Consider the following 57671-nt stretch of genomic DNA (forward strand, 5'->3'; position numbering starts at 1 on the left):
AGGTAACCATGTTATTTAAACTCAATACATAAAATTTAAAATGACAATTAATTTAGGCTCAAGCAAAGTCATGAACTTAATAATTGATGCCATCGCTTTAAGTGATGGCATCAATCAAATCTATTAAGTTGACGGCTATGGTCTTCCGACCTGACACATTTGGCTAATTTAAGCAATAACTTGTCAGTGGTTCGTTGCTTTATTTCTAATAGTGTGTCTTTATTACCAAGGAATTTCGCCTGTTTCCGGATTATTTTCTTCACTGAAAAACTTACCTGTTGGTCCGTCTTTGTCAATCAAAGCATATTTTACAATTCGTTTTCCGGCATCTTCTAAAGTTCCTGTTCCTCTATGTCCATTGAAATCTGTTTTAGTATATCCAGGACATACTGCATTTACTTTAAAAGAACTTTCCTTCAATTCGTAAGCCAATACAACCGTGTACATATTTAAAGCAGATTTTGATGAAAGATAAACAGCCCCTTTATAATCATAATATTTATAGGCAGGGTCACTATGCAAAGTAATCGAGCCTTGACTTGAAGTCACATTGACTATTCGTGGCTCCGAAGATTTTTTTAATAAATCAATGAATGTTTGAGTCATTCTAACGGCACTGTAGACATTAGCATCATAGGCTGCTTTAAATTGGTCAATAGTTGAATCTAAAGCTGTTTGCGGATACCCCCCATAAATGCCTGCATTATTAATAAGAATGTCCAGAGCCTGTATTTTCTTACCGATTTCGATACGGGCTGCTTGTATCGATTCATCATTTGTTACATCTAACTGAATGACTTCTATATTTTTTATTCCCTCCGCTTTTAGTTTATCAATTGCTTCTCTACCTTTTACTAAATCACGAGAACCAAGGAAAACATAAACTCCTTTTTGTGAAAGTTGACGGGCGACTTCAAAGCCAATGCTTTTATTGGCACCTGTTATTAATGCTGACTTCATTTTTTATTTGTTTAAAATTTATGAAGCAAAAGTAGTCAGTCAATATATAGTGGGAATGGACAAATCTTTTTATTTGCCCGACAAATCCTGTTGGTTTGCTAAAAATTCGCTTACGCTTTGTCCAGTGCTTTTTTTGAAAAGTCGTGAAAAATAATCGGGATCATTGAAGCCCAATTCGTAAGCCAATTCTTTCACAGAAATTTTTGAATAGTGCAGTTTTCGTTGTGCCTCAGTCATCAAACGATTAATAATAAATTCCTTAGGTGAAACACCTGCAAACTCTTTTACAATTCCATATAAACTATTTGAGCTTAGCGCTAATTTTTCGGCAATAGAATTTATTGAATGTTGCTCGGTCAGATTTTTTTCAACCACAAGTTTAAATTCAATGTATTTTGAGAGCTTAGGATTCGATATAATACCTTGCTGTGTACCTTTGAAGTAGGCACTGTTGAGTTCTGTTAAGAGAGCATTCAAATGTGCTAAAATTATTTCTGTATCCGTTTGCTCCTTATTTGTGTATAGTATTTGATTTAAAATTTCAAAAACCTTTTTTACTCTTAGTTTAGCTGCAGGATCAAAATTTAAGGTTTGTTTGTTTAGCGGATTAACTAAAAAAGCAAACTGTTGGGGAAGTAAAGCTAAAGTGTTTTCATCAAACCCTAGTTTATAATATTCAAGTTTACCTGTTTTAGAAGGTGGCTCGAAAATTTGATTGGGTAAGGCAAAAAGTAAGTGTCCATCAGAAATGGTAAAGTCCTGTAGGTCCACTCCGTAAGTTAAAGAGCCACTGTCTATAAAAACAAAGAAATAGAAATTCAATCTATGAGGTTGAAATGCTTTTGGTAAGATTTCAGCAGGCACAAAATGATTTTCGCTTGAACCAACTTTTATTCTAAGTTTGTCATGCTGTTTTTCGATGTCTAATATTCCTTTATCTTCTTGCACTGTGATTGTTTAATTTTTTCAGGTTGTCGCTTTACAATGACCGATAACGGCTGAGCTATGATCCGTGGATTTGTATTAAGTCACGAATTCTCAATAGTCCTAATATGATTTGCCTCACATATGGCGAGTTAAAATAAGATTAACGAGGATTCACGAGAATAGCGATTTCTTCGCTACTTCAGTGGTTTCAGGTCGGAAAGACCTGAAACCACTGGAAGCTTTTACTGCATTACAATCCTTTTTACTTCATACCTGTTATTGTCGTCACTTATCTTTACAAAGTAATTTCCTTTAAGATTTAATGAGCTTAGATCGAAAGACCAAGAGTTTTGGTCGAGTGTTGTTTTATAGACTTCGTGCCCGAAAGTATTAAATATGGTTAACTTTAAGTCAGATCCATTCACTTCAAGTTTTTCAATCGAAACTTGTCCATTTGAAGGATTAGGATATAGTTTAAACAGTTCTGCTTTTTCTTTTTTTGAATTGATAGCTGTAATTATTTGTAATTTATAAAAGCCCCCATCAAAACCTACGGAATATCCTTCTGAATTGGACAGCATTTGAAAATCAATAATAGATGATGAAAAACCTGTCATTTCTGAAAAACTTTTTCCATCATCATAGGAAACCTTAAGGTCTCCGCTACGAAGATATAATGTACCGTCTACTACTTGTATTTTAGCTCCACTTAAATCGGTTGTAATAGGTGTCCAGTGTTCACCACCATCAGTTGTTTTAAGAATCTCAGTTACGGCAAGTGCATATCCGATGTTGGTGGTAGTAAAGAATACATTATTAAAATGCTCACTCGTCGGTTGTGAGATTTGCGACCAGGTCTTTCCTCCGTTAACGGTTTTAAAAATCTTACCACCCTCATTTGTAACAGCGTAACCTATTTTAGACTTTGGATAAGGGAAATGTATTGCAGAGATGGCAGCGCCACCGAATGCATTATTGGGATAGTGCGTCCAGGTTTTACCGCCATTAAAAGAATAAGACACGTCATCATTATTATCTGAGAATGCAAATGCTGTATCTGCATTTTTGATGTAAATTTCTCCTATGTCAATAAGAGCGGTGTTTATTTTTGTCCAATTTTCTCCGCCGTCTGTTGTTCTGAAACCTTCAGAAGGAGCATCTGTTGAAAGGATACCGATTTGTTTATTTGCAAACTGGATCGTGCGAATTGAATTATTAGTGCTGATATTCGGGGTTTTCCAGGTTTTACCACCGTCTTTTGTTTTTAAAAGTGTTGTTGTAACTCCAGCATCCCCTCCGACAAATCCAGTATCACTGTTAATAAAACAAACTGCAATTAAAGTTTCTGTTGTCGGGGTCTTTAATCGAGTCCATTGAGCAAATAGATTAATTGAACTAAATAATGCTAAAACCAGGAAATAATATATTTTCATTTTCTTTATGTTAATGTTATCCTATTCATAAGGCTTTTGGTGCCGCCTCGTTTTAATGAGGTTTCGAACTCCTCTTGTAAAATTAATTTACCTATACACTCTCTTATATGCAATTCAGTTTATACTTAAATAAAAGAGCCTTAGTATCTTTGCTAATGCTAAAGTAATATAAATTTAACAATTTTCTTACAGGTTACTCCTGATGACAATTCCCGAACTATAGTCCTCGTTTGACTCACCTCACATATGACTATTTAAAATAAGATTCAGGAGGATTCACGAGAATAGGAAATGCATCGCTTTATGTAAAGTTTAAAAAGATATTCTTGATCATAGATAACAGATAATATTTTAATTAAGCATTGAATGATTCCGTCCGCTGCAGACAATAGGACAGGGTAAACAATTAAGATTGACGAGGACTGACAAAAAAATCGATAGCATCCCTATTTCAAAATCCCCCTAATACAATCTAACTTTCTATTTATAAATACAGAAATCCAACCATTTAAAACAAATCATTAAAATTATTTTGCATCCTCAAACATTTATCGTAATATTGCATTATTATAATTAATTAACCTATTCAAATGGGAATTACCAAAACAGACAACTTCAACGATAAACAAAACAGAATGGCAAGCCTTGCAAAAGCTATCGGACATCCTGCACGTATTGCCATCCTGGAGTTTTTATTAAAGAAAAATACATGTATCTGTGGCGATCTGGTAGAAGAACTTCCACTTTCCCAGGCAACCGTCTCACAACATCTAAAAGCATTAAAAGAAGTTGGCCTAATCAAAGGCGAGATTGAAGGCACCAGCGTTTGCTATTGCATTGATGAGAAGGTCTGGAATGAAGCTAAAGAGGCCTTCAGCAAGCTGTTCGGTTCCTACAAGGGAGTTAAGTGCTGTTAAAAATTTTTTGACCCAAACTATCGTAATATTACAATGTACCAATATAACAATAACGAACTTAAACAAACAGTATAACAATGGAAAATACAAATGAAAGACTAAAAGGGATAGTAAAAGAGGAATACAGCAAAATTGCTTTACAATCCAAAGGACAAAATGAAACAAGTTGTTGCGGCGCCGGAAGTTGTGGAACCGGTACTTATAAAATTATGAGCGAAGATTATTCAAACCTCGAAGGATACAACCCCGATGCAGACCTTGGACTTGGCTGTGGCCTACCTACCGAATTTGCAAAGATCAAAAAGGGTGATACAGTTGTAGACTTAGGTTCCGGAGCAGGAAATGATAGCTTCGTCGCCAGATCAATTGCAGGCGAAGAAGGAGAAATCATAGGTATAGATATGACAGAAGCAATGATTCAGAAAGCTAAAGCCAATGCAGAGAAATTAGGATTCAACAATGTGCAGTTCAGATTGGGTGATATTGAAGATATTCCTCTATCTTCCAAAAGAGCTGATGTAGTAGTAAGCAACTGTGTAATGAACCTGGTTCCTGATAAGAAAAAAGCTTTTGATGAAGTCTACAGAATACTCAAACCTAATGGTCACTTTAGTATTTCAGATATTGTTTTAAAAGGCGAACTACCCGAATCAATTAAGAAAGAAGCAGAGATGTATGCAGGTTGTGTTTCTGGGGCCATTAAGAAAGGTGATTACCTGGAAATATTGTCTGATGCGGGATTCACTAACATTACTGTTCAGAAAGAAAAACAGATCAATATTCCCGATGAAATCCTCTTGAATTACCTGAATTCAGAACAATTAAACGAATTCAAATCAAAAGGATCCGGAGTTTTCAGCATAACAGTTTATGCGGAAAGACCAGAAACAGAATGTGGGTGCGAACCTGCTGCTAAGTGTTGTTAAATACTTGTATAAATTTATAATTCATGTTATTTCAAACTATTGAAAGTTATATTCAGGATGCTATCAGATCTTTTGATAGCATCCCTGCTGAAAGAAAAAAGACATTAGAGACAATCAGTCATTTCATTCAAAAGAAGGTAGATACAGGTAAAACATCAGAGCTTATTTATGTCTGTACACACAATTCCAGAAGAAGTCATTTAGGTCAAATATGGGGAAAGACGGCTGCCAGCTATTACGGGTTAAAAAATATAAATACCTATTCTGCCGGAACAGAAGTCACTGCATTCAATCCCAATGCTATTAAAGCATTGGAGAAAGCAGGATTTAAAGTTTCCAAATCAGAAGGAGAAGAAAAAAATCCTCAATATGCAGTTTCATATGATGACGAAAAGGAGCTTCCGATTATTTGTTTTTCTAAAACCTATGAAGATACTTCCATTCCCAAAGAAAGTCTTTGTGCAATCATGACCTGCACAGAAGCCGATGGAAATTGTCCGTTCATACCTGGAACAGAATTACGGATCTCCTGCCCTTACAATGATCCAAAAGTCTTTGATGGTACAGCACAACAGGATGAAATGTATAGTGAAAGATGCAAACAGATTGCAATAGAAAACCTTTACATTTTTTCACTAATGATACATTCAAAACGAAAATAAAAATGGTTCAGATTAAAAAAGTCGTCTCTTTTGAAGAGTTAGAAATGATCAAAGAGCTCTTCAAAGAATATGAACAATATTTAAATACTGATCTTTGTTTTCAAAGTTTCAAGGAAGAATTACAAAGTCTTCCAGGATGTTATTCCAGCCCGGATGGAGGATTATGGCTCGCTTTTGATAATAATAAACCAGTTGGATGTGTCGCATTAAAGAAACAAGACTCAAAATACTCTGAAATGAAAAGGCTTTATGTAAAACCAGAATATCATGGAAATGGAATTGGTAAAAAATTGATCGAAGCTACTATTCAGAAATCTAGAGAATTAGGATATGAATTTGTTAGATTGGATGTACTTCCCAAATCAGAAATTGCAATTGCAATATATAAATCTCTTGGATTTTCACCAATTCCCCCCTACTATCAGACAAATCAGGAAGTATATTTTTTTGAATTGAAATTAAAAAATCGTATTTAACAATATAAGCAAGCACAAGCGTGACTATCTCCTATTCATATAATATTCTGGAAAATGGTAAGAACTGCTACAATTAATGATATAACTCAGATTTTAGAAATCTACAATTACTACATCAAAGAGACGGTAGTAACTTTTGAAATAGAACAGCTCGATAATGTTGAAATGACAAGAAGGTTTAATGAAACTATAGACAAATACGAATGGATAGTTTGGCAAGATGAAAGAAATAATATACTAGGTTATGCATATTATAATTCCTTTAGACCACGTGCCGCGTATCAATACAGTGTTGAATCTACAGTTTATTTAAGACATGATTCAAGAGCTAAGGGAATCGGAAAACAACTGTATCAGGAGTTGCTGAAAAGATTTAATAAAAGCAAATACCGTGTTATTCTGGGAACAATTTCACTTCCAAATGAACCCAGTCCGGTTGCATGAATTGTTTGGTTTCAAAAAGGTAGGACATCTTGAATCAGTGGGGTTCAAATTCGGACAATGGATTGATGTAGGATACTGGCAGCTTTCAAAATCTAATAAAGAACCAGCCAAAGGATAAAATATCATTTAAACTCAAAAGCAAGTTAGCTGATCCATTAGAGAGAAAGCGCAAGCCTTGTGGGTGGAAGATTTAATGGTTCTTGATTTTTCTTTGGTTTGTAATATTGCTCCGGCAAAGATCTATTTGACTTAAAAATTAGAGCTCATAAAAAATACTCACAAGCGCCTATTTTGGTATAGTAAAATAAAAATTACTTCCCTTTCCTAATTCACTTTCTACCCATACTCTTCCACCATTTGCCTCCACGAGCTGTTTAACAATAGAAAGACCAAGGCCATAACTTTCAATGTTCTCTTTGCTATGCGCTATTTCAAACCGCTCAAATATTTTGGACAACTTATCTTCAGTAATACCCGAACCATTATCACGGACATAAATCTGATAATATTTATCTTTTTCAACAGCTCCGATTTTAATATCCGGGATTTCTTTGTCCATGTATTTGAAGGCATTGCCTATAAGATTCTGGAGAATTTGCTTAAGAGACGTCCTGTTATAATTAACTATAGGCAAATTATATGAAATATGAATTTGAAAATGAGAAGGCGGATTTAATGTAGTTAGAACATCTTGACAAAGATGCAAAAGATTGATAGGCTCTTTGATCTGCTTTTGCATTTTTGCTGTTTTCAAAACATTTTCAATAATGTCTTTCATATCCTCAACCTTTGCACCAACCATATCCAGCATTTTCATTCCTTCCTCACCAAAAGGTCTGGCCTGACAATCTTCTTTAATAAAAGGCACTAATCCTTCAATTACAGTAAGAGGAGCCTTGAGGTCATGAGAAATGATATAAGCATAGTTATCAAGTGAGTCATTTAACATTTTTAAGTTATCAATGATTATGGACAATTCTTTCGTTCTATCTGTCACACGCATTTCAAGCTCAGAATTAAGGGTCTTTAGTTGTTCAAGAATCTTAACTCTTTCTGTTATATCCTGAACAAATCCAGTGATCCTTATTATTTGCTTATTTTCATTCTTAATTACCCTTGCTTTCCCATAACTCACGCCTAACGAAGAATCTTTCCTAATGAATCTAAACTGATATTCAAATTCATCCTCATAAAAAGTAGTCTTGGTAAATAATTTTTTAATATATTCTTTATCTTGAGGATGTACTACCATAAATAGATTGTCTTCTTTAGGTTCGAATTCATTGGGCTCGTAACCATAGATCCTGAATAATTGATCAGACCAGATGGCACTTTTATTTTCAATATCGAATTCATAACTACCAAGATTTGCCATTCCCTCTGCAAGATTCAAAAGGATTTCTCTTTTCTGGATTTCATGTCTACTTCTTTTCCATTCGGTAATATCCAGGACCGTGCTTATTATTTTAATAGGATTTTCATGGTTATCATAAAATACCTTTCCCCTTGACCAAACATATTTAATTCTATTGCCCGGACATAAAATTTTATATTCAATATCGTAAAGCTTATGGTCAAAAATTGCTTTCTTAATTGCCTTGTTAGCTTTTTCCCTGTCGTCAGGATGAATGAATTCTTCAAAGGGATGACTTTCCAATGATATAGCATCAACATTTTTAATGATGACCGAACAAAGTATTTCACGCATCTCAGGACTTAAGGTTAATTTCCTGGTCACAAAATTCCATTCGTAGCTTCCGATTTTACCTAAGGCCTGCGATTGAAGGAAGATAGACTGAAGGTTTTCCAAGTCAATATCGGCCTCTTTTTGTTTGGTGATATCATCAAAGGTAACAAGAAGTTCAGTTTCACTTATTTTAATCATCACGTTCTTATACCATTTATTAAGACCTTGAAATCCATAATAAAAATCTATTTTAATTGATTCTCCAGTTTCTATGACATTTACTTGTAAATCGAAAACTCCTACTTCTCTCAGATAAGGATATTCTTCCAGCTGTCTTTTTCCAATGAGGTCAGTTCGTGTGTTGCCAAGTAAAAATTCAGCCCAACGGTTGATAAGGATATATTCAAAATCTATAATTTGATTTGAGGAATCTCTTATTACCTTGAATAATAAAATCCCTTGTTCCACCGATTCAAATACTGTGGAAAAAATCCCTGCTTCATTCACTAATTTCTTTTCAAGTCTTTCCCTCATATATTGAAAGAATGTTACAACATCCCTAACCTGTTTTGATTTACTTACTGGCTTCCACTCCTTTATAACAATTATCCTTTCCAATTAGTTATCCCAGACATTTTTATTAATTCTTTCCTTATACTATGGAATTATTACGCAAGCTATTCGAATCTGACTTTATGCCTCATGGCCATTGTTATTTTTGGAAGCCGGAAATTTATTTGACCAATGCAATCAGTGACACCATTATTGCTATAGCCTATTTTACTATTCCATTTAGTATTGTATATATTGTTAAAATCAGAAAGGATTTTAAGTATTATTGGTTATTGATTCTATTTGCCATATTTATTCTGGGATGTGGAACAACACATGTGATGGATGTGATAAACATTTGGAAGCCTTACTACCATCTTGATAGCTTGTTTAGAGTAATTACCGCATTGGCATCTATAGGAACAGCAATTGCTTTACTTAAGTACACTCCGGAAATAATATTGATACCTAATACAGAAGAATTCAGAGGGATAAATATAAAACTACAAGAACAGATCGTATTATTAAATCAAAAAGAGGAGCAGTTACGTATCGCCCAGATTCAATTATCCAAAGTAAATGAAGAGTTGGAAAAAAAGGTAAATGAAAGAACTACTGATTTAAGAAATGCGAATGAACAATTATCAAAAAGGTCTTTGGAATTGGAGCTAAGTGAAGGAAAACTTAGAACCTTAGCAGACAATATACCTAACCTTGTATGGATTGCAAACAAAGAGGGGGCAATCTCATGGTATAACAGCAGGTGGTATGAATATACAGGTAAAACACCTGAAGAAATGGAAGGTTGGGGATGGCAATCAGTGCATGATCCTTCTATCCTACCGGTAGTACTTGAGAAATGGAAAAATTCAATATCCACCGGACGACCTTTTCAAATGACTTTTCCAATTAAAGGAAAGGATAATAATTATAAACAGTTCCTCACAAGAGTGGTGCCGATAAAAAATTCAAAGGGAGAAATTGAAAATTGGTTTGGAACCAATACTGATATCACTCAGGAAATAATGGCACAAAAAATCTTAGAAGAATTGGCCTATAGTCAACGTCAGTTTAAATCAACTTTTGAGCAAGCAGCAGTTGGTATGGCCCATGTAGCACAAAATGGAAAATTCCTTTTACTGAATCAAAAGTATTGCGAATTACTTGATTATTCCTTAAATGAGCTCATTGATATACCTTTTAAAGATATTACATTTCATGAGGATATTAATGCTGATTTGGAACTATTTCAAAAACTCAAAGAAAAAGATATTCCTTATTATAAGATTGAAAAAAGATACATAAAAAAAGATGGTAGTATTATTTGGGTTAATCTTACAGCTTCCATTGTTTGGAATGAAAAGGGAAATTATGAATACGCAGTTGCCATTGTTGATGATATAACCGTACGTAAGCAAATCGAAGAAAAATTAATTCACTCCAATATTGAATTAAAAAAAATCAATACTGACTTGGATAATTTTATATATACCGCTTCTCATGATTTGAAAGCTCCTATCTCTAATATGGAAGGACTCCTACATACTATTTTCGATGAGACTAAAGATATATTTACAATAGATGTTCTTCAGCTTTTGAAAATGATGGAAGAGTCTATTAACCGGTTGAAGATAACAATAAAAGAACTGGCAGAAATTAGCAGAATTCAAAAAGATACCGAAGATAAAAGAGAGCCAATTTCTGTGATGGAAATTTATAACGAATACATAGAAGTTCATAAGGATAAGTTAGCAAAATGTAATGCTATTTTCACCACCGAATTTAATGAAAAAGAAGTTTACCTTTCCAAACAAAATTTCAGAACAATTATATACAATCTAATCAATAACTCCATTAAGTATCACCATCCGCAACGGAGTCCAGTAATTCATTTAAATACTTATCGGGAGGATAATTTTGTAGTTTTTAAAATAACTGACAATGGCATTGGATTTGACATGAGCCAAAAAGATAAAATTTTTGGAATGTTTAAGAGATTGCATGCACATGTTCCTGGATCTGGGGTTGGTTTGTATTTAGTTAAAAGAATTGTCGAAAATTCAGATGGAAAAATAGAAGTCAACAGCGAAGTTCAAAAAGGTTCTGAATTCAGAATATATCTACCTATTATTGATTTTAGGTAATTAAGTTTGAACAAACATAATTAATCCTCCTATTCCTCAGCCTGTGTTTGCTCCATAGCCGTCAACCTAACATTGTTCTGTAAACCATAATCGGCTGTTTGGTCATCCTGAGCCCTGCGAAGGATCTGATAGTCACAAAAAATTTGTTATTTAAACTACCATTCTGCCAGATAGTTAATTTTATTCATTTTGAAAGCGCAGAGTGACAAAGAAAAGATTCTCCATAAAACAAGAAGCCCCGACCAAATCGGGGCTCCTTGTTTATATTGAAATACAAGCTTTTATTGAAAATGAAAGCCAATGATAATTTACTTTTTAACAACTTTCATTATTTCCGTCTGACCTTCCACATACACAAAGTAAATCCCGCTTGACAAATGTGAAAGGTCAATAATACCGGCGATGGATTGTTCCTGATGTACAATAGTGCCTAATGCATTAGTCAGCGTAACGGATTTGCTATCACAATTCTTCAATTGCAATTTATCATAAAAAGGATTTGGGAAAGCTGTCATTTTTGTATCAGGCTTCTCCACTACCGAAGTAACAACTTCAGTCAGGAACGGAGAACTATACTTCCATAATCTCGGAGTTTGATCTGTGCTAAAAGCTCCGGCATTTAAATATCCTGTAGCGAAGTACAATGTTCCATTTACATTAGTAAGATTATAAGTTCCAATATAACTGTCTGCAGGATCCGTAGTAAGTTTATTCACCTGATGCGGAATGGTATCATTTATATTCATTTGAAAAAGTCCATAGTCACTTATAAAATCACTAAGATTATCTTCATCTGTCTGACTAATATAAAATAAAGTAGGGCCAATATTTTCAACACCTCTATACTCTGAATAATAAGCTTCTATAAATAAGAAACGAAAAGTATTTTCCGGAGTTCCATCTGTTTGCCAGAAATATCTACCGGATTCACCTGCTATGATCAGAACAGCCTTCCCGTCAACTTCCTTGAATTCTACTGAATGTGGATCAAATCCAATAGGTTCAGTCAACTGTACTGTACCTTCAGCTGTTCCATCTGTAATAAAGACAGGGAAATTCATTGCCAGATTATTATTTACAACAAACAGAATCTTGCCTTTGTAATATTCTATAAGACTAAAATTATAACCAATATCTATTCTTTGTAAAAAAGTAGTATCACCTATCGACCCGTTCGTTGAATATATTTTAAGGACATCATCTCCTGTACCATATTCATGAAAACTAGTAGCAAAGATCAACTTATCATCAAGCACGCCCAGTATCCTGACAAATGCAAAATTATTATCTTGCGTTCCGTCTATATTATCAGCAAAATCATCATCCTCCAGAATTACTTCAGGTGTAGCTCCAGGGCCATTAGTTCGAAGCAAAGAATCACCAGAAATATAGTATGTGTATCCATTTAATACGTATGGTGCACTTTCGGATGGAGGAAAGGGAAAATCATCACCGTTTGGTTGAAGAACAGTTCCAAGAGCTGTACCATCTGAAATATAATATTTCGGCGAAGGATCTTGAGTAACGATATATATATTCTCATTATCTGTTAAAATTGAAGCAATATGTTCATTCAGATCGATCACCATTTGAGTATTTGCCGGGTTACCACTGGAATGCCACAATTGATCTTTGATAGCAAAGTAAAGATCTTCGCCCTCTCCAAATGGGGTAAAATGACTTGGACGGTCTGGCAGTTCAGAAACTAGTTGTGGTTGTGACATCAGCAGGCCACTAAGTAAAAAAAAGACGACGAAAAGTAAATTTTTCTTCATGAGTATATTAAAATTTAAGATTAAACATAGTCACCCAACCCCTGGAAAAATAAAATGTTTTAGGAGGTAATATCGCTAACCCGATTCTAAAAAAAGTTATTCCTATATCTTCCTATAGCTCAAACTGTTGCTCCTCTCCTACTCCTTCGCAAACTACTTCCTCTTATTGGGTCTGTCACAGTTATTCTATTGTAAATATTTGGGATTGATTCTTTTAAAATATTTATCTTAAAAATAAAAAAAGGTCCAGGAAAATTTCCCGGACCTTTTGTTCACTAAACTAACTGATACTTGAATTTATTTTGTTTTCAGAATTTTCACAATTTCTCTGCTGCCGTCTGTATAAATGACAGAGAGGTTGTAAATGCCAAATTCGAAATCTTTACCAAATTCGAGATCGGTACCTTGAGCTATCTCGGCATTTGTATAAATCTGCTTTCCCTGGCCATCTGTAACATAGATCATTTCTATAGCTTTTTCTGCTCTTAGAGTAAATGTTTCGATAGCGGGGTTAGGCATTACAATAAGCGAGTTTTCATTGGTTTCAGCTATTCTTAAACCTGAAGCATTGCAGACATTGATATTTTTGATAAAATCTGCCACCTGCGAACTTGGCTGTCCGTTCCATCTTAACCTAAATACCAGATTGACATTTGAAGCTGTAACAGATGAAGTGATATTCACGGATTTGGTTGTAAAGGCAGATGAAGAATAACCTGCAGGAGCAGCTACCATTGACTGAGGAAGCTGCGGGCCGTTATTGGATGAATTCAGTCCCTGTGCAAAACCCACATCTACTCCTGTTACAGGTGCATTAGCATAATCTTTGAAATCAAAGCTGATCGTATAAACCTGTCCACTTGTTAAGCTGATAGTTTTACCGGTTTCAATCACATACAGTTCATTTTGCCCATAAGCTCTGTGAGTAACCTTCATAGATCCTGTAGCAGCATCTGCAGTTACCGAAGATCCATTGTTGTTATCGCCCCAAAGGTTCCTCACCACATAAAGTGACGGAGCAGGCGTAGGTTCAGTGATAAGGCATGTTGAAGTTGTACCGTTTACCGTAATTGATACAGGAGCAGAAGTTGTAAACTGACCAAGATTGTTGTAGGCCCTTGCTGTTATTGAATAAGTATTCGCACTTACTCCTGACCATGAATATGTGTAAGGATAAGTCGGATCTTCACCCAGCTTTACAGTGCCACTGTAAAACTCCACCTTTGAAATTGCAGCACCTGTCGCCGTCGCATTGGCTGAAAGCTGCACAGTTACAGGTGCTGTATATGTCTGTCCGTTTGCAGGAGAAGTAAGGCTGACTACAGGCAAGGTATTCACTTGTGTCTCTATAAACAAACGACTGGCCGGTAAGGGTTGCATTGGAGTATTAGGTCCGTAGTAACCTAAGTTCATATATTGTTCTCCTCCACCTTCAAAATATGCAGCGGAAATTTTGTGCTTTCCTGCTCTCAGTGCAATCGGGAATTCCTTGTCCTCCGACTGTCCTGAAAAGCCATCATTGTTGATTAGAATAGTGTCACCTATAGAAAGGACAAAACCATCATCAGATCTGATCAGGTTGAAAAAATAAATACCAGGATCAGTAATTTCAAGGAAACCATTGTACTTAAATCCAAAGTCGTCGTCCCTATCTCTGTCATCTATGCTGATCTCAGTTCCTGTTGTTTTCCTCACAAGTGTTGAGCTGTTCATATCGTATACAGAACCAAAAGAGCCCTGGTGATATTCAGTTGTGATCCCAGGAGCTGTACCTGCCGGGTTGTCAGGATTTCTCCATCTCAGGAAGGTCAGATCTTTAACAGTACTGGTTGATGAAAAACCAGACGCGTCAGTTACTTTTGCATAAATCCGGTAATTTCCTGCTGCAATATTGGTCCAGATATGACTAAAATCAGGTCCTGTTTCTACTCCAAGGTTTACACCGTTTACAAAATATTCTACTTTTGAGATAGCACCAGTAGCCTGAGTCAGTTCAACCTGTAAAGGAAGAGATGAACCAGCTGTATAATATAACTTGTCTAAGGGTAAAATCAGCTTTATTCCCGGAGTATTGGCCACTCCCTGATAAGGGGAAAGTCTGTGACCTGCAATTGGTCTTTCCATTTCACCGCTTGGTAACTGCCAGCCTACAGCCAGGTTATCGTTGCCACTGTTCTCTTTGTGCAATACTTCAATATAATAATTCTGTCCGGCTACCAGGCTGATGGATGCAGATTGCTGTGATGTATAAGCATACCAGTCTCTTGCACCGGTGCTGTTTGTCAGCTCAGCAATTTTTTGCTTCAGGCCTGGAGTCTGATCTGTACTCAGCCACAGTTGCGCCGCTTCATCACTGGATAACCAGAATTTGTAGGCGCCGGTATATGGAGCACAGATGTATCCTCTTAGCCTTACCCCATACTCATCTCCCATGTCTGCCCTTTGTTCAAGCAGGTTGCCCAGCTGATCCTGAATGTGAGGAATAGTTGTAACAGGAATATCAGCTACACTGGAGCCCGGTGCTTGTTTCCATATTTCACGGCTTATTGCACCGCCACCTGCGCAAACCATCTCGGCAGGTAGTTTGAACAGCCTTGAGGCAGGTAATACCTGTTTTGCAAGTGTTGGTGATGAAAATGAAATGGTCATAGAAGGTACACCGGTATTGTTGAAATATTCAACACGGATTGCGTGCCTGCCAGTCTTCAGTCCGATTGTCCCGCTCTTTTCCGTAGTTGAGTTAAGCACGTCGTTGTGAACTACCAGCTGGTCACCTATGTACAATTTGCTTCCATCCTGAGAGCTCAGGAAAAATGTATATACAGCATCTGCAGGAACGCTTACGTATCCTGTGTACACGACACCGAAATATTCCTCTCTTTGTCTGACAGCAAGATTAAAATCTGTTGTAGTGCCAATCTGTGCAGGAACAAGTGAATTAAAGTTTGGCAGATGGTTCCAAGTACCTTCGTAGTATTTATAGTTTAATCCGGCGCCAAAATTCGAAGGATTTTCAGGATCTCTGAGAATTGCAGGTTTCCCGCTCAGGCTTCTTCTGAATACACCTCTTCCTGATGCAACGATCCTTAATTCAGAATTACTGGTTCCGTCATTGTATATAAGGAAATTGGTGTATTTGGCAAAAGCAGGAAGACCTTTCGAATAATTTGTCCAGGTGTTGACTGTGCTGTTGTTTTTATACCATACTCCTAATCCGGAAGCCGCATAAATCGACTCATCTGTACTGTAATCATCATGTATAAGTTTTATAATATTTACGTTGGATGGTAATACTGTTCCATTTATCGGACTTCCCCAGCTTGCACCTTTATTACCGGACCTGTAAACACTACCACCGCAGCTGATATAAACAACATTCTGATTTCCTTTTACCGGAGCAATGCTGGCAGCATTCCATGCAGCAGCAGGGGCGGGATACGTATTAAATGTCGGTACCGGATCCAGGGCATTTTCAGATACATAAAAGTTGTTGTTCGCATCTACAGCATATAGCAGATTGGGATTGGCAGGATGAGATGCCAAAGCCATGATTCTTGTACCGATACTTTTTATCTTTGTCCATGATGGAGAACCCGTAATATTGGTGGATCTGTAAATATCAGTTCTGGAAAGAAATGCAACATTCAGATTGGAAGGGTTAAATACCAGCTTTTCTTCCTCTCCATTATTGGATGCTCCAAAAGTATAATTAAGACTTTCAGTGTGGCCGTTAGGCAGATACCTTCTTTCTCCTGTTAATCTGTATACATAATCTGCGCTGTTGTAGTCAAACTCCATTCTTGTATGGAAGTCACCTCCGCCATTTGTAAACCAGACATTGTCAGTATAAACAAGTTCACCATTGTCCTGTGTACCGATGCACAATCTGTCTTTTCTGACCGGGCTCTGGGCGGCAACTGAAGCCTCCGCACCTGCAATACCATCGTTAAGATGTGTCCATGTAAATCCTCCGTCTTCACTCGACCAGATTCCACCGTCATTGGTATTGTATAGCCTTCGGTCGTTATGAGGTGAGTAGATCAGGTTGTGCATATCTGTATGTACACTTGTGTGCCATGGATTAGTTCTGATCCAGTTTACACCGCCATCTGTTGATTTGTATACTACATGTCCGCCTGCATACAAAGTGTTTGCATTCAGAGGATCAACAGTGAAACAGAAATTATAGTCGCCTTGTCCGCCTTCAAATTCGGTATAACCGTTGAGATTGATTCCTCCGGCTGGTTTTACAATTTCAAATGACAGACCTGAATTATAAGACCTGAGTACAGGAGTACATGTTCTTGGTTTCGAATTGTTGTCACCGACAAAAGTTAAATAAACAACATCAAGAGAAGCTTTGGTAACACCAATTCGTCCACCGCCGCTGAGCCCTGTTCCAGGTAATGCAATTGGGTCCCATGAGTCACCAAGGTTTACACTTCTAAAGAAACCGCTGTTTGATGCCGCATACATGATAGTCGGGTTGTCATTCATTCTGAAAACCATAGAAGAAAATTTTCCTTCAACCTTTTTTGTCCAGCTGTTTCCACCGTCAAGTGATTTCCAGATACCGTCATCAGTAGAGGCAATCAATACATTGTGATCTGCGGGAGACATCAGTATTTCTGAAGCAGATCTGTCGCCGATGGTTGATTCACCTATTCTGAACCATGTTTTGCCACCGTTTACAGTCTTCCAGACACCGTTGGTTCTCCCCCATGATTCGAAAAAGTGTTCATCCCCGGTTCCGAAGTACAAGATCCGGTCGTCTGTATAGTCTATACAGACAGTAGTACCATGTGCCTGCGGAATGGTGTCTGTCCCCCCGGAGGTCCAGTTTTTACCTTCATCGTTGCTGATAAACAGACCTCCCACAACACTTACTGCATACATTTTTTTAGGATCTGTAGGGTGAAATTTAAGATCACCTGTCCTTGATATTCCGTTGATCTGTCCTATTTTATTCAGGGGAAATTTTACAGGTCCGAGTGGTTGCCAGTCGGTAGCCTGCTGCCCCATAAGGCTGCCGATACTATTAAGTATCAGCAATATTGCCAATGTTAAAATTGAGTATTTCTTTTTCATAAATTCTTTTCTGAAAAAATTATTCCTGTATCTGACTGTTAATTATCTGCAGCTGCTGTTCCCTGGTTAATATTTTACCGTCAGGTTGTATAAATGGCTGTACGTCTTTCATCCAGTGTTGATAAGCTTTCCATTCAACAACCAGGCGATCACTTTCCCGTTTTAGCTTTTTATCAGATTTAAAGAGTCTTTTAAGAAGAGATCTCTTCTTTTCCTTTTTTCCCTTTTTCTCTTTTTCAAGTTCTTTTTCTTTAGGTTCAGGACGCTCTTCCCAGAAAGTTTCAAATGCAGTTACCGTTTCATAATAATTGAGTTGAGACTGGTCCTTTAACATATCCACCCAGACAGGATGCTTTTTGTATTCTTTCAGCTTCTTTTTCTGATCTCTGGTCAGACTCTTTTTATCTCTGCCATGGTATGGCCCTGCCGCAACTGATTCTTTCTGCTGGGCAAAAGCGTTTACAGAAAAGAAAAGGCAGATCAGTATCTGAGCCAGAATCATTAATGGCCTGAAAACAGGTCTTTTCATAATATTTAATTTAATTGTAAGATTTGATGTACTTTTTAGCGGTATAAAGCTTTACCCAGGAGTAAAAATGGGATTTTTAAAAGCTGAAGTTTGTAACCTAAGTTGCATTAACCTTTTTTTTTTGAAAGTTGTGAAACGATTGTTATTACTTCTGTCATCTCTGGCTGAACCAAATAAACAACTGAGTATTGACTTGCCTTAAGGAATGTATTTGCTATAAGTAATGAATGGTACAGGTATCAGAGTGCAGTTGATCTGGAGAAAGTAGTTTGCCAGCTCTGACTGGTTGAAAAATTTTGATAAATCCATAGATCATCAATGGATTGCAATTACTCCCGGACGGAATCTTTCCATAACTTCATAATCATGAAGTTCTCTGCAACCTTTTCTTTCTTTTTACAGAAGAATGGTTAAAACAAATTTCGATTTTCATTTTCCAATCCTGAAGGGATTGAATATTTATAGGAAAATGGAATAGCACTGGTGTGCCTCCGAAGGGGTCGGATAATATTTGCAGATTACTATAAACATCTGACCTCTTTGAGGTCTTAACTCCTACTTCCAGGTCTGTAACTGCATAGGACGAAATCTACTCCTCGGTTGGCGTCTGCCACATAGCCGTTAACTTAACATTTTTTTGTAAACAACAATTGGCAGTTTGGTCATCCTTAGCCTTGCAAAGGACCTGATAGTCACAAAAAATTTCTTATTTAAACTACCATTCTGCCAGATAGCTTAATTTTATTCATTTTGAAAGCTCAGAATGACAAAGGAAAGATTCTGTTAAGTTGACAGCTATGGTTCTGAGACAGGTCTTAGTGGAAGAAAGAAAACCTTATGGAATGGATTTAGTAATAACCATATTACCTTTCTCCACTATATTTTGGTGTAATGTAATTGTATAATATCTCCAACATTCTTTTGATTCCCTGGCTTCAATCCGATTAGCAGATCTTCATTTAAACCTATAACTCCTCCACTTCCGGATATAATTGGGATTAAATTTAAATATAGCTCAGATACAAAGTCTCCTTTAAGAAAAGCATTATAAACCTGTGTCCCTCCTCCAATAACTATTTCAGAGCATCCTTTCTGCTTAAAATACTCAATTGCCTTTTCAGGTGAACTGGCCACTTTATAGTTTTCACCATCTGTTTTATGTTCGGAAAGAATCACCATATCAACACCGGAAAGGGCCTGAATAGCAGCAGGGTATTTTGCCATAATGTCAAATGTTTTACGTCCAAGGATGAGATTCCCGGCTTTATTAACCATTTGCATAAATTCACCTAGAATCTCCTGAGGAACCTGATGATTAGGGTTTTCTGCCAGCAAGACTTTCCCGTTAACAGAAACTGATGCGAATAATTTTACATTCATTTTATTTCAAGATTTAGAATGTAAAGTTCCGTTTAATTTATTTTAAATTTACTATCACTTACCTCAAGGATAGTTACAATATGGCTTTAGTAGAATCAAACAAAGACAGCTGCAAGGAAAAGTATTTGGCATTAAGAGATGCGATTGAGCTTTTAGGTGGCAAATGGAAAATCTGCATATTACAGAACCTTTCATTCGGAACAATGAGATTTAAAGATCTCCAGGAAGGTGTATATGGAATTACCCCAAAAGTATTATCAAAAGAGCTACGGGAACTGGAAGAGAATTTACTTATCACAAGAACTGTTAATGACACCAAACCAATAACAGTATCTTATACACTGACCACACATGCAATGGAAACAAAGCATGTGATTGCAGCCTTGATGGATTTTGGCTTAAATCATAGAAAAAAGATCAAAGAAAAATAAGTATCCCTTGCATTGGGCATACTCATATTCCAGATTCATCATGTCCGTTTACATTATACTTGCTATAAACAGAATGGCCTGTCGGAAGACAGGCCACAGCGGAGACATTTAATTTAATATCCTATTTAGTCTAAGATTGCTGAGGAAATTTTGAGATGTCCATATAAAAAACTTCCCAGGTATGTCCGTCAAAATCCTCAATGGTTCTTTGTTGCATAAACCCATAATCTCTCATCTCATTTGGCTCGGTTCCACCAGCTTTTAGACCGTTTGTAACAATTCTGTTTACTTCATCAACACTATCAACAGATAATGAGAAAAGTCCTGCTAACTTCGATTTAGTGTCTGCAATAGGTTTGGTTGCAAAGGATGAAAACTTTTCGTGGGTCATTATCATTAAAAAAATGTTTTCACTCCAGACCATACATTTTCCCTGGTCATCTGAAAACTGAGGATTATTTGTAAATCCTAATGCAGTATAAAAGTCCATAGATTTTTGCACGTCTTTTACTGCCAAATTGATAAATACTTGTTTCATTATAATTGCTTATTTTATTTTTTAATTTAATTTTTCTTTTGAATATAATGTATTGCAGATTGGTTAATTGGATATTTTTCTATAGTCCCTTCAATATAATAAATTTATAGAGTGGACTGTCGAGAGACAGGCTATAATTTTCCTTCTTCTAAATCTTCGCCCGTGGCTTCTCCCACGTCGACCCACATTTTTAATTAATCAAACAAAAAGTAAATACCACGTAATTTTAAATTGGTAAGTAAACTCAGCTTAATCATAATAGTAAATGGAAGGTATTTCAGTGGCTTTGAAAGAGCATCAAAGATAATCCTTTCTATCTCCCCAATCCCATAATCCTTGCATGGAAGACCTGTCAGGGAACAGGCCTTGAAGGAGCAGAAGCACCAGCTCAGATTATTTTTTGGCATATATTGGAAATATGCTGGCCTCTCCATAATCTAAGATTTGCTCCACATTTTTTAAGAACTCCATATCTCCATCAGAGATCACAAAATCTACTTCTGCATTCGTTTTCATATGATCAGCATTAGCTGTTTTAGGTAACGGAAGCAGGCCAAGCTGGAGACAGTAACGGATACCTAATTGAGGCACTGATACATTGTATTTTTTTGCTATTGATTTTATTGACTCATTCTTCAGTAATTCTCCGTGTCCTATGGGTGAATAAGCCTCTACTAGCATTCCTTTATCCTGAGAATACTGAATCAGTTCTTTAGGTGTATTGCTTATATGCACCAATATCTGATTAACCATTGGTTTTATAGAACAGGAATAAAGAATGTTATCTATGTCTGCTTTTTCAAAGTTAGAAAGTCCGATGGCTCTGAGTTTTCCGGCTTTATAGGCTTCTTCAAGCGCTCTCCACGCTTCCCGGTTTCCTTCAAAGTAAGGCTCACTTTTTGTGAACTGGGCCCATGGCTTCGGACTATGTATGATCATCATGTCAATATAATCAAAACGTAATTTTTTCAGTGATGCATCAATAGATGCAGCAGCTTCTTTATATGACTTCATCTCAGCAGCAACCTTTGTAGTCACAAAAATATCCTCTCTGTGCACACCACAGGCCCTGATTCCCTCTCCAACTCCGCTTTCATTCTGGTATGCCTGAGCTGTATCAATATGCCGATAACCAATTTTTATAGCATCCTTCACTGCCTGAGCGACACTGTCATTGCTTATAAACCATGTTCCAAGACCTAGTTTCGGAATTTCAACGCCATTAGATAGCGTAAACTTTTCTTTTAAAATCATAATTCATTTTTTATATAAAATAAACAGAATACTTTGCGTATTGTCATCTCAACACCCTGGCCAAAGACAGGTCATTACTTTACTTCCCTTTGCTGCACCATGCCCTCCCTCTTTCAGACCATAAATTTCACCTCTGCTAAATCTTTCCATAGACTAACTTTTCCCTCTACCTATCCCAATTGTTACCTTCCTGCCTTTCACAATTTTATAATTTTTTCTGCTTAAGTAAACATTATATTCCAATGTGTGTTTTTTTCATCTTGATATTCTTTAAGTCCAATTTCATAGATAAGTTTAATCTTAAATTGTTTATATCCTATTATATATAGTAATAATTCTTAGACAGTATTAATAGATAAGTTATCTTTGTAGTTGTAACATTGATTTATACCGCTTTTTTACTTACGATATGAATAAAAGAATTACCGCCTTAGTATTCTTATTGGGCATTTATGTACAATTTCAGAGTTATGCTCAATGTGATAATTGTACTACTTCTTATGCTGCAAATGCGTCAATTGTCGCCACAGCAAATAATCAGACAATTTGCATTTCCGGGGGAAGTACATTTACTTTTAGTTCAACCTATAGGAATGTTACAGTAAAAATATGTGCTCCGAATGTTCAATTATCAAATGTTCAGATAAGCACAGGAGCATTGAATAATACTATTGAAAGTTTTGGGGATAATACCCGGATTGTCAATTTAGTAACCGAACCGGATACCTTTTCATTTATTGCCCACAATACGGGAGCTCTTTTATCTTCGGCTACGATTAACGGGATGTCATTTTTTAAAACGACAAAAGGTGCAACACTTACCATTGCTCAAAATTTAAATCCGGGAAATAAAATATTTATAACTGCAGAAGACGATTCAAAAATCAATACAGCTGACATTACTTCCAATAAAGGTGGAAGGATCATTGTTGGCAAAAAGTCAACCTTTACTTCTACAGGAAAAGTATTTCTGCAAAACGAAGGATTTATATTTAACACCGGTGATGTAACTGCTGCAGGTGATTTCACCGTACAGAATGCCGGTAATGCTATGACAAATTATTGCGGCGAATCTACAATCAAGATTGGCGGTAAACTTACTATTAACAGTGGTAAAATATATAGTGCAGGTATTATAATCGCTGGAACCATAGCCGTGAATTCTAATGCAGGTCCGATCTATCTGAATCAAGGGGCTGTGATGCAGGCCACCACGTTAGAAACTAACAATACAGCGAATTTATTCAGAGGAGATAGTATTAGTGCGGGTGAATGTGCTTTATTTAAAATCACTTCTTATGGTTCGTTTAATGCGCCCTTATCTAATACACCTAAAATTAAATACTGCGGTCCGGCGACTTCACAATTAGGACAGGCAACCCCTGACTGTAATTGTGCAACGGAAAGACAATTATGTGTACCTCTTTGTGAGGCACCAACAACAGTAACCATAACAGGCCCTCTGTCGAACATATGTGCAGGGGACTCTGCAGTATTGACAGCAAATCCAACCGGATTGAAAGCTGGCGATACTTATACATACAGCTGGTATAAAGATAGTGTGGCTCCTGCCAACCTGATTGTAACCAAAACAAACATTGCTACCTTAACTGTTAAAGAAAGTTCAACGTATTTTGTGGTTGTGGCGAACACCATTAATCCGATTAAGTGTTTTAATCAAAATACCACTGGTTTTAAATTCACTGTTCATCCGAATCCTCCAAAACCGGAGATAGTGGCCAGCGGTCCATTAACATTCTGTAACGGTGGTTCGGTAGATCTTACTGCCAGCAGCTTAAGCTTTACTGGCGGTACCTTTACCTGGTCCACAGGATCAACTGCCAATCCTTTGCATGTTACGACTTCAGGAAAATACACAGTCACTTATGTCTCTGACGATGTCTGCTCATCGCCTGTATCTTCAGAGGTAACTGTTGTAGTTCATCCTAATCCTCCAAAACCAACAATAGTAGCCAGCGGTCCTTTGATCTTTTGTGATGGAGGGTCAGTAGATCTTACCGCCAGTAGTTCAGGTTTTACCGGCGGTATCTTCACCTGGTCAACAGGCTCAACCGCTAACCCTCTTCACGTTACTTCCTCTGGAAAATATGCTGTCAGTTATGTATCTGGCAACGCATGTCCTTCTGTTGGATCAGACAGTATTACGGTTATCGTGCACCCTGTTCCTCCCAAACCTACAATAGTAGCCAACGGTCCACTGATTTTCTGTGATGGCGGGTCGGTAGATCTTACAGCAAGCAGTTTAGGTTTTACAGGCGGTACTTTCACTTGGTCTACAGGTTCAACAGCAAATCCTTTACATGTAACGACATCTGGTAAATATGTAGTTACGTATAAATCTTCCGAACTATGTTCATCTGCAGTATCAGACAGTGTTACAATTATCGTTCATCCAAACCCTCCCAAACCACAAATAGTAGCCAGCGGTCCATTGACCTTCTGTGACGGTGGGTCTGTAGATCTTACTGCAAGCAGTTCAGGTTTTACCGGTGGTACTTTTACCTGGTCGACAGGTTCAAATGCTAATCCTTTGCATGTAACTACTTCAGGGAAATATACAGTCACTTATGTTTCTGATAATGTCTGCTCATCACCTGTATCGGCAGAGTTAACTGTAGTAGTATATCCGAATCCTCCAAAACCAAAGATACTAGCAAGCGGTCCGTTGACATTCTGTAATGGTGGTTCGGTAGATCTTACTGCCAGCAGTTTAGGTTTTACCGGTGGTACCTTTACCTGGTCCACAGGATCAATTGCGAATCCGCTGCATGTAACGACATCAGGTAAATACACAGTTACCTATAAAAGCTCTAACCTTTGTCCTTCTGTAGTTTCAGACAGTGTTACAGTTATAGTTCATCCTAATCCTCCGAAACCAGAGATAAAGGCAAGTGGTCCATTGACCTTCTGTGACGGAGGTTCAGTAGATCTTACTGCCAGCAGTTTAGGTTTTACAGGCGGTACCTTTACCTGGTCCACTGGTTCAACTGCAAATCCTTTACATGTAACCACCTCAGGGAAATATACAGTCACTTATGTTTCCGACGATATATGTTCATCGCCTGTTTCAACTGAAGTAACAGTTGTAGTGCATCCGAATCCTCCTAAACCAAAGATAGTAGCAAGTGGTCCGTTGACATTCTGTGATGGTGGTTCAGTAGATCTTACTGCCAGCAGTTTAGGTTTTACTGGTGGTACCTTTACCTGGTCAACAGGTTCAACTGCGAATCCTTTGCATGTAACTACTTCAGGGAAATATGCAGTTACTTATAAATCTAACAATGCTTGTCCTTCTTTAGTCTCAGACAGTTTGACGGTTGTTGTTTATCCGAATCCTCCAAAACCAGAGATCCTTGCCAGTGGTCCATTGACCTTCTGTGATGGTGGTTCAGTGGATCTTACTGCCTCCAGTTTAGGTTTTACGGGAGGTACCTTTACATGGTCAACAGGTTCAACTTCCAACCCTTTGCATGTAACGACTTCAGGAAAGTATACCGTAAATTATAAATCTGACAATGCTTGTCCATCACCTGCATCTGCAGAGGTAATAGTTGTAGTTAATCCGAACCCTCCTAAGCCAAAGATAGTGGCAAGTGGCCCATTGACTTTCTGTGATGGTGGTTCTGTAAATCTTACTGCCAGCAGTTTAGGTTTTACAGGTGGTACATTTACCTGGTCCACAGGTTCAACTGCGAATCCTTTGCATGTAACTAAATCGGGTAAATATTCAGTTATATATAAAACATCCAACCTTTGTCCTTCTGTGGTGTCAGACAGTGTCACAGTTATAGTTAATCCGAATCCTAACAAACCAAAGATTGCAGCCAGCGGTCCGTTGACCTTCTGTGATGGCGGCTCGGTAGAGCTAACTGCCAGTAGTTTAGGGTTTACAGGTGGAACCTTTACCTGGTCAACAGGCTCAACTGATAATCCACTCAAGGTTACTACTTCTGGAAGATATTCGGTAAGTTATGTTTCGAACGATGTTTGTGGTTCTGTAACCTCAGACAGTATCACCGTTGTCGTTTATCCAATTCCTCCAAAACCAAAGATAGTAGCCAGTGGTCCATTGATATTCTGTGACGGTGGCTCAGTAGATCTTACTGCGAGTAGTTTAGGTTTTACCGGAGGTAAATTTACATGGTCAACAGGTTCAACAGACAATCCTTTGCATGTAACGACTTCGGGAAAATTTACCGTAATGTATGTTTCTGATAATGCTTGTCCTTCCGGAGTATCAGACAGTGTCACTGTTATTATTAATCCGAATCCTCCAAAACCAGAGATAGCAGCCAGCGGACCGTCGACCTTCTGTGATGGAGGTTCGGTAAATCTTACTGCCAGCAGTTTAGGTTTTACGGGTGGTACATTTACGTGGTCCACAGGTTCAACTGCGAACCCTTTGCATGTAACTAAATCGGGTAAATATTCAGTTACTTATAAAACATCCAACCTCTGTCCTTCTGTAGTTTCTGACAGTGTAACAGTTATAGTTAATCCGAATCCTAACAAACCAAAGATAACCGTCAGTGGTCCTCTGACATTCTGTGACGGCGGTTCGGTTGATCTTACAGCTAGTAGCTTAGGCTTTACAGGTGGTACCTTTACCTGGTCAACAGGTTCAACTGATAATCCACTCAAGGTTACAACTTCTGGAAGATATTCAGTAAGTTATGTTTCTGACGATGTTTGTGGTTCTGTAACTTCGGACAGTATCACCGTTGTCGTTAACCCGATTCCTCCAAAGCCAGAGATTGCAGCAAGCGGTCCATTGACATTCTGTGATGGTGGTTCGGTAGATCTTACAGCAAGCAGTTTAGGCTTTACTGGTGGTACATTTACCTGGTCAACAGGTTCAACTGATAATCCTCTGAAAGTAACAACTTCAGGAAAATATGTAGTCAGTTATGTTTCAGACAATGTTTGTCCTTCTGGAGCATCAGACAGCATTATAGTTATAGTTAATCCGATTCCTCCAAAACCAGAAATAGCAGCCAGCGGTCCGTTGACCTTCTGTGACGGTGGTTCGATAGATCTTACTGCCAGCAGTTTAGGCTTTACTGGTGGTACCTTTACATGGTCAACAGGTTCAACTGATAATCCTTTGCATGTAACTGTCTCAGGAAAATATTCAGTCAGTTATGTTTCTGACAATGTTTGTCCTTCAGGAGCATCAGACAGTATTACAGTTGTAGTTAATCCGATTCCTCCAAAACCAGAAATAGCGGCCAGCGGTCCGTTGACATTCTGTGACGGTGGTTCAGTAGATCTCACTGCCAGCAGTTTAGGGTTTACTGGCGGTACCTTTACGTGGTCAACAGGTTCAACTGATAATCCTTTGCATGTAACTATTTCTGGAAAGTATGTGGTTAGTTATGTTTCTGACAGTATTTGTCCATCTGGAGCATCAGACAGCATTATAGTTGTAGTTCACCCAAATCCTCCAAAACCAGAGATATCAGCCAGCGGTCCGTTAACTTTCTGTGATGGAGGTTCGGTAGATCTTACTGCCAGGAGTTCAGGTTTTACAGGTGGTACATTTACCTGGTCAACAGGTTCAACTGATAATCCTTTGCATGTAACAACTTCAGGGAAATATAAGGTAAGTTATGTTTCTGACGATGTTTGTCCTTCAGGAGCATCAGACAGTATTACAGTTATTGTTAACCCGGTTCCTCCAAAGCCAAAGATAGCAGCCAGCGGTCCGTTGATCTTCTGTGATGGAGGTTCGGTAGATCTCACTGCCAGCAGTTTAGGTTTTACTGGCGGCACCTTTACGTGGTCAACAGGTTCAACTGATAATCCTTTGCATGTAACTATTTCTGGAAAGTATGTGGTTAGTTATGTTTCTGACAGTATTTGTCCATCTGGAGCATCAGACAGCATTACAGTTGTAGTTCACCCTAATCCTCCTAAACCAGAGATATCAGCCAGCGGTCCGTTGACCTTCTGTGATGGAGGGTCAGTAGATCTTACTGCCAGTAGTTCAGGCTTTACAGGCGGTAAATTTACATGGTCCACGGGTTCAACTGATAATCCTCTGCATGTGACTACTTCAGGGAAGTATATAGTAAATTATGTTTCTGACGATGTTTGTCCTTCAGGTGCATCAGACAGTGTTACTGTTGTTGTTAACCCGAATCCTCCAAAACCAAAGATAGCAGCCAGCGGTCCATTAATCTTCTGTGACGGAGGTTCTGTAGATCTTACTGCCAGCAGCATAGGTTTTACAGGTGGTACCTTTACGTGGTCAACTGGTTCTACTGATAATCCTTTGCATGTAACGACTTCAGGGAAGTACACAGTAAGTTATGTATCTGACAGTGTGTGTCCTTCCGGAGCATCCGATAGCATTACAGTTGTAGTGCATCCGAACCCTCCAAAGCCAGAGATAGCAGCCAGCGGTCCGTTGACCTTCTGTGACGGAGGTTCGGTAGATCTCATTGCCAGCAGTTTAGGTTTTACTGGCGGTACCTTTACGTGGTCAACAGGCTCAACCGATAATCCTTTGAAGGTAACTACTTCAGGAAAGTATACAGTCAAATATGTTTCTGCGGATCTTTGTCCGTCAGATACATCTTTGTCCGTAACTGTGACGGTCAATCCGATACCACCCCAGCCAACCATAAAGGCAGATGGTCCTATGATTTTCTGTCCCGGTGGAACAGTTGGCATACATGCTGAATCAACAGGTTTTACTGGTACATTTGAATGGTTTAAGGGGAATGTAGCACTAGGTAGTGATGCTTCAATTACGTTAAGTGAAGCTGGTAATTACACCGTGTATTTTACTTCTGATTCAGGTTGTGTTGCAAACCTTTCCACTGATTTTGCAATCAGCCATGCACCAGATAATTCTCCAGTCGATTTAGGAAAGGATATTATAACCTGTAAGGCATACATTGATTTATATGCTTTAAGCCCTGCTGTAGGTAAAGGTGTTTGGTTAGCGTACGATGCTAATGATGCAATAATTACAAATCCCGATTCTGATAGTATTCGTGTATCAGGTTTAGAAGCTGGTTCAATCTATTCCTTTATATATACGATCTCCGGAGGATGTGGCCCTGATAAATCAGATACGATAACAATTACTGCCGGCCTTCCGGGATTTGATATAACATCATTGGAAACGCCGATGGATACCCAGTGTGTCGGTGTATCGAGAAGAGTAACGGTTTTTGCCAAGGGAGGCTCTGATCATTATAGCTATGAATGGATCAATGCTGCAAGCATGGATACATTAACTACAGCACAGAATTATTTAGATATTATACCAAACGGCCTTGATAATGTATACTATGTATATGTAAATGATTTAGATCAGCCGGGGTGCAAAACATTTCAGGATACTTTAACCATTCACGCCGTCCATAAACAAACGCTTTTTATTCCAAATTTAATTACACCTAACGGAGATGGGAAGAATGACGAATTGAGAATTGTAGAAGCAAATAATTACGATAATCTGATGTTTCCGGCAGGATCATTTATTGAGATATATAATCGTTGGGGAAATCGGGTTTATGAAGCTAAAAATTATGATGGAACCTGGAAAGGTAATGACACCGTTGATGGTATGTATTATTATTATTTAAAGACAGGCTGTGGGCATGACGAATACAAAGGGTGGCTTCAGATTTTATCTAATACCGAATCAGATTTGAGATAATTAGGTATTATACACTCTTTTGAAATTAGCTCACTTTTTTTGAATAATACACATGGCCTGTCGGACGACAGGCCATATTTTTTCTTGGTTATTATATATAACTATATATACTACAAATTCATCCTTCTCTTAGTCATAGCCAGATTATATAACTACTGCCTCTCTCAAAAAGACCCGATTAGCAAAAAGGATATTGGCTTTTATAAACTCATTCTTCTTCACATTATTAATATATTGCAATAAAACATTATCGATTATTATCTTTTACAATTTTGCTTACTCGATAAACTAACCAAATAGCTAATACAGTAAGGCCTACAACTACATATCCCAACAATTCAAAATTTTGAAGAGGGCTTGTTGGCGTTGGTTGAAATGCAATGTTGCTTGCGATAAGAATTCCCAGACCTCCTGCCATTTGTGATAATGATGCTGAAATACTCATGTATGCTCCTCTATTACCTGGGTTCGGAATAATAGAATTAAGAGCCTGAAATGGTCCCATTCTACTCATAATTACAGCAAACATGGTTACATTCAAAATCAGTACAACCCAAAGAGGAACAACTGGCAAATGCGTATAAACCGGGATAATGGCCATCGTTGCAAATGAACCGATTAGGAAAATTTTAAACTTGTCAAATTTATCTGATAACTTCCCTACTAATGGCATAATAAAAAAAGCTGCAGCACCGGTTACCATAAAAATAATGGGGACTTCGTCATTCGTTAGATGAATATTGTTTACTAAAAAAATACTCACAAAAGGTTGGAGCATCATGCCCATTCCTAAAATAATTGTTGCAGCAAATCCGATCTGGTGTGATTTATTTTTTAAATTGTGGAATAAGTGCGACACGATAGTTTTGTCTGATTTCGTTTTTAAATGTTCATTAATCGGTTTTAGTTTTAGAATAATGACAAGAAGAATAGGAATTGAAAGGAGAACGATCAGAAAAAATGTGTACTGCCATCCTAAATTATTAGCAATAAATAATCCTAATGGGATTCCTAATATCTGACTTGCAGCAAATGCCATTTGTACTGTGCTCATGGCTCTGCCTCGCTGGTTGGGTGGAAATATATCGGAAACAATAGTCATAGTTATTGAACCTATTACACCACCAAATATTCCTGTAAAGATTCTTGAAGCTAATAAGGTGTGGAATGAATTTGACAATGCACAAAATAAAGTTCCTGCGACAAATCCTATAGAGAAAAAGAGCAGCACTTTTTTTCGGTCATACTTGTCGATAAATCCTGCAGAAATTAATCCTGAAGTTGCTGCACTAAAGATGTAAGATGAGACAACTAATCCAAATTGATTTGTGGTGATATTTAAATCTTTAGAGAGAATATGTCCGATAGGTGCAATGATCATAAAATCTAAAAACACCATGAATTGCAAAAGCGCTAATATTGCCAATACAATTCTTTGATAGGAAATAAATTTTTCAGCTGTTGAAATTGTGTTCATTATTAATTAGTTTTTCTTGTGCGACTCTGTTGTTTCATTTGTTATTTCAAGCGCTTTTAAAAAGTAGGTTTCAATAGTTTTAAGTTCCTTGCTTGAAAATGATGCAATAAGTTCTTCAGACTTCCTTCCAAATTCTGCAAAAAGCGGTTCTAAGAGAGCCATAATATTTTTAATGTTTGGTTCAATTATAACCTTCCGTCTGTCTTCTTTTGAAAATTTTCTTTTCACTAATTTTTTCTTCTCAAATCTGTCTATCAAACCTGTGACTGCACCTGTCGTTAGCCCAGTCAATTTTGAAAGCTCACCTGCTGTCATTGACCCGTTAACAATTAAAAATCCTAAGTATTTATGGTCAGTTCCGGAAAGACCTGCCTTTGCAGCAATAGCCTCGTGCATCTTAATAGAGTCATAAGCATATTGTTGACTTAGTTTTCTTATTCGGGTTCTTAATTCGTCAGTCATTTATATCTTTGTTACTAATTATCTTAGTAACAAAGATAATATATTTTAGAAAGATTATAAAATTGCCATAGTAAAAAATGAGATCAATTTTTAAACTTCTCCAAAGATTATTTTAATAAATATTTTATCAATATCTGATTCAGATAGGAATATTCCGCCTATACTACAGGCACCTGGCGATACCTTTTAAATGATTTACACCTTTAATCTATCTGGCTTTATGAATAAAAATTAAAATCTTTTTCTTTGCTTGCCTCTTCGGTAAGACATTAGAAATAGAAAAAAATCTACCTCACTCCTTCTCTTTCACTCTATTCTTGAATTGATAGTATTACAAAAATTAACTTCCAATACCTTCTATTCACTTTAAAAAATATTTAGCTTCAATTAGTTATCACTCCTTGTAGATATCCAGTATTGCCAGTCGCTTTTAGAGCTATGGTCTGATTATCTACCCAAACTAATTCTTCAATTTCCCATTCTTTCGTATCAAAGGAATCATATTCAGCAAAGTTAAAAATGCCGGTTTTAGGGTCTTTTTTATATAAAATCATATATGTACCAAATTCAGTACTTGGTGTTCCTGGAGTGAATATTATAAATTGAGTTTCATCTTTAGATATATAAGGTAGGCTGGTACCTTGTATATAAGGTCCGCCATCAAGGTATAATAACTTCCCTGTAGATTTATCTATCAAATATGTAGAACAGGCATCCCGACTGCATCCTTCTATGCCATAAGCATTGAGAGGTATAATGTAACCCATATAATTATCATAATGCTCACATGCATTGTTGTAGTGAAACTTATAAAGCTGATTCCCTATAGGTAGAGTGAAAAATCTTTTACCAGCTGCACTTTTGCTAGTATCTTCGATAATTTGCCTGGCATATGCAGATTTATATATGTTGAATTCTGTCGAGCTGATTTTAGAAAACTTAAATTTTAACTTACCCACATTATTTTTCCCCAAAGGGTATCTATTCAGTTCTTTTGAATATTCTTTTGGGATTATGGAAAAATCTACTACTGATGAATCGACAACGTCAAACCTAGAAACATATCCGGATAAGTCTCCGCAGCTACCATTACGCATTTTTACCTTAATCCAAGAAGAATCAAGTTTCTGTTTATCATCATTAGAATATATCCGAAATAATTTTGTTCCAAATTCTATAGTAGAATTATTAGGATGTTCTATGTTTTCTGATTCTTTTAACTGGGTACCATCATTATTTTTCACATATACAATTCCTATTACAGAATCAGATTTCGAGATAACTTTATTACCTGAATCTGCTTTTGGTATTGAATCTAAGATTTGATTTTTTAATGTTATTGAGCTATCGCTGTTTACCTTAGATGAATCTGTCTCTTCAGGGTTAGTGTTGCAAGAAAAAGATATCACAACTATAAAAATTAAATATAAATATGTCTTCATCATTTTAATTTGTGGTTAATGGTTGTTCCACATTCGCTGCTTCAAAAAGTTTTAAAGTTTTTATATTGTTCTAGCGCTCCCGGCGGTACATCAAACTGAATCTTTTAATAAAAGATAAGCAAAAAAAATTCCCCAAGCTAACATTTTATCAGACCTCAATGAATACGTAACTTTAAAACGAAAAATCCCTTTCTTATAACTTAAACTTTTCTAAAGCCTTACTTTTTTATTTATCTTTAAAAGACAAGATTAAAACAACACTCGAACAAGAAATGATTAACAAAAGTTTTACACTTTTAGCAATACTGCTAATTATTACAACATGGACAAAAGGTCAACCGATCGAGTCACTGAGATCAGATATTGAGGCACTATTATCAACGAAAAAGGCAAAAGTTGGAGTCTCCATTATGGGAGACAACTTAAGAGATACTTTGTCCATAAACGGAGACCAACATTTTCCAATGCAAAGTGTCTTTAAGTTTCATATTGCATTGACAGTTTTATCACAAATTCAGCAAGGTAAATTCTCTTTAGATCAATTAATAAAAATTAATGAGGATCAAATGTTACCGGAACTGTATAGTCCTCTTCGTGAAAAGTATCCCAAAGGTGTATCCTTGAAAATCTCAGAAATATTGGAATATACTGTATCGCAAAGTGACAATGTCGGATGTGACGTTCTATTAAAACTTATCGGAGGACCTCAAGTAGTTGAGAATTTTATTCAGGAAAAAGGATTTAAAGACTTTTCAGTAAAAATCAATGAAGAAGTGATGCAGAGCAATTGGGACTTGCAATTTAAGAACTGGACTACACCAAAAACATCTAATCAAATACTTGTATTTTTTTACAACAATGACAAAAAAAATCTTTCTCCTGTACATCATGACTTCATTTGGACAATCATGAAACAAACAGAAACAGGAAAGAACAGATTAAAAGGAAAACTTCCTAAAGGGACAGTGGTTGCTCACAAAACAGGTTGGTCTGGTACAAACAAAGAAGGGATTACAGCGGCAGTTAACGACATTGGTATTATCTTTCTGCCTAACGGACGTCATTATTTTATAAGTGTTTTTGTAACAGATTCAAAAGAGGACACAGCAGCCAGTGAAAAAATTATTGCAGATATATCAAAAATGGCATGGGAATATTTTATTAAAAAGATGAAATAAGTAGAAGCTTGTGGGCTTCAAATCCAGGGACAACGCTACATAAGTATTTTCCTTAAACTATTTATAACATAAAACTTATTTCCACACCAGTGTAATGCTTCGGACGAAATTCATAAAAAATTAGCAAATAATGTCGAACAAATATTAAATAATCAACCAGCTCAAAAACCACCAGTCATTTTCTTAAAACTTAATACTTAGAACGTAGAACTTTATTGGGATCGCTACCAGACATGATAATGGCAAAAGTATATCCCAAAACTAAGACAAGCTATTTGCGTAAGAATTATTGAATTTAATAATTATTATTGGTAGAGGGAATAATGACATCTGTAAATCAATAGCTTGAGCGATTTCAATAACCTTTAATAACAATCTAACCAGATTGGCAAAATAATACTTCATTCCGATTAACCGCTTAATAATAAATACCTATTGATAATTAAGCATATTATGGACACCAATAATTGATATATATTTCCTTCTAAAGTTATATTAAGATAATATCTAATCAACGTGAAACCACAAACACTTGAAGAAAAGATCAGAAGCATTGATATAGTTGCCCAAGAGATACCAGCCGTCATCATTATTCATCAACTTGAAAATTTGGTTGTTAAATACATGTCTCCTTGGGGATTATCTATTTTAAGAACTACTAAAGAAGATTTATTTGACCTTCCAGGCAACGAATATTATGATCGTTACTTTGCAAAAGACTTTAATGATGATTATTCTTCAAAAATAGTTGCCATGATGGAAAAAGGAGATGAAAAAGAAGTAGTTACCTACTTCCAACAGGTTCGTTCTTCTCCTCAGGAAGATTATAAATTGTATTTAAGTACAACTAAAATTTTCATGAAGGATGCAAATGGAAGAACTAGTCATTTAATCACAACCTCTGTTCCTGTGGATCCGGAACATCATATTACGTCTAAAGTAAATCGATTATTAGAACAGAATATATTCCTTAAAAAGAATTCTAATGTTTTCTCCTCTCTTACAAAGAGAGAAAAAGAAATTCTAAAAGGCATGGCCCTAGGACAGAATTCAGATCAAATAGCGGATACCTTACATATATCAGAAACAACTGTAAATACACACAGAAGAAACATCCGAACAAAGTTAAATGTGACAAACAACTATGAACTGGTACAGTTTGCACAGGCTTATAATCTGATATAAAAAATGATACAGTTTAAAATACTTATTGCAGCTATTCACTCCTGCAAGCTGTTTATTAATAAGGCAACAAAATCAATCAATATAAAAAAAGAGGCTATCCCCCAATTGACGGACAGCCTCTTCTTTTTACGAATGAAAAAAAAAATTAATTAAATCAAATTAATACTATTGAATAACGACTTTGCCTACCATCTTCCTATCACCTGATTCAAGATGTATAAAATATATTCCCACAGCATGACCTGTTAAGTCATGGCATTTTTCTTCCCTCAAAAAAAGTCTATAAACTCCAGATTATAAAGCATACATCATTTACAATCCATGATCATTTTTTTGAAAATAATCCGGATTATAGTGTTAAATCCTCCGAACATTTTGTTATTCCTTTAAAATTCAGAAATTGTAGATGTATAAAGTAACTTAACAATAAAGATCTACACACGTTTTGTTTGTTATTTTACTGATAATCAAGAAATGACTTTTTGACTAATCAATCAGTTAACTAATTGGATAAGAAAGTAAATATGTTGGAGTGATGGAGAAAAAAGTTAATAAGCCTTTCGATGAATTTTCAAGATTAGGAGAAATGGGAGCGTTAATAGCTTCTAAAGACTGGGAACAAACCTCTTTGGGACCTATAGAGCAATGGTCTGCCAGTTTAAAATCCTATCTGAAACTCATGCTTGGCTCGAAATACCAGATGTGGCTGGGCTGGGGCCAGGAATATCTCAAATTCTACAATGAAGCATACGCTCCCACTCTTGGAGTGAAACATCCTGAATCTTTAGGTAAATCTGCTAAAATCATCTGGAAAGAAGTTTGGGATGTCGTAGGGCCGATGTGGGACAGAGTTATGAATAGCGGAGACTCTCTGTATTATGAAAATCTACTCCTTATTTTGGAAAGGCATGGATTCAAAGAAGAAACATACCATACGTTCTCCTATAGCCCATTACCGGATGACAATGGAGATATCGGAGGCTTCTTTTGCGCGGTAAGTGAAGAAACCAAAAAAGTAATAAGCCAACGAAGGCTTACCACCTTGCATGACCTCTCCAATGCTTTCACCAAAGTTAAAACAGAAAAAGAGGTTTTAAATTACTCTTCAGAAATACTTAAAAGAAATCCTAACGATATTCCCTTCGCACTAATTTATCTTTTCGACAAAGAGCAAAAGCATGTAATTTTAAAAGAAGCTATAGGGGCAGAAAGTGGGCAGGATTATTCACCTTTAAAAATAGATCTTCAATCAGTAGACCAGGATATCTGGAGATTTTCAGAGATATTAAGTTCCCATCAAAATTTACTTATAGAGGATTTAACTGAATTTAGTTACATTCCTCAAGGTCCATGGGATGAATGTCCCACAAAAGCAATGATCCTGCCCCTGCTGAAATCCGGACAAGATCAACTCGCAGGATTTCTTATATCAGGAATAAGCTCGAGGCTTATAGCGAACGAAGAATATACAAATTTTCTGGGGCTCGTAACCGGTCAGCTCTCTACAGCTCTCGGCAATATAAGAGCACTGGAAGAGGAACGCAGAAGAGCTGAAGCTTTGGCAGAAATAGACAAGTCTAAGACTGTTTTTTTCAGCAATATAAGTCATGAATTCAGAACTCCTTTAACCTTAATCCTGGGGCCTGTAAAGGAACTGATTTCGAACAATTCCTTTGTTAATCAGGATGACAAAGAACAGCTTAATATTATACACAGGAATAGTCTCAGGCTGCTGAAACTGGTAAATACCCTTCTGGATTTTTCACGGCTTGAAGCAGGAAGGGTTCAGGCTGTATTCCGCGAAACCGATCTCGCTAGGTTTACCAGTGAACTAAGCAGTTCATTCCAATCCGTTGTAGAAAGTGCCGGTCTGACATTCACGGTCAGTGCCGGAAAAATTTCCGAACCAGTGTATGTTGATCATACCATGTGGGAAAGGATATTATTCAATCTCATCTCCAATGCATATAAGTTTACCTTCAAGGGATCCATAGGGGTGTATCTGGAGCAGGTAGATCAGCAAATTGAATTAAGAGTAAAAGATACCGGTACAGGTATATCAGAATCCGAGCTCCCCAAGCTATTCTCAAGATTTCACAGAATAGAAAATGCCAAAGGAAGAACTCATGAAGGATCAGGTATCGGATTAGCTATGGTATATGAACTTGTTAAAATACATTATGGAAGTATAAGAGTAGAAAGCAAAACTGACAAAGGCACAACCTTTATAGTATCCATTCCAATGGGTAAAGCGCACCTTCCGGAAGACCGTATCGCCAGTCTTGATGCTAAAAAAACAATAACACTGAATGCTTTGCCCAATCTAGAGGAAGAATGGTATAGCTTAAATAGTAACACTTCAGAATACTCCGTTTCAACCCCTCTCGGTGTAATTTCATCCGATAAGAAAACAGAAAGAATCCTCGTAGCAGATGATAATCCGGATATGAGAGAATACATTTCCAGGTTGCTGAGAGATCATTATGAAGTTATTGAAGCAGGTGACGGAGAAGCAGCGCTAAACGCAATAAAAACAGAAAATCCCTCTCTTGTTCTTTCAGACGTCATGATGCCTAATCTGGACGGAATAGGACTGGTAAAACAATTAAGGTCGGTTAGCCAAACCAGCACTTTACCTGTTATCCTGATCTCTGCAAGAGCCAATGAAGAAGCAACCATCGAAGGTATAAAAGCAGGTGCGGACGACTATCTGATCAAACCATTCAGCTCAAAAGAATTGTTTGCAAGAGTTCAAACCCATCTGGAAATGGCTGATCTCAGGAAGGAAGCAAAGGAAGCGGTAAACACCGAAAGACAGAAGCTCTACGATCTTTTCATGCAGGCTCCGGCTATTATAGCAGTGCTAAAGGGGCCTGAGCATACCTTTGAATTGGCGAATCCAAGGTACATGCAGTTAGTGGGCCAAAACCGCAATATAATCGGAAAGCCCATTCGTGAAGCATTGCCAGAATTAGCGGGACAGGGTTTTTATGACATTTTAGATGATGTATACGAGTCCGGTAAATCATATTCAGGTAATGAAGCATATGTAAAATTAGACCGCAACAATGATGGACAGTTAGATGAAGCATTTGTTAATTTTATATACCAACCAATGGTCGATGTAAAAGGGAGCATTTATGGTATTCTTGTTTATGCAGATGAAGTAACAGAACAGGTAAAATCAAGAAAGCAGGTAGAAGAGCAAAACAAGGTGCTCGAAATGATAACAAAAGGGCATCCACTTTCCGAATCACTTAGCCAGCTCTTATTGAGTGTCGAAAAGTGGTCAGACCATGAAATGATAGGTTCTGTTCTTCTTTTAGATGATGATGAAAAACGATTATGGCTCGGCGCTGCCCCAAGTTTGCCTGAAGAGTACAGCGATGCGATTGATGGGATTTACATAAGTGAATCTGTTGGTTTGTGCGGAACAGCTGCTTTCCTTAAAAAAGAAGTTATTGTACAAGATATTGCTGCTGACCCTCTCTGGAAGAAGTTTAAAGGCCTGGCACTAAAGCATGGATTAAGAGCATGCTGGTCAACACCAATTCTTTCTGGTGATAAAGTACTCGGTACTTTTGCAATATATTACAAAAAGCCCCATGTCCCTGATTACGCAGATAAAAAGAATGTAGAGTTTGCTTTAAGAACAATAACCATTGCCATTGAGCGCAAGCGTGCAGAGGAAAGATTGCAGGCTTCAAAAGATGAATCTGACAGGCAGAAACGGCTTTATGAGACAATTACAGGAAACACCCTGGATCTTATTTATGTATTTGATCTTAATTACAGATTTACTTATGCAAATGAGGCTTTACTCAGAATGTGGGGAAGTACATTTGAAAATTCCATTGGCAAAACCTTACTTGAAAACGGCTATGAACCCTGGCATGCAGAAATGCATGAAAAGGAAATAGACCAGATTGTGGCCACCAAAAAACCCATACGAGGCGTGGTTTCATTTCCCCATGCAACACTGGGAAAGAGAGATTACGATTATATATTTGTTCCCGTCATGAACGAATACGGAGAGGTGGAAGCGGTGGCAGGAACTACTCGCGATATCACTGATATTAAAAATGCAGAAAATTCCCTGGCTGAAAAAAACAAGGAACTGATTAGTATTAATAACGACCTTGACAATTTTATCTATACTGCTTCTCATGATCTTAAAGCACCTATTTCCAATATAGAAGGTTTAGTCGAGTCTATGTTAGAAAATATAGATGAAGAGGCAAGGGCAAATAAAGAGTTTAATTATATTCTGAGCTTAATTAATACATCCATCCAGCGATTTAAAGCAACCATTCTAGATCTTACTGAAATAAGCAAAGTACAGAAACAAACACAGGAAATTGCAGAAGAAATAAATTGCAGAGAGGTAATTGAAGAAGTAAAATTTATTATTCAGGATCAGATAAAAGCATCCGGTGCTGTGGTAAAGATTGACGACTCCAGTGTCAGCCAAATCAAATTTTCGAGGAAGAACTTTCAAAGTATAGTTTACAATCTTATAAGCAATGCGGTTAAGTATCGTCATCCGGACCGTTGTTCTGAAGTATTTGTCAATATTGAATATAAAGATAAATTGAACATATTAACAGTGAAGGACAATGGAATGGGTATAGGTGAATCAAATATTAATAAATTGTTTACCATGTTCAAACGCTTCCACGACCATGTAGAAGGTTCTGGAGTAGGCTTGTATATTGTAAAAAGAATTATAGATAATGCAGGAGGCAAAGTTGAAGTAGAAAGTAAAGAAGGTATAGGTACCACATTCAGAGTATACTTGCCCATACCCCAATAATAAATATTGATCATTCCTTCTCCCCGACTATGTCCTATAGTCACGACAAATTGACAGAATCGTTAAATGAACAAATAAAAAAAAATCATATATAAAGTCTTACTAGTATAGAAAGAACTGGTAATTGCATATAGGCGTATAATAACTACTTAAATTCCTTTTAATACTACCCATCTTCCTACAAATGCGCTTCTTTAAATTCAGCTTTTACATTTAATATTATTTACAGGCATGATATACTACATTTTATAAAACACATGCAGAAATAAGCCTGAAAATCAGATTTATAAAACCCATATAAGTCAGGGTCGTATATGAAGACACAAATAAACCAGTAAAATTTATGATTAAAATTAACATCTATTCTTTAATTTTTATTTGTTCTTTATTCGTTAGCCAGCTAGCTAAGGCACAAGTTTATGAAAAAGGTAATGTAATTGTGGACGCGTATTATGGAGGCCCTAATTTATATACCGGAGTTGTAAAAACATTTTACAAAGCAGATCAGGCTTTAGGTAATTTTGCAGACTTAAAGTATAAATCTTTAGGACCTGTAGGACTTAAGTTTGAATATCTGGTAGGTGCAAAAATTGGTATTAGTATCCATGCTAATTACGCTATGACCGGAGTTGAAGGAAAGTCTGTAGATGGAGGTACAACTTACAGTTACGAGGCATCTTATTCAAGATTGAGAATTATGCCAACATTTAATATCCACATGGGAAATTCTAAAAGATTTGATCCATACTTTTCATTTGGCGTAGGATATGCTAACCGCAAGTTTAAAGAAACAACAGATAATCCAAACATCCCTGAGCTTTCAATTAAAAATGCATCTCCGCTAGCATTCCGTGCTGAATTTGGTATGAGATATTTCTTTACTGATCATATCGGTCTCAATGTCCTTGTAGGTGTTGGTGGTGGCCCACTAGCAGGCGGAGGATTGTCCTTTAAATTTTAATCAACCTTATTAACCTTTACAATAAATCCGGAAATGATAGTTTCCGGATTTATTTTTTTATAGCCTATCTTACTGGATATTTTGCCTGAGATAGATATGATTTCTAGTAACCTTTCATAGATATCAATACTTCACAACCTTATATACTTTGCTTTGAACTTTAGCAAAATACAATCCAGGCTTTAAGTCGTTTCCAAATTCAAGCTCTGAAACATTGACATATGTTTTCAATAACTTCCCATCAGCATCTGTAATTTCTATGTTTAAAGGAGCTGGCATTTTTATATAAAAGCTGTTCTGACTTGGATTAGGATATATAACTATCGTTTGTGTTTTACTTTCTTCAGCTATATCTGTGACTACTTCTTCACAGGAACCATTACTTAAATCTGCACTTACATATCCTATCTGATCAATGTTTGCTAAACCATCAGTTGTTGCAGAAGCAAGTTCGATAAAGTGAGAACCTGAGCTTAAATTTAAAGTAAGATCAACAGCCTTATAGGTTGTAAATTCACCTGTGCTTGGAAAACTTAATGTAGAAGATAAGGCCACACCATCCACTTTAATCGTTGCTGGTCTTTCAGTTGTACCACCATTAGAGTATCTGAAGCTGATCGTTTTATTTCCAGATGAAGCGGCACTAATAGAAAATACAATCTTTGTTCCAATTGCATTGTCAATATTAAGATAGGCTGTCCCTTTGAATCCTGCATTTTTGGTTTCAAGAACTCCATCAAAACTACAGGCTTCATCTTCTGCTTCTCCTACTGATGAGCAAGATGTTTTGCCTGTTGTTCCTCCTATACAGCGACCGCAATTATCGAGCGTTGCAGTTCCGTTTGCTACTCCATTGCAATCTTTAGCACAAGCAGTTTTACCTGTAGTACCACCAACACAAGTACCACAGTCATCCTTAAAGGCTGAACCTCCGATAACTCCGGCACAATCTATCACACCATAAGCTGGCACTGCGGGAACCCATCCGTTAAAAAACCAGTTCAAGTCTCTATATTGAGTTGCCTGACTTGCGCTAAGCTGCTTTGATTTAGAATTTCGTCCTGAAGTGTTTATCAATGCTCCTGATTCATTTACACTTTTGTATTCTGCGAAAATTATATTGGAAGCATCTAAAGAGCTGTTTATGCTCCATCCAACAGTTGGAATATGTGGCCCCAGAGTACAGTTGAGATATACGATTTCGGCATATAGATAACTGGCTCCCGCATCTCTTCCTAAATAATGTGTGGTTGTAGCTGAAGAGGTACGTGTAAGCTTACAATCTGCAAACGCATAGCCATGAACGGTGTTACTGTTTCTTGCCATAACATTATAGCCACCATTATCATTGGCTCTGATCTCACAAGACTGGAAAAACACTGCTCCTGTTCCCCATATAAAATCTACATCTCCTTCTAGCATACAGTCTTTTACATAAACTTTTCCATCCAGCAAAACAGTATCCTGATAACTGTAAAACTCGCAATTTGCAATGACCATTCTTGCTCCGCTTGCTTTCAAAGCTTCTGCCTGGGTTCCGCCATTTGGAGTAGTATTGATAAAAGTAAGGCTTATCAGATTGATATCATCACCTTGAATATTAACAACTGATCTCCAATGAGTACTTGCATTTAAATTTGAGTTGTTATAGCCTTTGATGATTACTCCTGTTTTGCTCTCCCCCTCTATAGTATATTTGTTCTTACCTTTTATGTATGCAAGTCCGACATATATACCGTTTTTCACTAATATTTTTGCATTTGTATTACCAGCAGGCAGAAAATCAAAAGCTCCCTGAAGAGTGGCAAAGTCACCTGTACCATCAGCTGAAACTGTGTATTCCAAATCTGCAGCAGGTTTGGATCTGGTTGTAAAACTCCAGTTGTTTGCAGTAATGCCATTGAATCCAAGACTGGATGCATTTGAGAAAATAGATTTATCGACTGTTATATAATAACCTGTACTAAAATCCATAGCTCCTATTGAAAAACGGATATAGACCGATTTGCTATCTACTGTGACTGGAATAACTCTTATGGTTGTTCCATTGAGTGTCTCTGTCCAAGGCCATGTTGCAGACATAGGCGTCCCCGAAGGCATCTTGGAAAGGTCAATAGTTTCTTCTAAAGTTCCATTTGATTTATACAGGCTTATCTTACCTGAGCTTTGCAAGGTTGGTGTTGACGAAAAGGTAAGCTTAAACTGCATATCATTGCTCACATTTATCGCATTATCGACAGGAACCAATGTTTGTGCATTGATTCTAAATGCGACATTAATGATAAGTCCCAAGGTTAGAACTATTTTTAACATCCAGGACTGGAGGTATTCTTTGTTTCTCAACTGTTTCATTTATAGACCTTTGCTAGTTACAATAGTATTTTCAAGTAGAATACCCAGAGCAATGTCGAGAAGTAACATTTTTTTATAAAAATCTGAAATGATTTGTAAGTGTTGCTTTAAAGGAACATGCTGAATTTATACCATAACCTGAACTTTACCATAAATGTCTGAATCAGGTATTAATGTATTTTAAGATTTAAACCGAATACAAAAGGAATTACATAGTCCTAAAAATCAAAATCAGATGGTTAATTTTCCAATTTTATTCCTTCAAGATGCTATATCTGCGTCCTACATCTGATTTCTTTAATTTTACTCTTATGTAAGAAAAATCTGAATCCTAAAGAAGGAAAAGCCTTCTACTTTTGTTATAAATCAAAAGAGAAAGATATGAAAGACTGGAAAGATGAAACTCATTTATTAAAAAATGAAAAATTCAGTAAAGGTATTGGTAAAGATCTTGAAGCCAAGCTAAATAAACGATATGCTGTTTCATCCAGGATTGATGACGTATTCCGTGGGAACGATATAACCTTTTTTACGAATGAATACGGAGAACCTGTTACTTTATTTATTGGCTCAAGAAGAGAGGATGGCAATATTGCTGGGGAGTGTTATGTGAGGAGAATAAAAGAAAGAGACGAAACAAAAATCATAAAGAGCCACTGGGATAACAAAGGAAAAATTAAAGGCAATATGAGGAGGTAATTTAGTCCATAGCATTGGACTTTATTACCTCCTCATACAGGCTTTCATTTCTTATATAAGTATTCACTCTCCTATATATTTATCAAATTTAACTTCAATTTTATTTTTTAAATTTTGCTATAGTCAGTTATATTGGTTGTATATCAACTATTATAGCACACTAAGGTATGTTTATGGATATAAGTAAATTTAAGAAATATAATACAATAATAGCTTTTGTTAGTAGTCTGGCAGTTTATATCATGCTATTCGGATTCATTCTTTCAATACCAGAGTACTTTTATCTTGACATTTTAATCATTGTTATAGTTATTATTATAGGAATAAATATTAAGCCTAAATTTAAAATATACAAAACCAATATCTCTGATATTGCAAAAGGTATAATCTGGAGTTCTTTTTTTATTTTGATATACTTTATCTATGTTTTGGCAGATTTAATAATCAACTACCCTAAATGAGATTTTATCAACTCTCTTTACTAATATTCGCTTTATAATATAAACTTAATACATAAATAAAGGCCAGATAAACTGGCCTTTATTGTTTTTACAAATCTCATTAAAATCACTTCCATCCCCCTCCTAAAGCCCTGTATAACTCCACCTTGGCAATCAACTGCTGATACTTTATGTCTGCACTTGTTAGTTCAGTCTGTATCAAATTACTTTGTGCTGTTATTACTTCAAGGTAATTAGCCAGTCCTCCAGCAAAAAGGTACTTTGCATTTTGTACTGCATTCAACTGAAGATCTACCTGTGCTCTCACAATCTGCTCTCGCTCATTTAGTCGATCCAATGAAACCAATGCATTGCGCACTTCACCAAATGCCTGAACAACTGTTTGTCTGAATTGAAGCTCTGCTTCCTTTCTTCGAATTATTGCAACTTCCAGATTAGTTTTCAAAAGTCTTCTCTGGAATATTGGCTGCGTAAGACCTCCTGCTACAGTCCCAAATAATGAAGCAGGTGCTACAAGCCATTTACTTGCCTCAAATGCATTCAATCCTCCTGATGCATTAATCAAAAGTGAAGGGTATAGATTTGCCCTTGCCATTCCAACCCTAAAATTAGCAGCTTCAAGATTCTGTTCACTGGCTTTTACTTCCGGACGATTACTCAGAACTTTAACCGGAACACCCGCACTTAAAGTATCAGAAACAACCTGATCAATAAGCTTTGCAGACCTTGTTATTGCTCCTGGTAATTTCCCTAATAAGATCGCCTGATAATTTTCTTCAACCGAAATCTTTTGCTTTAACTCTGAAATCAATAATGCAAAAGTCTGATTCTGAAAAGTTGTTTGCTGCACACCCAATTCTGTAATCAATCCAGCTTGTTTTTGTAACTGCATCATTTGAACTAGCGTATCGCTCAACTGTTTATTAGCAATGGATACTTTAAGCTGTTCATCCAACATCAACAATCTGTAAAAACTCCTGGCCACTTCTGAGACCAGCCTGGTTTGAATAGCTCTGCTTGCCTCTTTAGTGTATAAGTAATTTGCAAGTGCTGCTTTCTTCTGCTTTCTTATCTTACCCCAGATGTCTACTTCCCAGGACAACCCCACGCTTGCATTATAATCCTCAATATGTTCCCTTCCCAGAAAATTCTTCAAACTTAGTCCTGTAAGACTATTCTCAGAAGGATTTAAAGTAGAGGCGGAAACATTCGCATTGATGGAAGGCAGCCAGTTTAACCTTGCCTGTTTGGCATAAGCCTCTGCTTCTTCCACACGGCGATAAGCCACATTCAGATCGTAGTTAAGGGCCAAAGCAGTATCTATAAGCTGAACAAGTTCTTCATTATTATAAAAAGCTTTCCAGGATATGCCACTTATGCCTGAATCAACATCAGTATTATTGGTTGTGTCTGAAAATGAATTTGGCAACGCTACTGGCAATTTCTGATAATCTTTTGCAGTTCGACACGATACTGCAACCATCAGTAATAAGAGCGAGAGCAGAACATTAATTGAATTATATGATTTCATGAGTAATTTCTTTTTGAATATGTGTTTCCTTCACTTCAGGCTCAAAATCTATTTCATCAGATTTTAATGGCCTAATCTTTTCCTGAAGGGATTGAAAAATTACAAATAGCACCGGGATTAAAAATACCCCGAATACCACTCCGGTTAACATACCTCCTGCAGCACCTATACTAATAGAATGATTCCCCTGAGCCGAAGATCCTGTTGCTAACATTAGAGGGATAAGTCCAACGATAAAAGCAAAAGAAGTCATCAGGATCGGTCTTAACCTCAATCTGGAGGCTTCCACTGCTGCCTTCCACAATACCATGCCAGCCTGACGTCTTTGCAATGCATATTCTACAATCAGAATAGCATTTTTGGCAAGTAATCCGATCAGCATAATCAGTCCAACCTGCACATATATGTTATTGTCTATGCCGAAAAGGCCAGTAAAGGCAAATACTCCAAAGATTCCAAGAGGAATAGTTAAAATCACAGAAAGAGGTAGAATATAACTTTCGAACTGAGCAGCCAGAAGGAAGTATACAAACAAAAGGCTTAGTATAAATATAATAGTAGATTGTCCACCAGAAGCTATTTCTTCTCTTGTCATGCCTGTCCATTCATAAGAATACCCCCTTGGAAGGGATTTTTGTGCTACTTCCTCCACGGCCTTGATTGCATCTCCGGAAGTATAACCTGGCTTTGGAACCCCATTGATTATTGCCGCATTGTAAAGGTTATTGCGTGTAACTGTTTCTGGTCCATAAACGCGGTTCAGTGATGCAACAGTTGTTAATGGAACCAACTCTCCTTTTATATTCTTCACATATACCCTGTCAAGTGTGGAAGGTGTGGCTCTGTCGGGTGCATCTGCTTGTACAATTACCCTGTAGAATTTCCCAAAACGGTTAAAGTCCGAAGCATAGGTGCTGCCATAATATACCTGCATGGTTTGCAGAATGTCTTTAACAGAGACACCGAGTTGCTTGCTCTTTACTTCATCTATATCCAATATATATTGAGGATTACTGGTGTTGAAGGTAGTAAACGCATAAGCAATTTCAGGACGCTGCATCAACTCCCCCAAAAATTCATTAGTTGTCTGACTCAGTTTATCCAGTTTTCCTCCGGATCGGTCCTGCAAGGTCATTTCAAAACCATTTACATTTCCAAAACCTGGCACGGTAGGCAGTACAAATAAAAAGATAGTCGCTTCATTTATAGAAGAAATACGTCCGTTTAGCTCCTGCATGATAGCATTCAGATCTTTGATCTTCCCACGTTCCTTATACGGTTTAAGTCTTACAAAACCCAAAGCATATCTGGGACTTGTTGAATTGGTAAGAATATTTAAACCCGAGATACCTACATAATGACTTATAGCTTCCGTGTTTTTTACAATATTTACTAATTTATCTACAGCCTTTTGTGTTCGCTGCATAGAGGTTCCAGGAGGTGTGCTTAGTGAATACACAATAAAACCCTGATCCTCTGATGGAATAAAACCTGTTGGCGCTTTTCTGATCATATAAAATGTAACTGTTGATATCAGAAGCAATCCTGTTACAGCTACCGCCTTATGACGCAGTAAGAAATGCAATGAGCGTACATATTTATGCGTCATGGTATCAAAACCTGCATTGAATGCATTAGCGAATTTCTGCCAAAGACTTTTTCTCTTACCCGAATGATCCTCATGATTTTTAAGAATCAGCGCACATAATGCCGGACTGAGGGTAAGTGCATTTACTGCAGATATCAGGATAGCAATAGCCAGTGTAAATGCAAACTGCCTGTAAAACACTCCTGCCGGTCCCTGCATAAAGCCAACAGGAATAAATACTGCAGACATGACAAGCGTAATGGAAATGATAGGTGCAGAGATTTCTCTCATAGATTGAATAGTGGCATTTCTCGGTGATATCTTGGATTTACCCATTCTTGCATGAACCGCTTCTACAACAACAATTGCGTCATCCACTACGATACCGATTGCCAGCACCAGGGCGAATAGAGTAAGCTGATTAATAGTAAATCCGAAAAGCTGCATAAAGAAAAATGTTCCTACAATCGCCACAGGCACTGCTATAGCAGGGATCAGCGTGGATCTAAAATCCTGAAGGAAAATAAATACAACAATAAATACAAGAATGAAAGCTTCAACGAGTGTCTCTTTCACCTGACTGATCGATTCATCAAGATATTCTTTTGTACTATAGATAATTGTATGTGCTACTCCTTTAGGAAATGATTTTGCCGATTCTTTTACAAGGTCATTGATAGCAATCTGTATCTCATTGGCATTTGATCCTGAGGTCTGGAATATCGCAATGCCAATAGCATTCATTCCATTTAAAGTGGTGTTACTGTTATAGGCAAAAGAACCAAACTCCACCCTTGCCACGTCTTTCACTCTGATTGTAGAGCCATCATTACCAGCTCGCAGGATAATATTTTCAAACTGTTCATTTTTATTCAGCTTTCCTTTATACTTGATCGTAAATTCAAATGATTCCTTGCTGCTTTCTCCGAACTTGCCTGGCGCTGCTTCCAGATTCTGTTCTTGAATGGAGGCGATTACCTCCTGAGGTGTTAGGTTATAGGCCGCCAGCCTATCCGGCTTCAACCAGATTCTCATAGAATAATCTTTTGAACCGAACACTATTGCCTGTCCTACTCCCGGAATCCGTTGTATTGCAGGGATTATATTGATCTTGGCATAATTCTGTAAAAAAGTCTCATCATAAGTTTCTTCCTTACTCATCAGATTGACAACCATGATCATACTATTCTGCTGCTTCTGTGTGGAAACTCCTGCTTGCACAACCTCTTGAGGTAGCTGACTGACAGCCTTGGCCACCCGATTCTGAACGTTTACCGCTGCCACATCAGGATCAGTACCTAGTTTGAAATAAACAGTAAGTGCCATTGTACCGTCATTATTGGAATTGGATGTCATATAGGTCATCCCCTCGACACCATTGACCGATTCTTCTATTGGAGTGGCCACTGATCGTGCCACAACTTCTGCATTTGCACCAGGATAAACGGCCTGCACCTGCACGCTCGGTGGAGCTATATCCGGGAACTGTGTCACCGGCAAAGACAGCAGCGATATACCTCCAAGCAATACTAGTATTATGGAGATCACCGTAGCCAGAACTGGCCTTTTTATAAATTTCTCTAACATAAGTATATAGATTTTTATGAAGCAAAACCATGAGTCTTGCCTTGATTATACTTTTAGCTTTAATGATTGATTTTATTGCGCAGTACCTATTTTAAAAAGACTGTCAGCGGATATTAGTTGAGGATTGATAATCACACTATCTCTGAGTCTGTCATGACCTGAATACACAATCAATTCATCAGCTGCTACTCCATGAACAATGAAAGATTGTCCCGCCTTTCCCTTGATATCAATAACTTTACTGCTCACTCTTTTCTCTTTACTTACAGTGAAAATAAATGTCTTATCCTGAACTTCGTAAGTAGCTTCCTGAGGAATGATTAAAGCATGGTCATGCAGCTTTGGGATACGTATGTTGCCTGTGCTGCCGGACCTGAGTATTCCTTTGTTATTCGGAAACGATGCCCTGAACCGAATCGATCCTGTTGTATTATCAAACTGACCTTGAACAATTTCGATCTTACCTTTTTCTGCATAGACACTTTTGTCTGCCAGTACCAGCTCCACTAATGGTAAATTGTTGATCTTCTCTCCTATTGTTGTTCCATTCACCTCTTCCTTGAACTTAAGGAAATCTATTTCACTCATAGAAAAGTAAGCATATATCTCTCTTGTATCAGATATAACAGTCAATGGCTGCTGCTGGCCGCGGCTAATAAGGCTGCCTGTTTTAAAGGGAAGTGCGCCTGCATAACCGCTCACCGGGGCTTTGACTAATGTGTAACTTAAATTTATATCTGCATCCTGTGCCAAAGCTTTGGCCTGCGCCAGAGTGGCCTCTGCATTCTTATATGCAGCCTGAGCAATATTTAATTGTACTTCTGAAACAACATTATTCTTTACAAGGGGTTCTAGCCTAGACACCTCAAGTCTGCTCCTTTCGAGCTGCGCTTTTGCTGCTTGTAAACTTGCTTCAGCATTTCTTGATTGTTCCTGGTATCTCTGAGCTTCTATTCTAAAAAGTACCTGACCAGCTTTAACAAAGTCTCCTTCATCAAAATAAGTCTTTTCCAGATAACCATCTGCTTGTGGACGTATCTCAACATTTTCCCTTCCCTCAAGTATTGAAGGATATTCTTTAAAGGTAGATGTAGTTTGAGAAAGAACTTTAACAACAGGCAATGACAAAGGTGGTGGAGTCATCTCAATAGAATCACTTGTGCCGCAACTTTGCAGAAAAAGCAGACTTGTTGCAACACCTGAAAAGATCAATGATTTATACCGATTATTTATATTCGTTTGTAAGGATATTATATTCATAATTAAATTAATGAAGAGTAGATAATTAGACGATTTTATTGACAATGCTTCTCCTATAAATCACAGAAAGCTCTTACATTTATACAGTATGGCTTGTCTCCACTTCCTGATTGGCCCTTTGTTAATGCCTTTATCTGCATCCCCCAATCGCTATTCATTCTCCAAGTGTTTAAAAAGTTTCTCATAGGTATTATATAATTTGTTTGTTAATTATTCTTAAATATTGCTTTAATAAAGACCGACTTAAACTCCAACCATCCTGTTCATCTGAAATAAAAGACAAGATTTTCATATCAAAACACATCTGATTGAAGGCTTGCAAACCAAATAGCTTGCCACATTTTTAATTAACTACAAATCAATTTTTTACAAAAAATACAATCTGAATTATTTGAAAAATCTCCAAAATTATCGTAATTTATACTTACAATAACTCCAATAAATTTGGAGTTATTTAATTAAGATGCCATATGAAAAAAAATAACAATGGAATAACTTCTGATTATAGCAAGCGAATAGCATTGGCGAGAAATATCAATGATCTTTCAGAAGCAATCCGATTTTTCCTTTATAATGAAGAGCAGGTTAACCCGGACTTTATGATTGTATACAGACGTTATGAACCGGGAGAAGTCTTTCCTATCATACAACTGGACAAAGACAATGCCTTTGAAGATGCAACAATTGATCCGGAGAACATCCGTCACTTTTTACAGCAAATAGAGAAAGACAATAAAGTGATTGTCACAGAATATGATCCCGCTTATGAAGGAAAACCAAAGGCTTCCAAAAAGCAATTAAACAACTCTGATTTAATCTTTGCTCCGCTGAAGATCAACGATCAATGGATCGGCTTTGCTTGCTTAAAGATTACTAAGACAAACAAGGCAGCTCGCGAGCTCCTCACTGCTTGTCCTACTTTTTTCGATCTTACAGCTATTGGTGTAAGCAACATTCTTAGAGAAGAGGAATTGCAACGCAAGAATGAAGAGAAATCTTTACAGCTTTCTCTTTCGCATATACTTGCCAGCAGCAAAGACTGGAACGAGATATTCAAACAAACTTCTGTAGAGTTAAAGAAATATGCTCCACTGGATTTTTTTGCTCTTTGCCTTCAAAGTAATGGAGACCTGGTGCGCACCTGCATGTTTTCCAGACAGTCTGATAATCTCTTTGTAAATCTTGACGATAGAAAAGACTCTGTCATTGGAGAGTTTTCAGATGCAGAACTTAAGAAAGAACTTGAAGCTATTGTTCATCTGAATCAGGAACCAACGCTCTACGCTACTCATGAATATGTAGAACTATGCTGCAAATCCAGGATTTTAAATCTTAATCGTGAAAAGTTCAAAATCAGCACAGCGGTCTTTATACCTGTCACATTGAAGAATCATGATAATGCACTTCTAATGCTTGCCAGTTGTGTTCCTGACGCCTTTAACTGCACGCATTTACAATTGTTTTCCAGTATAGCACCACAGGTATCGATGGCGTTGAACAATATTCTGGCTTTTGAAGAAATAGAAAATCTGAAGAAACGTCTTGAATTGGAAAATACTTGTTTGATTGAAGAAGTAAATACCAATGCCGATTTTGAAGAGATTGTCGGATCTAGTATTTCATTAAAACAAATATTTCGGACAATCAAACAGGTTGCCCCTACAGATTCAACTGTACTCATACAGGGTGAAACAGGCACAGGCAAAGAACTGATTGCTCGTGCTATCCACAATCATTCTCAGCGAAAGCACAAGGTGATGGTAAAGATCAACTGCGCCGCACTTCCTGCTAATCTTATAGAATCGGAATTGTTTGGTCATGAAAAAGGAAGTTTTACAGGAGCCTTCGAACGCAGGATCGGCAAATTTGAAATGGCTGACAAAGGAACAATATTCCTTGATGAAATAGGAGAACTGCCATTGGAGCTGCAGTCTAAACTGCTGAGAGTCCTTCAGGAGAAAGAATTTGAAAGAATAGGTGGAAATAAAACCATCAAGACCGATGTTCGCATCATTGCAGCAACTAATCGTAATTTACAGAAGCAGGTTAATGAAGGGAAGTTCCGTGCTGATCTTTATTACAGATTGAATGTGTTTCCGGTTTCACTTCCTCCTCTCAGAGAAAGAAAAGAAGACATACCTTTGTTGGCAAATTATTTTGCACAGCGTTTTGCTAAAAAGATGCAAAAGTCATTTCTCTGCATCAAAGAAAAAGCGATGTTGGAATTGATGAATTACCAATTTCCGGGAAACATCAGAGAGCTTGAAAACATTATAGAACACGCTGTAATTATTTCAGATGGTAAGCCTCTTGACTGGGGCCGTCAACTCTCAGGCAATCATTCAAAACAGAAAATAACAGCACTCTCAGGAGAATCTGGCGTTATAAATGGCACAAACGAAGCCATCAGAACAATCAATCAAATCAAAACAGAAAAAGACAACTCTGAACGTGAAGGGATATTAAGTGCCCTTTCTCAGACCCATTGGCGCATTCGTGGAGACAGAGGGGCAGCGGAATTATTAAAGGTTAAACCGACTACCCTGGAAGCAAGAATGAAGAAATTAGGCATCTCTAAAAAGGTGTTGTAAATAAAGATGCCTATGGAATTTATAAATTCCATAGGCATAATGCTTAATCATTTACTTCCTGCATTAAGCCTTAAGCTTCTTAATCGGGCAAGTCAACGTCACACACCAAATCGGTCCAACATAATTGCTCTTAGCTCCAAACTCTATTAAATAACGAATTGAAAAAACACCTTTAAAAGCTACAAATTCAGGACCTAGTCCGTATATGTGAGCATACGGGCCATCGATGGGGCCTAAGTCTTGTTCATACTTTGTTCTTACTGTTATCCACTGTGCAAATCCAGCTACTCCAAGCCAACCACTTAATAGCTTGTCCGGATTGCCATAATTAGCTCCAATACCGCCCTGTAAGGTGAGAGGCCAACCAGTCCTATAAGAAACCCCTCTCTTTTTACTATTTATGTCGTAATTGGCTTCTATTGAAAAGTGGATATTCTTTTTACGGTCAAGATAAACAGTTGTACCGATATTGATCTCTTGTGTCCACATGCCCAAACCATAATTGTGCTGGGCTAACCAGGTCCATTTACCTGTAGGCAGATAAACAGCATAACCGGCAATAAAGTCAGCTCTAGATGTTTTCCATCCAAGATTAATGGGTTGTATGTAAGTGGATGTGATTCCATAAGGATAAGATCTGCTTGCACCTATAATATTGGGAACTTCAAGCCGGGAATTGCATATTGCTCCAGTTATAGAAAAACCGTAATTGCCACCAAGTATTTTCCTTCTGGTAACAACAACTACACTTAAAGAAGGAGCTTTTAAATGCAGTACATCACCATTTAGAAAAGAATGTATATTACCGTTTCTATCAGCAACTTTTTTGACATTCATTCCCCAGCCATAGGCCACACCATAAATGCCCGGATCCCCTTGACTACCGCACATTAGTCCAGCGAAACCCGGTAAAAAATTTTGTTGGCATTTCGCTGAGGATGTGAAATTCAGAACCAATACACCAATAATAAAAACGGTTTTTAAAACCTGTTTCATGCATTCTGGAAACCATCTCGGAAGGGTATTGTTCTGTTATATTTATTTTAAGGAATGGCTACTATTTCAACATGCTTCACCTCAACTTCTCCTATAAGATTTTTATAATCAATATTTTATAACTACATTTCTGTTCTATTTTTAACCACTCTATAAAACTTATCATTATGCTTTATATGATTATCGAACGCTTCCATCCAGGAAAAGCAAAAGAAATATATCAGGAACTAGATAAAGCCGGACGAAAAATTCCTGAAGGTGTCCATTATATAAATAGCTGGATTGATGAAGACTTAACGACCTGTTATCAGGTAATGGAAAGTGATTCTGATGAAAAAATGCAGGAATGGGTGAACATGAATAAAGGCCCGGTTGACTATGAAGTAATAAAAGTTATTACCTCAGCTCAGGCTAAAGAAAAAGCCCTTAGAAGCTAAGTTTGATTCTGAACTTTTCATTGCACTTTAAAGCCCAACTGATAAAGAATCGGCTGGGTCTTTTAATTAACGCCCTTAATACTTCCCTTTGCATAATTCCTCTCTTCAAGGATTTTTTAAAGCTTCTTACTTTAAACTTCAACTTTTCTTCCCATGTTCCAAAAGTTCCCCATTGACCAAAATATTTTAAACCTAAGAATGATAACAGAAAATTATAAGCACCTGGAATTTGTTATGATTAGTAGGGTAAGATTAAAAAGGAAAGGAGAAAGATATGGAATTAGGAATAAAAGAGAAATGGAACAAACTGAAAGGTAAGCTGAGCGAAAAGGCCAGCGATTTCGGTGAAAAGATAGGTAAGCATGGCCCGTTCCAAGCCCTTGAAAAGGATGCTAAGCTCGGGCGTACTCTTCACTCCGAATGCATTGCTGCAATGAACATTCTGCAGGAAAAACAGCCATCTGTAAAGGAATTGCTGCAAAAATCATATGGATTTGCTGTAATTCCAGCTATTGGTAGTGCATCACTCGTACTTGGTGGAGACTATGGAGTGGGTGAAGTATTCGTGAAAGATCATGTAATTGGCTACGCCGGAATTGGTAAAGTTACTCTCGGCGTACAAGTTGGTGGAACGAATTTTCATCAGATGATAGTATTCAACAACGAGGAAACCTGGAAACAATTCAAGGCTGGTAAATATTCTTTTGCAGCTGACGCAGGCATTGCCATTGTGAAAGCTGGAGCACAAGCATCCAAAGGATTCGGAGCCGGCACGGTAGCCTTTGTCTTTAACGAAGGTGGTATGCTTCTGGACCTTGACATTGGAATACAGAAGTTTGTCTTCAAACCCTCTGTTCTCGGGAAGATGCGTACTACTGAAGGCGCGAAGGAAGAGGGATCAAAAGAAGAAGGTGAAAACGAAGAAAGTGATCAAAATAATGAGAATCAATCCTCAAAGCAGCGGCCCCCAGAGCCTCGCAAGTAAAGGAACACAATAAAAATTGGTAAGCTCAACCCCACAGTTCTGCCTATCGTGGCAGAGCGTATTCTGGGCTTTTGATGGGTACGTCTTAAAACACATGCCCACCAAATATTAAGCTTCTAATAAATAAAATAGCCAGTTCCGTAAGACTGGCCATTTTTAAACATTTCTCAAATGCATGAATACGATTCATTTGGTATTTTATTTATTATCACATAAATCTTTTATTGCTGCTTTATATTCTTCAGTAATAGGATCTCCTCCTAGTTTTAAACATTCATTATAATACTTGAGAGCGCTTGAACAGTCCTTTTTATTTAAATAGCAAGCTGAAATCTTAAAAAGGGTATTTTGATTTTTTTTATCAATCTTATAGGACTTTGTTAAAATATCGATTGCAGTATCAAGTTTTGCATTAGCCTTTCCCGGTTCATTTTGTGATAAGTTATAATATTCAATCATATAACATGTTGCAAGATCTGTCATTATTTTTGAATTACGATCATCTTTAGAAAGTCCTAACTGGTATTGTTCTTTGGCTCTTTCTATGTCACCCAAAACCAAATAAACTCCACCATATCCCCAATATATATCAACATTTGTTGAGTCCATTAAGTAAGCCTGGTTAAAACGATACATAGCAGTTTTGATATCTTTATACAGATATTTGAACCCTAAATCAATAAATTCTTCAGATGCTTTTCGCCTGGTGAATCCTTTATTTAACATATCGTTTATTAAACTTTCATCTGCTTCCTTTTGCTCTTTTGTTTTAGGAACTAATCCATACCTAGGTAAAAGTCTGATATTTGTTTTTGCTTGTTGATTCCATTCTTCTAGGCTAATTTGTTGAGCAGATGACTTAATGGAGATTAGTAATAGAAACAGAAATAATATTCTCATTTTTAATTTTTTTTAAATGGAGCTTAAGGTATCAGAACAACCGTCGGCATGACTCAAATATAGCGAGTATTCTCTACTTCAATTTTCTCTTAAATTCTTCTTCCTCTTTTTTGTTTGCCTCGTAAATGTGAGGATTGTGTTCCTTCATATATTGCTCAAATTCTTGCTTTGATTCCTTAAGAAAATTCCTGCATATACTAACATCCGTTTTTGAACAAAAGATAAGGTTTGGATCCCATCTTTTCTTTTGTCCGTAAAACTTAAGTGAATTCAAAATATCTGGCCCCCCATTTTCAAATTCAAAAATTGCATGGTGGCTGTGTCCCTTCCAGAGCTTTGTATGGAATTTGGATTTATAATTAAAACATCCGCTTAAGGTTGCCTTAGTAAAAAAAGGTTCGGTTTTAAAATCATCTAAAAAAACACAATCAAACTCAACAGGTAGTTGAGTGTCATCGAAAGTATGTGTGATCGTGAAGCCAACAAAGTTGGCTGGATTTAAATCTTCGAACCTAGTTATACCTTTTTGTGCACAAATTTCATCCTGAACAACTTTCAACTTCATAAAGTGGCTCTTTTCATCTCGATCCTCTGCTCTTATATAATTAACATTATCCATATTTGGCATAGCTCCTAACATTAAAATACAGCGTATATCTACCTATTAAAACTAATCCAAATTTTTAATTATATTAAAAATATTTATAAACAACTATAAATTACGTTAAGCTTTATCCTTCTCATAACTTAAACCATTATTTTAATAATATTAAACCTTCAATTCTAACTATGTTATCCCTTCCTATGAGGCCACCAAAGCTTATAGTCACTGCGAAGGGTATAGTAACAAAAAACATCTTACCTTTTCTATATCTTCAATGATCCAACTTTTGTGTATTGTATTTTCTACCGAATGTATTAATTAAAATTATTTTGTTAAGTAGCTATAA

General features: G+C 37.0%; 36 protein-coding genes. 16 read left to right on the forward strand and 20 right to left on the reverse strand.

Going from position 1 to position 57671, the window contains the following annotated elements; all coding sequences use genetic code 11:
- Nucleotides 1-222: 222 nt before the first annotated feature.
- From K350_RS0116225 to K350_RS0116235, 3 genes are all read right to left on the reverse strand, one after another.
- Nucleotides 223-960 carry an SDR family oxidoreductase gene (locus K350_RS0116225; RefSeq protein WP_028980809.1) on the reverse strand — a complete coding sequence of 246 codons (738 nt, stop codon included), beginning with the start codon at nucleotides 958-960 and terminating at the stop codon, nucleotides 223-225.
- A 69-nt stretch (nucleotides 961-1029) separates the two neighbouring features.
- Entirely contained in the window at nucleotides 1030-1908 is an 879-nt protein-coding gene (locus K350_RS0116230; protein WP_051313208.1) for an AraC family transcriptional regulator, read from the reverse strand.
- Between the two features lie 221 nt (nucleotides 1909-2129).
- Nucleotides 2130-3320 carry a T9SS type A sorting domain-containing protein gene (locus K350_RS0116235; RefSeq protein WP_028980811.1) on the reverse strand — a complete coding sequence of 397 codons (1191 nt, stop codon included), beginning with the start codon at nucleotides 3318-3320 and terminating at the stop codon, nucleotides 2130-2132.
- A 590-nt stretch (nucleotides 3321-3910) separates the two neighbouring features.
- On the opposite strand from K350_RS0116235, the gene K350_RS0116240 reads away from it, so the two are divergent.
- The 5 genes from K350_RS0116240 (at nucleotide 3911) to K350_RS29150 (ending at nucleotide 6745) form a co-directional block, all read left to right on the forward strand.
- Nucleotides 3911-4237, forward strand: a complete 327-nt coding sequence (locus K350_RS0116240) for an ArsR/SmtB family transcription factor (protein WP_028980812.1) — start codon at nucleotides 3911-3913, stop codon at nucleotides 4235-4237.
- A gap of 77 nt (nucleotides 4238-4314) precedes the next feature.
- Nucleotides 4315-5163 carry an arsenite methyltransferase gene (locus tag K350_RS0116245; protein WP_028980813.1) on the forward strand — a complete coding sequence of 283 codons (849 nt, stop codon included), beginning with the start codon at nucleotides 4315-4317 and terminating at the stop codon, nucleotides 5161-5163.
- Between the two features lie 23 nt (nucleotides 5164-5186).
- On the forward strand, nucleotides 5187-5825 hold the full coding sequence (locus K350_RS0116250) for a low molecular weight phosphatase family protein (protein ID WP_028980814.1): 639 nt from the start codon (nucleotides 5187-5189) through the stop codon (nucleotides 5823-5825).
- Nucleotides 5826-5827: 2 nt separating this feature from the next.
- Nucleotides 5828-6301 carry a GNAT family N-acetyltransferase gene (locus K350_RS0116255; RefSeq protein WP_028980815.1) on the forward strand — a complete coding sequence of 158 codons (474 nt, stop codon included), beginning with the start codon at nucleotides 5828-5830 and terminating at the stop codon, nucleotides 6299-6301.
- 54 nt (nucleotides 6302-6355) lie between these two features.
- Nucleotides 6356-6745, forward strand: a complete 390-nt coding sequence (locus tag K350_RS29150; RefSeq protein ID WP_051313209.1) for a GNAT family N-acetyltransferase — start codon at nucleotides 6356-6358, stop codon at nucleotides 6743-6745.
- Between the two features lie 286 nt (nucleotides 6746-7031).
- On the opposite strand, the gene K350_RS0116265 is transcribed toward K350_RS29150, so the two are convergent.
- Nucleotides 7032-9050 (reverse strand): sensor histidine kinase, encoded by a 2019-nt coding sequence (locus K350_RS0116265; RefSeq protein WP_028980816.1) that lies wholly within the window; start codon nucleotides 9048-9050, stop codon nucleotides 7032-7034.
- Between the two features lie 41 nt (nucleotides 9051-9091).
- Between K350_RS0116265 and K350_RS31380 the strand changes: the two genes are divergently transcribed.
- On the forward strand, nucleotides 9092-11128 hold the full coding sequence (locus K350_RS31380; protein ID WP_051313210.1) for a PAS domain-containing sensor histidine kinase: 2037 nt from the start codon (nucleotides 9092-9094) through the stop codon (nucleotides 11126-11128).
- 308 nt (nucleotides 11129-11436) lie between these two features.
- Here the strand turns inward: K350_RS31380 and K350_RS0116275 are convergent, their stop codons facing one another.
- From K350_RS0116275 to K350_RS0116290, 4 genes are all read right to left on the reverse strand, one after another.
- Entirely contained in the window at nucleotides 11437-12903 is a 1467-nt protein-coding gene (locus K350_RS0116275; protein ID WP_081671037.1) for a T9SS type A sorting domain-containing protein, read from the reverse strand.
- 297 nt (nucleotides 12904-13200) lie between these two features.
- Nucleotides 13201-17991: a PA14 domain-containing protein gene (locus K350_RS0116280; RefSeq protein WP_028980818.1), complete on the reverse strand. Its 4791-nt coding sequence runs from the start codon at nucleotides 17989-17991 to the stop codon at nucleotides 13201-13203.
- A gap of 19 nt (nucleotides 17992-18010) precedes the next feature.
- Complete coding sequence (locus tag K350_RS0116285) at nucleotides 18011-18520, reverse strand: hypothetical protein (protein ID WP_028980819.1); 510 nt, start codon at nucleotides 18518-18520, stop codon at nucleotides 18011-18013.
- An 876-nt stretch (nucleotides 18521-19396) separates the two neighbouring features.
- Nucleotides 19397-19900 carry a dihydrofolate reductase family protein gene (locus K350_RS0116290; RefSeq protein WP_028980820.1) on the reverse strand — a complete coding sequence of 168 codons (504 nt, stop codon included), beginning with the start codon at nucleotides 19898-19900 and terminating at the stop codon, nucleotides 19397-19399.
- A gap of 80 nt (nucleotides 19901-19980) precedes the next feature.
- Here K350_RS0116290 and K350_RS0116295 point away from each other — a divergent pair, with 80 nt between their 5' ends.
- Nucleotides 19981-20331, forward strand: coding sequence for a winged helix-turn-helix transcriptional regulator (locus K350_RS0116295; RefSeq protein WP_028980821.1), 351 nt, complete (start codon nucleotides 19981-19983; stop codon nucleotides 20329-20331).
- Between the two features lie 130 nt (nucleotides 20332-20461).
- Here the strand turns inward: K350_RS0116295 and K350_RS0116300 are convergent, their stop codons facing one another.
- Nucleotides 20462-20869, reverse strand: a complete 408-nt coding sequence (locus tag K350_RS0116300) for a VOC family protein (protein WP_028980822.1) — start codon at nucleotides 20867-20869, stop codon at nucleotides 20462-20464.
- 393 nt (nucleotides 20870-21262) lie between these two features.
- Complete coding sequence (locus K350_RS0116310) at nucleotides 21263-22123, reverse strand: aldo/keto reductase (RefSeq protein WP_028980824.1); 861 nt, start codon at nucleotides 22121-22123, stop codon at nucleotides 21263-21265.
- Between the two features lie 409 nt (nucleotides 22124-22532).
- On the opposite strand from K350_RS0116310, the gene K350_RS29165 reads away from it, so the two are divergent.
- Nucleotides 22533-29816, forward strand: coding sequence for a T9SS type B sorting domain-containing protein (locus tag K350_RS29165; protein WP_051313211.1), 7284 nt, complete (start codon nucleotides 22533-22535; stop codon nucleotides 29814-29816).
- A gap of 247 nt (nucleotides 29817-30063) precedes the next feature.
- Here K350_RS29165 and K350_RS0116325 read toward each other — a convergent pair whose 3' ends face one another.
- From K350_RS0116325 to K350_RS0116335, 3 genes are all read right to left on the reverse strand, one after another.
- Nucleotides 30064-31293 carry an MFS transporter gene (locus tag K350_RS0116325; RefSeq protein WP_028980825.1) on the reverse strand — a complete coding sequence of 410 codons (1230 nt, stop codon included), beginning with the start codon at nucleotides 31291-31293 and terminating at the stop codon, nucleotides 30064-30066.
- Nucleotides 31294-31299: 6 nt separating this feature from the next.
- Entirely contained in the window at nucleotides 31300-31755 is a 456-nt protein-coding gene (locus tag K350_RS0116330) for a MarR family winged helix-turn-helix transcriptional regulator (RefSeq protein WP_028980826.1), read from the reverse strand.
- Nucleotides 31756-32138: 383 nt separating this feature from the next.
- Complete coding sequence (locus K350_RS0116335) at nucleotides 32139-33200, reverse strand: hypothetical protein (RefSeq protein ID WP_156027064.1); 1062 nt, start codon at nucleotides 33198-33200, stop codon at nucleotides 32139-32141.
- 269 nt (nucleotides 33201-33469) lie between these two features.
- Here K350_RS0116335 and bla point away from each other — a divergent pair, with 269 nt between their 5' ends.
- The 4 genes from bla to K350_RS0116355 all read left to right on the forward strand — a co-directional run bounded on the left by bla (nucleotide 33470) and on the right by K350_RS0116355 (nucleotide 41334).
- Entirely contained in the window at nucleotides 33470-34375 is a 906-nt protein-coding gene (gene bla / locus K350_RS0116340; RefSeq protein WP_028980828.1) for a class A beta-lactamase, subclass A2, read from the forward strand.
- A gap of 516 nt (nucleotides 34376-34891) precedes the next feature.
- Complete coding sequence (locus K350_RS0116345; protein WP_051313212.1) at nucleotides 34892-35560, forward strand: helix-turn-helix domain-containing protein; 669 nt, start codon at nucleotides 34892-34894, stop codon at nucleotides 35558-35560.
- A gap of 535 nt (nucleotides 35561-36095) precedes the next feature.
- Complete coding sequence (locus K350_RS31385; RefSeq protein WP_051313213.1) at nucleotides 36096-40373, forward strand: ATP-binding protein; 4278 nt, start codon at nucleotides 36096-36098, stop codon at nucleotides 40371-40373.
- Nucleotides 40374-40716: 343 nt separating this feature from the next.
- The gene (locus K350_RS0116355) at nucleotides 40717-41334 is read left to right on the forward strand and encodes an outer membrane beta-barrel protein (RefSeq protein ID WP_037576067.1); all 618 of its coding nucleotides are present in this window, start codon (nucleotides 40717-40719) and stop codon (nucleotides 41332-41334) included.
- Nucleotides 41335-41457: 123 nt separating this feature from the next.
- Here the strand turns inward: K350_RS0116355 and K350_RS0116360 are convergent, their stop codons facing one another.
- Complete coding sequence (locus K350_RS0116360) at nucleotides 41458-43686, reverse strand: pectinesterase family protein (protein ID WP_028980831.1); 2229 nt, start codon at nucleotides 43684-43686, stop codon at nucleotides 41458-41460.
- A gap of 381 nt (nucleotides 43687-44067) precedes the next feature.
- Between K350_RS0116360 and K350_RS0116365 the strand changes: the two genes are divergently transcribed.
- Nucleotides 44068-44385 carry a hypothetical protein gene (locus K350_RS0116365; RefSeq protein WP_051313214.1) on the forward strand — a complete coding sequence of 106 codons (318 nt, stop codon included), beginning with the start codon at nucleotides 44068-44070 and terminating at the stop codon, nucleotides 44383-44385.
- A gap of 567 nt (nucleotides 44386-44952) precedes the next feature.
- On the opposite strand, the gene K350_RS0116375 is transcribed toward K350_RS0116365, so the two are convergent.
- The 3 genes from K350_RS0116375 to K350_RS0116385 all read right to left on the reverse strand — a co-directional run bounded on the left by K350_RS0116375 (nucleotide 44953) and on the right by K350_RS0116385 (nucleotide 50812).
- On the reverse strand, nucleotides 44953-46377 hold the full coding sequence (locus tag K350_RS0116375; protein ID WP_028980834.1) for a TolC family protein: 1425 nt from the start codon (nucleotides 46375-46377) through the stop codon (nucleotides 44953-44955).
- The gene (locus tag K350_RS0116380; protein WP_028980835.1) at nucleotides 46364-49552 is read right to left on the reverse strand and encodes an efflux RND transporter permease subunit; all 3189 of its coding nucleotides are present in this window, start codon (nucleotides 49550-49552) and stop codon (nucleotides 46364-46366) included. The genes K350_RS0116375 and K350_RS0116380 overlap by 14 nt, the downstream gene beginning before the upstream one ends.
- 72 nt (nucleotides 49553-49624) lie before the next feature.
- Entirely contained in the window at nucleotides 49625-50812 is a 1188-nt protein-coding gene (locus tag K350_RS0116385) for an efflux RND transporter periplasmic adaptor subunit (protein ID WP_037576075.1), read from the reverse strand.
- A gap of 470 nt (nucleotides 50813-51282) precedes the next feature.
- Here K350_RS0116385 and K350_RS29175 point away from each other — a divergent pair, with 470 nt between their 5' ends.
- Nucleotides 51283-53403 (forward strand): sigma-54-dependent Fis family transcriptional regulator, encoded by a 2121-nt coding sequence (locus K350_RS29175; RefSeq protein ID WP_051313215.1) that lies wholly within the window; start codon nucleotides 51283-51285, stop codon nucleotides 53401-53403.
- 63 nt (nucleotides 53404-53466) lie between these two features.
- Here K350_RS29175 and K350_RS0116395 read toward each other — a convergent pair whose 3' ends face one another.
- On the reverse strand, nucleotides 53467-54399 hold the full coding sequence (locus K350_RS0116395; protein WP_156027065.1) for a SphA family protein: 933 nt from the start codon (nucleotides 54397-54399) through the stop codon (nucleotides 53467-53469).
- A gap of 167 nt (nucleotides 54400-54566) precedes the next feature.
- Between K350_RS0116395 and K350_RS0116400 the strand changes: the two genes are divergently transcribed.
- Together K350_RS0116400 and K350_RS31390 are read left to right on the forward strand one after the other, a co-directional pair.
- Nucleotides 54567-54836 carry a DUF3303 domain-containing protein gene (locus K350_RS0116400; protein WP_028980838.1) on the forward strand — a complete coding sequence of 90 codons (270 nt, stop codon included), beginning with the start codon at nucleotides 54567-54569 and terminating at the stop codon, nucleotides 54834-54836.
- 433 nt (nucleotides 54837-55269) lie between these two features.
- Nucleotides 55270-55821: a lipid-binding SYLF domain-containing protein gene (locus K350_RS31390; protein ID WP_156027066.1), complete on the forward strand. Its 552-nt coding sequence runs from the start codon at nucleotides 55270-55272 to the stop codon at nucleotides 55819-55821.
- Nucleotides 55822-56019: 198 nt separating this feature from the next.
- On the opposite strand, the gene K350_RS0116410 is transcribed toward K350_RS31390, so the two are convergent.
- Together K350_RS0116410 and K350_RS0116415 are read right to left on the reverse strand one after the other, a co-directional pair.
- Nucleotides 56020-56721, reverse strand: a complete 702-nt coding sequence (locus tag K350_RS0116410) for a tetratricopeptide repeat protein (RefSeq protein WP_028980839.1) — start codon at nucleotides 56719-56721, stop codon at nucleotides 56020-56022.
- A 73-nt stretch (nucleotides 56722-56794) separates the two neighbouring features.
- Nucleotides 56795-57349 (reverse strand): hypothetical protein, encoded by a 555-nt coding sequence (locus K350_RS0116415; RefSeq protein ID WP_156027067.1) that lies wholly within the window; start codon nucleotides 57347-57349, stop codon nucleotides 56795-56797.
- Between the last annotated feature and the right edge of the window lie 322 nt (nucleotides 57350-57671).

The organism is Sporocytophaga myxococcoides DSM 11118 (assembly GCF_000426725.1).
Classification (GTDB): domain Bacteria; phylum Bacteroidota; class Bacteroidia; order Cytophagales; family Cytophagaceae; genus Sporocytophaga; species Sporocytophaga myxococcoides.

What these genes read in the sequence shown, in the direction of transcription:
- K350_RS31390 (WP_156027066.1), top strand. Translation starts at nt 55,270, where the DNA reads ATGAACATTCTGCAGGAAAAACAGCCATCTGTAAAGGAATTGCTGCAA.
- K350_RS0116250 (WP_028980814.1), top strand. Translation starts at nt 5,187, where the DNA reads ATGTTATTTCAAACTATTGAAAGTTATATTCAGGATGCTATCAGATCT.
- K350_RS0116255 (WP_028980815.1), top strand. Translation starts at nt 5,828, where the DNA reads ATGGTTCAGATTAAAAAAGTCGTCTCTTTTGAAGAGTTAGAAATGATC.
- K350_RS0116240 (WP_028980812.1), top strand. Translation starts at nt 3,911, where the DNA reads ATGGGAATTACCAAAACAGACAACTTCAACGATAAACAAAACAGAATG.
- K350_RS0116310 (WP_028980824.1), bottom strand. Translation starts at nt 22,123, where the DNA reads ATGATTTTAAAAGAAAAGTTTACGCTATCTAATGGCGTTGAAATTCCG.
- K350_RS29150 (WP_051313209.1), top strand. Translation starts at nt 6,356, where the DNA reads ATGGTAAGAACTGCTACAATTAATGATATAACTCAGATTTTAGAAATC.
- K350_RS0116235 (WP_028980811.1), bottom strand. Translation starts at nt 3,320, where the DNA reads ATGAAAATATATTATTTCCTGGTTTTAGCATTATTTAGTTCAATTAAT.
- K350_RS0116355 (WP_037576067.1), top strand. Translation starts at nt 40,717, where the DNA reads ATGATTAAAATTAACATCTATTCTTTAATTTTTATTTGTTCTTTATTC.
- K350_RS0116375 (WP_028980834.1), bottom strand. Translation starts at nt 46,377, where the DNA reads ATGAAATCATATAATTCAATTAATGTTCTGCTCTCGCTCTTATTACTG.
- K350_RS0116280 (WP_028980818.1), bottom strand. Translation starts at nt 17,991, where the DNA reads ATGAAAAAGAAATACTCAATTTTAACATTGGCAATATTGCTGATACTT.
- K350_RS0116395 (WP_156027065.1), bottom strand. Translation starts at nt 54,399, where the DNA reads ATGAAACAGGTTTTAAAAACCGTTTTTATTATTGGTGTATTGGTTCTG.
- K350_RS0116400 (WP_028980838.1), top strand. Translation starts at nt 54,567, where the DNA reads ATGCTTTATATGATTATCGAACGCTTCCATCCAGGAAAAGCAAAAGAA.
- K350_RS0116335 (WP_156027064.1), bottom strand. Translation starts at nt 33,200, where the DNA reads ATGATGAAGACATATTTATATTTAATTTTTATAGTTGTGATATCTTTT.
- K350_RS29165 (WP_051313211.1), top strand. Translation starts at nt 22,533, where the DNA reads ATGAATAAAAGAATTACCGCCTTAGTATTCTTATTGGGCATTTATGTA.
- K350_RS0116415 (WP_156027067.1), bottom strand. Translation starts at nt 57,349, where the DNA reads ATGCCAAATATGGATAATGTTAATTATATAAGAGCAGAGGATCGAGAT.
- K350_RS0116360 (WP_028980831.1), bottom strand. Translation starts at nt 43,686, where the DNA reads ATGAAACAGTTGAGAAACAAAGAATACCTCCAGTCCTGGATGTTAAAA.
- K350_RS0116365 (WP_051313214.1), top strand. Translation starts at nt 44,068, where the DNA reads ATGAAAGACTGGAAAGATGAAACTCATTTATTAAAAAATGAAAAATTC.
- K350_RS31385 (WP_051313213.1), top strand. Translation starts at nt 36,096, where the DNA reads ATGGAGAAAAAAGTTAATAAGCCTTTCGATGAATTTTCAAGATTAGGA.
- K350_RS0116410 (WP_028980839.1), bottom strand. Translation starts at nt 56,721, where the DNA reads ATGAGAATATTATTTCTGTTTCTATTACTAATCTCCATTAAGTCATCT.
- K350_RS0116300 (WP_028980822.1), bottom strand. Translation starts at nt 20,869, where the DNA reads ATGAAACAAGTATTTATCAATTTGGCAGTAAAAGACGTGCAAAAATCT.
- K350_RS0116245 (WP_028980813.1), top strand. Translation starts at nt 4,315, where the DNA reads ATGGAAAATACAAATGAAAGACTAAAAGGGATAGTAAAAGAGGAATAC.
- K350_RS0116295 (WP_028980821.1), top strand. Translation starts at nt 19,981, where the DNA reads ATGGCTTTAGTAGAATCAAACAAAGACAGCTGCAAGGAAAAGTATTTG.
- K350_RS0116275 (WP_081671037.1), bottom strand. Translation starts at nt 12,903, where the DNA reads ATGAAGAAAAATTTACTTTTCGTCGTCTTTTTTTTACTTAGTGGCCTG.
- bla (WP_028980828.1), top strand. Translation starts at nt 33,470, where the DNA reads ATGATTAACAAAAGTTTTACACTTTTAGCAATACTGCTAATTATTACA.
- K350_RS29175 (WP_051313215.1), top strand. Translation starts at nt 51,283, where the DNA reads ATGAAAAAAAATAACAATGGAATAACTTCTGATTATAGCAAGCGAATA.
- K350_RS0116385 (WP_037576075.1), bottom strand. Translation starts at nt 50,812, where the DNA reads ATGAATATAATATCCTTACAAACGAATATAAATAATCGGTATAAATCA.
- K350_RS0116285 (WP_028980819.1), bottom strand. Translation starts at nt 18,520, where the DNA reads ATGAAAAGACCTGTTTTCAGGCCATTAATGATTCTGGCTCAGATACTG.
- K350_RS0116290 (WP_028980820.1), bottom strand. Translation starts at nt 19,900, where the DNA reads ATGAATGTAAAATTATTCGCATCAGTTTCTGTTAACGGGAAAGTCTTG.
- K350_RS0116325 (WP_028980825.1), bottom strand. Translation starts at nt 31,293, where the DNA reads ATGAACACAATTTCAACAGCTGAAAAATTTATTTCCTATCAAAGAATT.
- K350_RS31380 (WP_051313210.1), top strand. Translation starts at nt 9,092, where the DNA reads ATGGAATTATTACGCAAGCTATTCGAATCTGACTTTATGCCTCATGGC.
- K350_RS0116380 (WP_028980835.1), bottom strand. Translation starts at nt 49,552, where the DNA reads ATGTTAGAGAAATTTATAAAAAGGCCAGTTCTGGCTACGGTGATCTCC.
- K350_RS0116225 (WP_028980809.1), bottom strand. Translation starts at nt 960, where the DNA reads ATGAAGTCAGCATTAATAACAGGTGCCAATAAAAGCATTGGCTTTGAA.
- K350_RS0116330 (WP_028980826.1), bottom strand. Translation starts at nt 31,755, where the DNA reads ATGACTGACGAATTAAGAACCCGAATAAGAAAACTAAGTCAACAATAT.